The 57,671-nt window shown below is 54.9% G+C and carries 48 protein-coding genes, 4 pseudogenes and 2 riboswitches (1 of these 54 running past the window's edge); of the genes and pseudogenes, 27 read left to right on the top strand and 25 right to left on the bottom strand.

The genetic code is table 11. The features are described 5' to 3' along the window. The 6 genes from ascF to ACLHDD_RS20180 all read left to right on the top strand — a co-directional run. Nucleotides 1-684: the final stretch of a PTS cellobiose/arbutin/salicin transporter subunit IIBC gene (gene ascF / locus ACLHDD_RS20155; protein ID WP_427105598.1), read on the top strand. It extends 765 nt beyond the left edge of the window; 684 of the gene's 1,449 nt are visible here — the last part of the coding sequence; its start codon lies off the left edge, out of view; the stop codon is at nt 682-684. Between the two features lie 38 nt (nt 685-722). Beyond that, nucleotides 723-2,153 (top strand): 6-phospho-beta-glucosidase, encoded by a 1,431-nt coding sequence (locus ACLHDD_RS20160; protein ID WP_427105599.1) that lies wholly within the window; start codon nt 723-725, stop codon nt 2,151-2,153. Nucleotides 2,154-2,254: 101 nt separating this feature from the next. Beyond that, nucleotides 2,255-2,357: riboswitch (TPP riboswitch) on the top strand. A gap of 70 nt (nt 2,358-2,427) precedes the next feature. Beyond that, the gene (locus tag ACLHDD_RS20165; protein WP_427105600.1) at nt 2,428-3,117 is read left to right on the top strand and encodes a TenA family protein; all 690 of its coding nucleotides are present in this window, start codon (nt 2,428-2,430) and stop codon (nt 3,115-3,117) included. Continuing rightward, nucleotides 3,114-3,854, top strand: a complete 741-nt coding sequence (locus tag ACLHDD_RS20170) for an ABC transporter ATP-binding protein (protein WP_427105601.1) — start codon at nt 3,114-3,116, stop codon at nt 3,852-3,854. Before ACLHDD_RS20165 ends, ACLHDD_RS20170 begins: the two co-directional genes overlap by 4 nt. Continuing rightward, a complete protein-coding gene (locus ACLHDD_RS20175) occupies nt 3,851-4,612 on the top strand; it encodes an ABC transporter permease (protein WP_427105602.1) in 762 nt (253 codons plus the stop codon). The genes ACLHDD_RS20170 and ACLHDD_RS20175 overlap by 4 nt, the downstream gene beginning before the upstream one ends. Nucleotides 4,613-4,635: 23 nt before the next feature. Beyond that, a complete protein-coding gene (locus ACLHDD_RS20180) occupies nt 4,636-5,571 on the top strand; it encodes an ABC transporter substrate-binding protein (protein ID WP_427105603.1) in 936 nt (311 codons plus the stop codon). Between the two features lie 33 nt (nt 5,572-5,604). Here the strand turns inward: ACLHDD_RS20180 and ACLHDD_RS20185 are convergent, their stop codons facing one another. Together ACLHDD_RS20185 and ACLHDD_RS20190 are read right to left on the bottom strand one after the other, a co-directional pair. After that, entirely contained in the window at nt 5,605-7,380 is a 1,776-nt protein-coding gene (locus ACLHDD_RS20185) for a sensor domain-containing phosphodiesterase (RefSeq protein ID WP_427105604.1), read from the bottom strand. A 150-nt stretch (nt 7,381-7,530) separates the two neighbouring features. Continuing rightward, nucleotides 7,531-8,757 (bottom strand): FAD-dependent oxidoreductase, encoded by a 1,227-nt coding sequence (locus tag ACLHDD_RS20190; protein WP_427105605.1) that lies wholly within the window; start codon nt 8,755-8,757, stop codon nt 7,531-7,533. 509 nt (nt 8,758-9,266) lie between these two features. Here ACLHDD_RS20190 and clcA point away from each other — a divergent pair. Next, nucleotides 9,267-10,655, top strand: a complete 1,389-nt coding sequence (clcA, locus tag ACLHDD_RS20195) for a H(+)/Cl(-) exchange transporter ClcA (RefSeq protein ID WP_427105606.1) — start codon at nt 9,267-9,269, stop codon at nt 10,653-10,655. A 918-nt stretch (nt 10,656-11,573) separates the two neighbouring features. Here the strand turns inward: clcA and ACLHDD_RS20200 are convergent. The 4 genes from ACLHDD_RS20200 to umuC all read right to left on the bottom strand — a co-directional run bounded on the left by ACLHDD_RS20200 (nt 11,574) and on the right by umuC (nt 16,362). After that, complete coding sequence (locus tag ACLHDD_RS20200; protein WP_427105607.1) at nt 11,574-12,254, bottom strand: type 1 glutamine amidotransferase domain-containing protein; 681 nt, start codon at nt 12,252-12,254, stop codon at nt 11,574-11,576. A gap of 445 nt (nt 12,255-12,699) precedes the next feature. After that, entirely contained in the window at nt 12,700-13,902 is a 1,203-nt protein-coding gene (locus tag ACLHDD_RS20205; protein WP_427105608.1) for an MFS transporter, read from the bottom strand. A 164-nt stretch (nt 13,903-14,066) separates the two neighbouring features. Next, nucleotides 14,067-14,807 (bottom strand): nitroreductase family protein, encoded by a 741-nt coding sequence (locus ACLHDD_RS20210; RefSeq protein WP_427105609.1) that lies wholly within the window; start codon nt 14,805-14,807, stop codon nt 14,067-14,069. A 529-nt stretch (nt 14,808-15,336) separates the two neighbouring features. Next, on the bottom strand, nt 15,337-16,362 hold the full coding sequence (gene umuC, locus ACLHDD_RS20215; RefSeq protein ID WP_427105610.1) for a translesion error-prone DNA polymerase V subunit UmuC: 1,026 nt from the start codon (nt 16,360-16,362) through the stop codon (nt 15,337-15,339). A 253-nt stretch (nt 16,363-16,615) separates the two neighbouring features. On the opposite strand from umuC, the gene ACLHDD_RS20220 reads away from it, so the two are divergent. The 8 genes from ACLHDD_RS20220 to crcB all read left to right on the top strand — a co-directional run bounded on the left by ACLHDD_RS20220 (nt 16,616) and on the right by crcB (nt 23,484). Continuing rightward, entirely contained in the window at nt 16,616-17,614 is a 999-nt protein-coding gene (locus ACLHDD_RS20220) for a YncE family protein (RefSeq protein WP_085016771.1), read from the top strand. Nucleotides 17,615-17,766: 152 nt separating this feature from the next. Then, a complete protein-coding gene (locus ACLHDD_RS20225; protein ID WP_085016770.1) occupies nt 17,767-18,927 on the top strand; it encodes a TDT family transporter in 1,161 nt (386 codons plus the stop codon). Next, nucleotides 18,924-19,523, top strand: a complete 600-nt coding sequence (locus ACLHDD_RS20230) for a uracil-DNA glycosylase family protein (protein ID WP_085016769.1) — start codon at nt 18,924-18,926, stop codon at nt 19,521-19,523. The genes ACLHDD_RS20225 and ACLHDD_RS20230 overlap by 4 nt, the downstream gene beginning before the upstream one ends. A 49-nt stretch (nt 19,524-19,572) precedes the next feature. Then, nucleotides 19,573-19,642, top strand: a riboswitch (Fluoride riboswitch). A gap of 78 nt (nt 19,643-19,720) precedes the next feature. Continuing rightward, nucleotides 19,721-20,629, top strand: a complete 909-nt coding sequence (locus tag ACLHDD_RS20235; RefSeq protein WP_085016768.1) for a DHHA2 domain-containing protein — start codon at nt 19,721-19,723, stop codon at nt 20,627-20,629. Next, nucleotides 20,626-21,051, top strand: a complete 426-nt coding sequence (locus tag ACLHDD_RS20240; protein ID WP_085016767.1) for a universal stress protein — start codon at nt 20,626-20,628, stop codon at nt 21,049-21,051. Before ACLHDD_RS20235 ends, ACLHDD_RS20240 begins: the two co-directional genes overlap by 4 nt. Before the next feature lie 15 nt (nt 21,052-21,066). Next, entirely contained in the window at nt 21,067-22,356 is a 1,290-nt protein-coding gene (eno, locus tag ACLHDD_RS20245; protein WP_085016766.1) for a phosphopyruvate hydratase, read from the top strand. A 43-nt stretch (nt 22,357-22,399) separates the two neighbouring features. After that, nucleotides 22,400-23,107: a 2,3-bisphosphoglycerate-dependent phosphoglycerate mutase gene (locus ACLHDD_RS20250; RefSeq protein WP_085016765.1), complete on the top strand. Its 708-nt coding sequence runs from the start codon at nt 22,400-22,402 to the stop codon at nt 23,105-23,107. Between the two features lie 2 nt (nt 23,108-23,109). Beyond that, nucleotides 23,110-23,484 (top strand): fluoride efflux transporter CrcB, encoded by a 375-nt coding sequence (gene crcB, locus ACLHDD_RS20255; protein ID WP_010260804.1) that lies wholly within the window; start codon nt 23,110-23,112, stop codon nt 23,482-23,484. A gap of 167 nt (nt 23,485-23,651) precedes the next feature. Here crcB and ACLHDD_RS20260 read toward each other — a convergent pair whose 3' ends face one another. From ACLHDD_RS20260 to ACLHDD_RS20285, 6 genes and pseudogenes are all read right to left on the bottom strand, one after another. Continuing rightward, on the bottom strand, nt 23,652-24,053 hold the full coding sequence (locus ACLHDD_RS20260; RefSeq protein WP_085016764.1) for a VOC family protein: 402 nt from the start codon (nt 24,051-24,053) through the stop codon (nt 23,652-23,654). A 125-nt stretch (nt 24,054-24,178) separates the two neighbouring features. Beyond that, the gene (locus tag ACLHDD_RS20265) at nt 24,179-26,296 is read right to left on the bottom strand and encodes a tyrosine-type recombinase/integrase (protein ID WP_110412210.1); all 2,118 of its coding nucleotides are present in this window, start codon (nt 26,294-26,296) and stop codon (nt 24,179-24,181) included. After that, nucleotides 26,296-27,282, bottom strand: coding sequence for a tyrosine-type recombinase/integrase (locus tag ACLHDD_RS20270; protein WP_085016762.1), 987 nt, complete (start codon nt 27,280-27,282; stop codon nt 26,296-26,298). The genes ACLHDD_RS20265 and ACLHDD_RS20270 overlap by 1 nt, the downstream gene beginning before the upstream one ends. Nucleotides 27,283-27,355: 73 nt before the next feature. After that, nucleotides 27,356-27,583: pseudogene (locus ACLHDD_RS20275) on the bottom strand (translesion error-prone DNA polymerase V subunit UmuC); the annotation flags it as partial. A 2-nt stretch (nt 27,584-27,585) separates the two neighbouring features. Then, entirely contained in the window at nt 27,586-27,963 is a 378-nt protein-coding gene (locus ACLHDD_RS20280) for a S24 family peptidase (RefSeq protein ID WP_427105611.1), read from the bottom strand. A gap of 185 nt (nt 27,964-28,148) precedes the next feature. Next, nucleotides 28,149-29,312, bottom strand: coding sequence for an alpha/beta fold hydrolase (locus tag ACLHDD_RS20285; protein ID WP_427105612.1), 1,164 nt, complete (start codon nt 29,310-29,312; stop codon nt 28,149-28,151). Nucleotides 29,313-29,421: 109 nt separating this feature from the next. Here ACLHDD_RS20285 and ACLHDD_RS20290 point away from each other — a divergent pair, with 109 nt between their 5' ends. Next, the gene (locus ACLHDD_RS20290; protein ID WP_427105613.1) at nt 29,422-30,318 is read left to right on the top strand and encodes a LysR family transcriptional regulator; all 897 of its coding nucleotides are present in this window, start codon (nt 29,422-29,424) and stop codon (nt 30,316-30,318) included. Between the two features lie 198 nt (nt 30,319-30,516). On the opposite strand, the pseudogene ACLHDD_RS20295 reads toward ACLHDD_RS20290, so the two are convergent. Next, a pseudogene (locus ACLHDD_RS20295) lies at nt 30,517-31,283 on the bottom strand (AraC family transcriptional regulator). Nucleotides 31,284-31,389: 106 nt separating this feature from the next. Between ACLHDD_RS20295 and ACLHDD_RS20300 the strand changes: the two are divergent. From ACLHDD_RS20300 to ACLHDD_RS20335, 8 genes are all read left to right on the top strand, one after another. Further along, the gene (locus ACLHDD_RS20300; protein ID WP_427105614.1) at nt 31,390-32,178 is read left to right on the top strand and encodes a sulfite exporter TauE/SafE family protein; all 789 of its coding nucleotides are present in this window, start codon (nt 31,390-31,392) and stop codon (nt 32,176-32,178) included. Between the two features lie 270 nt (nt 32,179-32,448). After that, entirely contained in the window at nt 32,449-33,672 is a 1,224-nt protein-coding gene (locus tag ACLHDD_RS20305) for an MFS transporter (RefSeq protein ID WP_427105615.1), read from the top strand. A 1,362-nt stretch (nt 33,673-35,034) separates the two neighbouring features. Further along, complete coding sequence (locus ACLHDD_RS20310; protein ID WP_313653491.1) at nt 35,035-35,316, top strand: hypothetical protein; 282 nt, start codon at nt 35,035-35,037, stop codon at nt 35,314-35,316. Between the two features lie 55 nt (nt 35,317-35,371). Next, nucleotides 35,372-35,833, top strand: coding sequence for a hypothetical protein (locus ACLHDD_RS20315; RefSeq protein WP_427105616.1), 462 nt, complete (start codon nt 35,372-35,374; stop codon nt 35,831-35,833). Next, nucleotides 35,830-37,470: a hypothetical protein gene (locus tag ACLHDD_RS20320; RefSeq protein ID WP_427105617.1), complete on the top strand. Its 1,641-nt coding sequence runs from the start codon at nt 35,830-35,832 to the stop codon at nt 37,468-37,470. The genes ACLHDD_RS20315 and ACLHDD_RS20320 overlap by 4 nt, the downstream gene beginning before the upstream one ends. Then, nucleotides 37,460-37,951, top strand: a complete 492-nt coding sequence (locus tag ACLHDD_RS20325) for a toxin-activating lysine-acyltransferase (RefSeq protein ID WP_427105618.1) — start codon at nt 37,460-37,462, stop codon at nt 37,949-37,951. Before ACLHDD_RS20320 ends, ACLHDD_RS20325 begins: the two co-directional genes overlap by 11 nt. Nucleotides 37,952-37,956: 5 nt before the next feature. Beyond that, nucleotides 37,957-39,231 carry an HlyD family secretion protein gene (locus ACLHDD_RS20330; RefSeq protein ID WP_427105619.1) on the top strand — a complete coding sequence of 425 codons (1,275 nt, stop codon included), beginning with the start codon at nt 37,957-37,959 and terminating at the stop codon, nt 39,229-39,231. Then, the gene (locus tag ACLHDD_RS20335; RefSeq protein ID WP_427105620.1) at nt 39,224-41,326 is read left to right on the top strand and encodes a peptidase domain-containing ABC transporter; all 2,103 of its coding nucleotides are present in this window, start codon (nt 39,224-39,226) and stop codon (nt 41,324-41,326) included. The genes ACLHDD_RS20330 and ACLHDD_RS20335 overlap by 8 nt, the downstream gene beginning before the upstream one ends. A 182-nt stretch (nt 41,327-41,508) precedes the next feature. On the opposite strand, the pseudogene ACLHDD_RS20340 reads toward ACLHDD_RS20335, so the two are convergent. The 3 genes and pseudogenes from ACLHDD_RS20340 to ACLHDD_RS20350 all read right to left on the bottom strand — a co-directional run. Continuing rightward, nucleotides 41,509-41,910 (bottom strand): annotated as a pseudogene (locus tag ACLHDD_RS20340) (DDE-type integrase/transposase/recombinase); the annotation flags it as partial. A gap of 457 nt (nt 41,911-42,367) precedes the next feature. After that, nucleotides 42,368-43,714: a glycoside hydrolase family 10 protein gene (locus ACLHDD_RS20345; protein ID WP_427105621.1), complete on the bottom strand. Its 1,347-nt coding sequence runs from the start codon at nt 43,712-43,714 to the stop codon at nt 42,368-42,370. A gap of 113 nt (nt 43,715-43,827) precedes the next feature. Next, the gene (locus ACLHDD_RS20350; protein ID WP_427105622.1) at nt 43,828-45,318 is read right to left on the bottom strand and encodes a PLP-dependent aminotransferase family protein; all 1,491 of its coding nucleotides are present in this window, start codon (nt 45,316-45,318) and stop codon (nt 43,828-43,830) included. A 110-nt stretch (nt 45,319-45,428) separates the two neighbouring features. Here ACLHDD_RS20350 and gabT point away from each other — a divergent pair, with 110 nt between their 5' ends. Continuing rightward, entirely contained in the window at nt 45,429-46,715 is a 1,287-nt protein-coding gene (gene gabT, locus ACLHDD_RS20355) for a 4-aminobutyrate--2-oxoglutarate transaminase (RefSeq protein WP_427105623.1), read from the top strand. Nucleotides 46,716-46,794: 79 nt separating this feature from the next. Beyond that, a complete protein-coding gene (gene gabP, locus ACLHDD_RS20360) occupies nt 46,795-48,204 on the top strand; it encodes a GABA permease (protein ID WP_427105662.1) in 1,410 nt (469 codons plus the stop codon). Between the two features lie 165 nt (nt 48,205-48,369). On the opposite strand, the gene ACLHDD_RS20365 is transcribed toward gabP, so the two are convergent. The 3 genes from ACLHDD_RS20365 to ACLHDD_RS20375 all read right to left on the bottom strand — a co-directional run bounded on the left by ACLHDD_RS20365 (nt 48,370) and on the right by ACLHDD_RS20375 (nt 50,472). Continuing rightward, nucleotides 48,370-48,672 (bottom strand): type 1 fimbrial protein, encoded by a 303-nt coding sequence (locus tag ACLHDD_RS20365; protein WP_427105624.1) that lies wholly within the window; start codon nt 48,670-48,672, stop codon nt 48,370-48,372. Between the two features lie 463 nt (nt 48,673-49,135). Continuing rightward, complete coding sequence (locus ACLHDD_RS20370; RefSeq protein WP_427105625.1) at nt 49,136-49,555, bottom strand: bleomycin resistance protein; 420 nt, start codon at nt 49,553-49,555, stop codon at nt 49,136-49,138. 38 nt (nt 49,556-49,593) lie between these two features. Next, nucleotides 49,594-50,472 (bottom strand): LysR family transcriptional regulator, encoded by an 879-nt coding sequence (locus ACLHDD_RS20375; protein ID WP_427105626.1) that lies wholly within the window; start codon nt 50,470-50,472, stop codon nt 49,594-49,596. Nucleotides 50,473-50,613: 141 nt separating this feature from the next. On the opposite strand from ACLHDD_RS20375, the gene ACLHDD_RS20380 reads away from it, so the two are divergent. Next, the gene (locus tag ACLHDD_RS20380; RefSeq protein ID WP_427105627.1) at nt 50,614-51,465 is read left to right on the top strand and encodes a Vmh family MBL fold metallo-hydrolase; all 852 of its coding nucleotides are present in this window, start codon (nt 50,614-50,616) and stop codon (nt 51,463-51,465) included. Between the two features lie 74 nt (nt 51,466-51,539). Here ACLHDD_RS20380 and ACLHDD_RS20385 read toward each other — a convergent pair whose 3' ends face one another. The 6 genes and pseudogenes from ACLHDD_RS20385 to ACLHDD_RS20410 all read right to left on the bottom strand — a co-directional run bounded on the left by ACLHDD_RS20385 (nt 51,540) and on the right by ACLHDD_RS20410 (nt 57,386). Further along, the gene (locus ACLHDD_RS20385; RefSeq protein ID WP_427105628.1) at nt 51,540-52,211 is read right to left on the bottom strand and encodes a hypothetical protein; all 672 of its coding nucleotides are present in this window, start codon (nt 52,209-52,211) and stop codon (nt 51,540-51,542) included. A 203-nt stretch (nt 52,212-52,414) separates the two neighbouring features. Further along, a complete protein-coding gene (locus ACLHDD_RS20390) occupies nt 52,415-52,582 on the bottom strand; it encodes a helix-turn-helix domain-containing protein (protein ID WP_427105629.1) in 168 nt (55 codons plus the stop codon). 162 nt (nt 52,583-52,744) lie between these two features. Beyond that, a complete protein-coding gene (gene rluF, locus ACLHDD_RS20395; protein WP_427105630.1) occupies nt 52,745-53,608 on the bottom strand; it encodes a 23S rRNA pseudouridine(2604) synthase RluF in 864 nt (287 codons plus the stop codon). 104 nt (nt 53,609-53,712) lie between these two features. Next, a complete protein-coding gene (locus ACLHDD_RS20400) occupies nt 53,713-54,183 on the bottom strand; it encodes a GNAT family N-acetyltransferase (RefSeq protein WP_427105631.1) in 471 nt (156 codons plus the stop codon). Nucleotides 54,184-54,330: 147 nt separating this feature from the next. Further along, nucleotides 54,331-56,304, bottom strand: coding sequence for an autotransporter outer membrane beta-barrel domain-containing protein (locus ACLHDD_RS20405; RefSeq protein ID WP_427105632.1), 1,974 nt, complete (start codon nt 56,302-56,304; stop codon nt 54,331-54,333). 192 nt (nt 56,305-56,496) lie between these two features. Continuing rightward, a pseudogene (locus ACLHDD_RS20410) lies at nt 56,497-57,386 on the bottom strand (MurR/RpiR family transcriptional regulator). Nucleotides 57,387-57,671: the final 285 nt, after the last annotated feature.

Below are 57,671 nucleotides of genomic sequence, written 5' to 3' on the forward strand. Positions count from 1 at the left end.
CTGATTGCCGCGCCCATCGCCATTGTGCTGATTGGCCCGATTGGCATCTGGATCGGCAGCGGCATCTCTGCACTGGTCTATACCGTTCATGACTATCTTGGCTGGCTTTCTGTGGCCATCATGGGGGCGATCTGGCCGCTGCTGGTGATGACCGGGATGCACCGGGTCTTTACGCCAACCATCATCCAGACCATTGCTGAAACCGGAAAAGAGGGCATGGTGATGCCGTCTGAGATTGGCGCCAACCTGTCACTGGGTGGGTCGTCCCTGGCGGTGGCGTTTCGCACTAAAAACCGCGAACTGCGCCAGACCGCGCTGGCCGCAGCGGCCTCCGCAATTGTGGCGGGCATTTCAGAACCTGCACTGTATGGTGTGGCGGTTCGTCTGAAGCGACCACTGATCGCCTGCCTCATCAGCGGATTTATCTGCGGTGCCGTCGCGGGAATTGGCGGGCTGGCCAGTCATTCAATGGCCTCACCTGGCCTCTTTACCAGCGTCCAGTTTTTTGATCCTGCCAATCCGATGACGATCGTCTGGGTCGGCGCGGTAATGATTCTGTCCGTCGTGCTGTCATTTGTTCTGACGCTGTTACTGGGCTTCGAGGATATTCCGGAGACGGAACCGCAGCCCGCATCGCAGACCTCGCCCGTGACTGAACGTACTAACGCAATTAGCAGCCATTAAAGGAACCGGTCAACGCGACCAGAAAAAAAGAGGATTGCATGTCTGAATCAAGGTTTCCGCAAGGATTTTTATGGGGTGGCGCGCTGGCCGCGAACCAGAGTGAAGGTGGCTTTCGCGAGAGCGGAAAAGGCTTAACTACTGTTGATATGATCCCACATGGTCCGCACCGTATGCCGGTCAAGCTGGGGCTGGAAAAGCGATTTACCCTGCGTGACGATGAGTTCTATCCCAGCCATGAGGCTATCGATTTCTATCATCGCTACCGGGAAGATATTGCGCTGATGGCAGAGATGGGGTTCAGCGTGTTCCGTACCTCCATTGCCTGGAGTCGGCTCTATCCGAATGGAGATGAGCTGACGCCTGCCCCGGCTGGCATCGCCTTCTACCGTGCGGTGTTTGAGGAGTGCCGCAAATACGGTATCGAACCGCTGGTCACGCTCTGCCATTTTGATGTGCCGATGCATCTGGTCACCGAATATGGCTCATGGCGCAACAGGAAGATGGTCGACTTCTTCGCCCGCTACGCCCGCAGCTGCTTTGAAGCGTTTGATGGTCTGGTGAAGTACTGGCTGACCTTCAACGAGATTAATATTCTGCTGCACAGTCCGTTCTCTGGTGCAGGCTTAGTGTTTGAACCCGGTGAGAATAAGGAGCAGGTTAAGTATCAGGCGGCGCATCATGAGCTGGTCGCCAGCGCCCTGGTGACGCGCATCGCGCATGAGGTGAACCCGGCGAATCAGGTCGGCTGCATGCTGGCAGGCGGGAACTTCTACCCGTGGTCCAGCAAACCAGAAGATGTCTGGGCGGCGCTGGAAAAGGATCGTGAGAACCTCTTCTTTATCGACGTGCAGGCACGGGGCGCGTATCCCGCTTATGCCGCCCGCCTGTTCCGGGAAAAGGGGATTACGCTTGAGATCGCCGACGGGGATGATGAGATCCTGAAAAACAGCGTCGATTTTGTCTCGTTCAGCTATTACGCCTCACGCTGCGCCTCGGCAGAAATGAATGAGCAAAACAGCAGCGCCGCCAATGTGGTGAAATCCCTGACTAACCCACACGTGCCGCGCAGCGAATGGGGTTGGGGCATCGATCCACTCGGCTTACGCATCACCATGAATATGATGTATGACCGCTATCAGAAGCCGCTGTTCCTGGTGGAAAATGGTCTGGGCGCGCGCGATGAGATCGATGATAACGGCGAGATCAATGACGATTACCGCATCAGCTATCTTCGTGAACATATCCGCGCGATGGGTGATGCCATTGAAGATGGCGTGCCGGTGCTGGGCTACACCAGCTGGGGCTGCATCGATCTGGTGGCGGCCTCAACCGGAGAGATGAGCAAGCGCTATGGCTTTGTTTATGTTGACCGCGACGATCGCGGAAACGGCACGCTGGCGCGCATGCGTAAAAAGTCATTCTGGTGGTACAAAAAAGTGATCGCCAGCAACGGCACCGATCTTGAGTGACACCGTCACACAGGGCCGGTAATGTGCCCGTCAGCAGCAGTGGCAGAGACGCTCAACGGCCTCTCTGCCGATTGTGCTCTGGCAGAAATTATCGTATAACCACTGTCTCCGAGGGGTGTCCTGTAACGGGCTGAGATGGCGTAAGCCGAACCCTTTGAACCTGATCTGGGTCATGCCAGCGAAGGGACGGGTCGGCAGATTCTTCTGTCTTATCTCCTGCATTATCCCCTGTTCCAGACCGTATGCCCGGATCTCCCTGACAACCGGAGATCCTATGTCACGTCCGCTTTTCGATACCGGCTTTTATGGCCGTCTGCGCCAGCAGGCGGGTCCCCACTGGCACGCCTATGTTGCGCATGACTTCGTGCAGCAACTCGGCCAGGGTACGCTGCCCGCCGCCGCTTTCCGGCATTATCTGGTGCAGGACTACCAGTTTCTGCTGCACTTTGCCCGCGCCTGGGGCCTGCTGATCAGCAAACTCACCGATCCAGACGCGCTGCGTCATGCGACCACCTCACTTAATGCCATCATCAATGAACTGCCGTTGCACCAGACTTACTGCCGGCAATGGGGCATCAGCGAAACCGATATGGCCGCAGAACCTGAAGCAATGGACACGCTGAACTACACCCGCTATGTGCTGGATGTCGGCCACACCGGCGATGCGCTGGCGTTGATGCCCTGCGTCGCCGGTTATGCCGAGATCGGCCTGAACCTGCTGCACGACCCATCTACCCGCTTTGAAGGTAATCCTTATGCGGCGTGGATAGAGAACTACGGCGATAAAAGCTATCTGACGGGCGTTCGCCGCTCGCTCTCCCTGTTTGAACGGCTGGCGCATGAGTGCGCCGGTGAAGCACGATTTGATCAGCTGACGGACATTTTCACCACAGCGACCCGGCTGGAATCGGCTTTCTGGCAGATGGGGCTGAATCAGGTGACCAGCCTGGAGAATGACGCATGAGGATCACGACCCTGCCTGCCGCACCGGGGATTCTGGTGCGTCAGCTCACCCTGAATTTCGGGCTGCAGCCGCTCTTCAGTCAGCTTGATCTGGAAATTGCAGGCGGAAAAATCACCGCGCTGCTCGGGGCCAGCGGCGTCGGTAAAAGCAGCCTGATGCGGGTCATTGCCGGACTGACACCACCCGTCGCCGGAGAAGTCAGCGGCAGCGATGGGCTGCCGCTGACCGGCCGCATCGCCTGGATGGGGCAGCAGGATCTGCTCTATCCCTGGCTGACGATAGAACAGAATGTCTGCCTTGCCAGCCGTCTGCGCGGGGAAAAGGCTGACCCCGGCCGGGCGCGGCATCTTCTTGCGCAGGTCGGGCTGAGCCACTGCGCCCGCGCACGGCCTGCGACGCTCTCCGGTGGGATGCGGCAGCGGGCGGCACTGGCGCGTACGCTCTATACCCGTCAGCCCGTCGTTCTGATGGACGAGCCCTTCTCGGCGCTGGATGCCCTGACCCGCAGTCAGATTCAGACGCTGGCCGCAGAGGTGCTGGCCGATCATACGGTCCTGCTGATTACTCATGATGTGGCGGAAGCCTGCCGGCTCGCGCACCATTGTCTGGTCATCGGTCCGGCGGGCGTTGAAGCCTGCCCGCCTCTACCGGGAGAGCCGCCCCGCGCCGCCGATGACCTCCATGTTATCCGGAGTCAGGCCACACTGCTGAAACAGCTGAGCAGGGTAGCCGGATGAGATTACAGGCAGGCTTTAACGGCTTTCGCCGTATCCTGATGATCGCCGCCGGGCTGATTGCAGTGTGGTGGCTTGCCACACTGACCGCTGTTCCGGCCTTTCTGCTGCCCTCACCCGCCTCGGTCGCCGCCGCGCTGTGGCAGAACGCGGACTACCTGATGCATCACACGCTGATCACCCTGTCCGAGATCCTCAGCGGCATGGTTGCCGGCGTACTGCTGGGTGGCGCACTGGCGCTGGGCATGACCTTTTCGCCGGGGCTGCGGCGCTGGATGATGCCGCTGGTGATCATCAGCCAGGCGATCCCGGTCTTTGCCCTGGCTCCATTGCTGGTGCTCTGGTTTGGCTTCGGCATGGGAGCAAAAGTCGCAATGGCGATTCTGGTGATCTTCTTTCCCGTAACCGCCACCTTTTCTGATGGCCTGCGTCGCGTCACACCTGGCTACCTCGATCTGGCTCGCACCCTGGGCGCGTCACAGGCCACGCAGGTGTGGCATGTCCGGCTGCCCGCCGCGCTGCCTGCGCTGGGCTCCGGCCTGCGTATGGCTGCAGCGGTCGCGCCCATTGGTGCCATCATCGGCGAATGGGTCGGTTCAGCCGAAGGGCTGGGATACGTGATGCTGAACGCTAATGCCCGGATGCAGAGTGACCTCTGTTTCGCTGCCCTGTTTATTCTGGTGCTGATGACGCTGGCCCTGTGGCTGACGCTCGACCGTCTGCTGCGCCGCCTGATCGCCTGGGCACCGGAAACCCCCTGATGACCTCACTGATGAGAAACGCTATGACAAAAATGCCCTTGTTTATTCTGCTAATCAGCGCCTCCCTCGCCGCCCGGGCGCAGACGATGGAAAAAATGACCCTGGTGCTCGACTGGTATATCAATCCCGATCACGCCCCGCTGCTGGTGGCTCAGCAGAGCGGTGCCTTTGCCGCAGAGGGGCTGGAGGTGACGATGATCCCGCCCTCCGACCCTGCGCTGCCGCCGCGTCTGGTGGCCGCGAAGCAGGCTGACCTCGCCATCACCTATCAGCCGCAGTTGCACTTCTTTGCCGATCAGGGCCTGCCGCTGATGCGGGTCGGTACGCTGGTCGATACGCCCCTGAATACCCTGATGACGCTGGATAAATCCATCCGGCAGCCGGGCGATCTGAAAGGCAAGCGCATCGGTTACTCCGTCAGCGGCATCGAGCAGGCAACGCTGGCCACCATGCTGGCCCACAACGGGGTGAGCAGTGACCAGGTTAAACTGGTTAACGTCAACTTTCAGCTGACCAGTGCCCTGCTGACCGGCCAGGTGGATGCGGTCATCGGCGGCTATCGCAATATTGAAGCGCTGGAACTGAAACAGCAGGGTAAAGATCCGGTGGTTTTTAACATCGAGGATTATGGGGTGCCGGCTTATGATGAACTGATTATTGTCGCTAACCGTGAAGATGCGCATGCAGAGAAAATCCAGAAATTTCTGCGCGCGCTAAAGAAGGGGAATGCTGAGCTGCAGGCTCATCCTGAAGAGAGCTGGCTGGCGTTTGCCCGCCTGCATCCGGAGCTGAATACACCGCTGAATCATGAGGCCTGGCGCGCCACCCTGCCGCGGTTCGCTGTCAACCCGGCAAAACTGGATCGCGCTCGCTATCAGGCCTATGAGCAGTTTTTGTTTGATAACAAACTGATCAAAAAAATCACGCCGGTTGAGCATTATGCCACCGGCAGTGAGTGAGTAATTCGCCCGCAGCCCGCGCTGCGGGCGAATTTATGCGTGTGACTTCGGCTGGAGCCAGTGCTCGATGTCGCTGGCGGGCAGCGGTTTTGAGAAGAAGTAGCCCTGGATTTGATCGCAGCCGTAGGTTTTCAGCAACGCCAGCGTGGACTCGGACTCGACACCTTCCGCGAGCACGGTATAGTTCAGCTCTTTCAGCATATTAATGATGCATCTGACGATGACTTTTGACGCCTCATCATCACTCATCCGCGTGATCAGGGAACGATCGATTTTAATCACATCCAGCGGGATATCCTGCAGATAGCTGATGTTGCTGTAACCGACGCCGAAATCGTCCAGCGAGATGACAAAACCGTGCGATTTCAGCGCGGTCAGCCCGTCGATTCCCACGTTGCTGCGGGTGATCAGCTCATTCTCCAGACATTCGATGCCCAGAATGGCATTCGGCAACTGCACTGCGGCGAGTTTTGCCACCAGCCGATCGGCAAAATCGGGACGGGCGAAGTCACGCTCGCTGACGTTGATCGAAACCGGGATCAGATTGTATTCGCTTTTCCAGCGCGCCAGCTGTTCAATCGTATGGTCGATAACCCAGTTCGTCAGATCGGAAATCAGGTTGGTTTTACCCGCTAATGGAACAAATTCTGAAGGAAAAAGTTCACCGCGCTCAGGATGATTCCAGCGGATCAGCGCTTCCAGGCCAACTGTCTTACCGGTTCTGAGGCAAACTTTGGGCTGCCAGACAAGATAAAGCTCTTCATCTCTCTTCAGCGCCTGAGCCAGGTCATTCATGATGATGAAATCATCATTGCGTCGGGTGTCATAACTTTCGTCAAATGACATGGCGCTGATTTCTTCATCGATCGCTTCATGCAGCGCACTGACCGCCTGCCGCACCGTTTCGTTAGGATCCATCTGGCCGGGCACGAACTCGGTTTCACCAGCGAAGACATCCAGATCCAGCGTGATATTCTCTGCCAGGTCAGCCTTCATCCCCCTGAACAGGTCAGGAATAGTGTGGGCCGTGTACCGGCCCGAATAAGGCTGGATAAGAGCAAAACGGCCGGGGGCAAAGGTGTAGAGCGTTTCACTATCTGACAGATTCAGGCGTTGTGCCGCCTCCTGTGCCAGCAGCTTCAGCAGTTTTTCCATTGGCGCAATGCCGACCGCACGCGAAAGCTCATAGGCACGAATGATGTCGAGGCAGTCGATCAGGATGAGACGAAAGCGACTATGTGGATCGGTAATCGTCAGCTGCTGGATATCGCGGATCAGGCGCGGGCGGTTGGGCAGATGGGTAATGACATCGGCAAAACCGGCATTGTTCCAGGCATCCAGAAAAGAGGTGACCAGCGTGGCCAGCGAACGCAGCGTGGCCAGCTTTTCATCGCTGAAAAGATGCGGCTGCGTATCGGTGACGCAGAGCGTTCCCAGCACGGCGCCGTCCAGATTCTGCAGCGAGACACCGGCGTAGAAACGGATATGCGGATCACCTTCAACAAACGGGTGCGTCACGAAACGCTCGTCCAGCAGGGTATCCACCACGACCAGATGACCTTCCCCATCAAGTACGTGACGGCAGAGAGATTCATCACGGGTTGACTTTTTGAGGTCGAAGTTGCGGGACGCTTTAATGTATTGATTGTGATCGTCAATAATCGAAATAAAGCTGCCTGCAATGCCCAGCACCTGGCTGGCAAGCTGAACAAACCTCTCCAGCACCTTATCGCGGGTTTCGTCAGGGGTAAGAAGGGCTTTGATTGCACTCAGACGTTTTACGTCACTGCCATTTTGCTCGTTATGCACTGAAACCTCTCCTATGCAGGCGCAAAAGCCGAAAAATTTCGCTTAAGATTGCTCAATTAGCGCCTAATTATCAGACAAATAGCGGCTCAATCTGACAGTACTTTCACAGCGAAACAGTGTCGCACGATATCGGATGACTGTCGAAAGCATTTAAGTGTGTCGATCAACGCGCGCAACATCCGGTGACTCCATCCTGAACCCCAGTCCAATCAGGCGACCCAGCAGAAAACGCAGAAACGGCAGGCGACGGATAATGCCGGGCACCTTACTGCCCTGAGTCGCTTTTCGTCTGGCTTTGCTGCGGCTCATTTTAATCTGCAGGAACTGGGTTGCGACGGTCGGAAACTGGCGGCGTTTCTGCACTTTTTCCAGATCACGCAGCGACAGTTCGCCCCGTTTCAGGGGAACGGTCAGCAGATTTGCCGTTGCCACGGCATCCTGTATGGCCAGATTGACGCCCACTCCGCCAATCGGCGACATCGCATGTGCCGCATCGCCAATGCAGAGCACGCCGGGTCTGGCCCACCTGTCCAGTCGATCGATGCGTATTGAAAGTAGCTTAAATGCGTCCCAGCTGCTGATTTCTGTCATTCGCGCTGCGCCAAACGGTGATAATGCCGCCACTTCTGCCTTAAATGCCGTCAGCCCGGCGGCCTGCTTCGCCTCAAACTCTCCTTTGGGAATGGTCAGGCCACATTGCCAGTAATCGCCGCGATCGATGACAATAAAGTTCTGGCGCGGCCCTTTATGGCCCATACCCAGTTCAGGATCCTCAGGCTGTTTGCTCAGGCGGAACCAGATCACGTCGCGTGCGGCGCCAAACGCCTGACCTGTCAGCCCGGCGGCTTCCCGAACCCGCGAATGACGGCCATCAGCCCCGATAACCAGATTACAGCGGATATGCAGTTGCTGGTTGCCGCGTTTTGCGGTGAGGCCACTGATCCGGCCATTCTCCTCTTGCAGCGACTCAAATGCGGTGGATTGCAGCAGGCTGAAACCAGGATAGCGGGTACTCTGTTCCGCCATAAAGTTCAGGAAGTCCCACTGCGGCATAAAGGCAATGAAACGACACTGAACCGGCAGGCGCGAGAAGTCCGCCATGGTGATATTCTCGCCAGCGATTTCCGCTTCCAGCTTTTCAGCACGCTGATGCGGCAGACGGAGAAAAGTTTCCAGCAGCCCGAGCTGGTGCATGATCTCCAGCGTCGACGGATGAATGGTGTCCCCACGAAAATCGTGGAGAAAATCAGCGTGCTTTTCGATAACCATCACGCGCAGACCCGCGCGGGCAAACAGATAACCCAGCATCAGTCCGGCCGGGCCACCGCCAACGATACAGCAGTCAGTGGTGAGAATTTCAGTGGAATGTGGCTGCATGTCAGCTCCCTGTTGCGCCAGTCGTGCGATGAGTATTGCGTTATCTATGCAGCTTTGCCGCAGTCGGTTAAGGATGCCGTACCGGGCAAAGCAGGCGGCAAAGTAGCCCGGCCTGACACGTCCTGCACCCGGCGTCAGCAGTCAGACAATCGTGCTGAACGCGCTCATCACTATCCTGTAAGCGTTCCTGCTGGCACCGAAAAATAAGATAACGCCAGTTGAAAACCAAAGACGTTCTGCACCAGTACAGACGGTTTCACCCGCCTCCGTTGCTGCCACCCTGCGGTGGTGATTTCTGCCAGCTGGCCGTATCGCGTCTCGCTGATGGCTGTCGAACGAAAACTGAAAAATCAGAGTAACCCAGCCTACCGCGAACGGATGGCGCAAGTGGTTTGTCCACCACACAAGTCGTCACGCTTTTCCACAAATGGATTTGTTACTGTCGTTTGTTTTCACCCGGCCTGTCAGTAAACTGAGGCGCTGGTCTGGTCGAATAAGAATGCCTCTCAATGAATGAAGAATCACCGCAGTCGGTTTATGTCCCCCGCTCTATCGCGGCGCGTAGTCGGATGTTTCGCGCCCTGCTCTATCGTGATAAAACGCCGCTGGCCATGCTATTTTGCGCCGCGCTGGTCGGCACGCTGGTCGGCCTGGCGGGCGTGGCCTTTGCCCGTGCCGTCGAAACTATCCAGCAGTGGCGGGCCAGCACGCTGATTGCTGCACATTTTCAGGGCTGGACGATCTACGTGGCGGCCTTCGCTATCTCCGCGCTGCTGGCAATGGTGGGCTATTTTCTGGTCAGACGCTTTGCGCCAGAGGCGGGTGGTTCCGGCATACCTGAAATTGAAGGGGCGCTGGAAGAGCTGCGGCCTGTGCGCTGGTGGCGGGTTATTCCGGTAAAGTTCTTTGGTGGTATGGGCACACTGGGTGCCGGTATGGTGCTGGGACGGGAGGGGCCCACGGTACAACTGGGCGGTAACATTGGCCGTATGGTGATCGATCTCATCGGGATGCGCAATAATGAAGCGCGGCATACCTTGCTGGCGACCGGCGCGGCGGCGGGGCTGGCAGCGGCTTTTAATGCGCCCCTGGCAGGTATCCTCTTTATTATCGAAGAGATGCGGCCACAGTTTCGCTATAACCTGATTTCGATTAAAGCGGTTTTCACCGGCGTGATTATGGCCAGCATCGTCTATCGCTATTTCAACGGCGAACTGGCGGTGATCTCTGTAGGTAAACTGGCAGATGCGCCGGTACAGACGCTCTGGCTTTACCTGATACTGGGAATGATCATTGGCATGGTCGGCGTGCTGTTTAATCGGCTGATCTTTCTGACACAGGATCTCTTCGCCCGTTTTTATGCCGGAAAAACGGCACGCGTGGTGCTGGCGGGCGCCCTGCTGGGCGGTGGCTGTGGCATTCTCGCACTGCTGTTTGCGCCAGGTGCAGGCGGAGGGTCAGAACTGATCCCTCAGGCGGTTCATGGCATTTTTCCGCTCACACTGCTGCTGCTGATTTTTGTTGTCAGGCTGGTCACCACCCTGCTCTGTTTCGGCTCAGGTGCGCCAGGCGGCATTTTTGCGCCGATGCTGGCGCTGGGCACGCTGCTGGGCACCGCCTTTGGTGTGGTGATGACAGATCTGTTCCCGCTTTACCATCTTGAAGCAGGAACCTTTGCGATAGCGGGCATGGGCGCCCTGTTTGCGGCGTCGGTTCGCGCACCGCTGACCGGCATTGTTCTGGTGCTGGAGATGACCGATAACTATCAGCTTATCCTGCCGATGATCATCACCTGCCTGGGTGCCACGCTGCTGGCACAGTTTATGGGCGGAAAGCCGCTTTATTCTTCTATCCTGGCCCGTACGCTGGCCCGCCAGACCGAAACACCCCGCCCTTGAGGGCGGGTGAACCACGCAGCTATTCATCATCGAAATAGTCAGCAGGCATCTGTCACGGTGCCTGATTGATAACCCGATTAGTTTCCGGCCTTTCATTCTCCACGTCTGTCACTATCCCAAACGCAGGATTTATCAGGGTTGCCTGATCACAGAAGCTGGACGTCAGAAAGATAAAAGCCCTGACTGAAACAGCCAGGGCTTTTAGGTTACTACTGATTGAACATTTACCATTAACTGACTTAATTAAAAGATATAACTCAGGTACTGCTATTAATGAACAGATTCTGCGGATAACAGCGAACAGGATAAGGTGTCGCTGTTATTAACGGTTTAAACCACCTGAGAGTCTTTTATGAAACGAAGACAGGTCAGGCCCGTATAAATCTGCACACCCCCATCGCGATATATACTCTTTGATGCGTTGCCTTACTTTCATTACGACATTTAAACCACAGTCGTATCCTGTCGTAAAGTCACGTTCAGAACTACGAGGCCTTACATCATCGCGACGCGATACTGCTTGATTCAGACTCAATTTAACAGGGTTATCAGTTATTAACGAACAGTGTCTGATAGGGTTGTTAACAGAATCACCGACAATGCAGTCAGGCATTTAGTCGGCACCGTTTACTCAGAACAGATGGCGTTCTGATATATCATGACAGCTATACGCCGCTGACAACTCTTAATCTACGCAGATAAAAAAGGTTGTCAACACTGATTTTAAAACCATGTTTAAATATTCAGTTATTTGCGCTTAATAGTGTTTTAAAGGCCAGTCCCTCTCTTTTTTATAACGAAACGAATTAAAAAAATTATTTCCTTTCGTTCCGGATAATTCAGCGGGTTACGATTTATTCAGCAACCTGATGAAATAAAAAAGGCGCCCGCAGGCGCCCTCTCAGAACGGATATCTGTTTATTTCGCCAGCGTCGACAGCAACACCTTCGCCGTTTCCGCCGAGGAGCCGGGATTCTGTCCGGTAATCAACAGACCATCCTGCACGGTATAGGATTGCCAGTCATCTCCGCGTGAATAGAGGCCACCGTTTTCTTTCAGGGCATCTTCCACCAGGAACGGCACCACATCGGTCAGTCCAACGCCCTCTTCTTCACTGTTGGTGAATCCGGTGACCTTTTTGCCCTTAACCAGCGGTGTGCCATCCGCATTTTTAACGTGACGCAGTACGCCAGGCGCATGACAGACCAGCGCAACGGGTTTGCCCGCCTGCAGGGTCTGCTCAATCAGCGAAATGGAGTGCTCGTCGTTCGCCAGATCCCACAGTGGACCATGACCGCCCGGATAGAAAACGGCATCGAAAGCGGCCTGGTCGACACTATTCAGCGGTACGGTTGAGGCCAGTGCGGCCTGCGCCTTGCTGTCAGCATGGAAGCGGCGAGTCTCATCCGTCTGAGAATCCGGTTCATCACTTTTCGGATCCAGCGGAGGCTGACCCCCTTTCGGGGATGCCAGCGTAATCTCTGCTCCCGCATCCAGAAACGCATAGTAAGGCGCGGCAAGCTCTTCCAGCCAGAAACCGGTTTTCTTACCGGTGTTACCCAACTCGTCATGCGAGGTCAACACCATCAAAATTTTCATTTCCGCTCCATTTCACAGTCTGTGGTTGAGGTTCCGGGATAGTCAGAATCGGCGTGCGCCTCGCCCCTGGCTGCGTGACACCTGGCTGGGACGGGATCCTGACTATTCAGGTCATTTATTTCTTAAATTTCAGTCATTCACATAACATTATAGCTTAACCCGTGTGACCTGATTTCTCAGACCCCTCTGCTAATGATAAGAGAAGCGCGCCGCGTCACGCGCGCTGTTGAGCACCGGTTATTGCGCAGCCCATACGCTCAAAGGCGCTTAACCGGGCAGGTAAACCTCAACGCCACGCAATTCATTCCTGTTCGTTTCCGGATGCGGGCGACGCCGAAAGCAGAACAGCTGGCGGACAGATGAACAACGTATGGGATCGCTGAAGAGCTACTCCGGATTCAGGCCAGTAAAAAAGGCTGCCCTGAAGGCAGCCTTTTTTACTGGCTCAGGCGAGCCGGGCAGCCGGTGAGTGGCCGGTGCGCCACCACAGAATCAGCGCAGCCAGGGCAATAACGCCGAGAACCGCAAAGGCGGTGCTGTAAGAGTAACGCGCGGCGATCATCCCGGTCATGGCGGGGCTCAGCGCCGCGCCTGCGCCCTGCATCAGCATAATGACGCTCTGTCCGGCGTTGACATGCCCTGTTCCGCGCAGCAAAGAAACGATATAACCCGGCACCGCCACCCCAAGGATTCCGGCTGCAACGCCATCCAGTACCTGAACGGGAATGACAAAGATGGGCCCGGCAAAACTCGCCGCGATAACAGCACGCAGCGGCAAAATCATCAGGGCAATCAGGATAAAGAGACGAAAACCGTGCGTCTCGACACGCTTAGAAACCCACAGCGCAACCGGGATCATGACCAGCTGAGAGATCACGACCGTGGCAGCCGCGTAAAGACCCGGGCTTACCGCTGACTGTCCTCCCTCAGAAGCGACACGCATGCTCAGCATTGGCAGTAACGCGGCATTGGCGAGATGAAACAGCAGCAGCGTGACACCGGCGATCATCAGCGCCGGTTTGCGCATCAGCACCGCCAGGCCCAGCGCAGGCTGGCGTTCCTCATGCTGCTCATAGCCACGCGCCACCTCGTTATCGATCTCATCACCACGTATTGCCAGCGTGGCGAAAGCGGCGAAAATCGCCATTACCGTCATCAGAATAAAAACACCGCCCATTCCCCAGTACCAGGCGGAGAACCCGGCCAGTAAGGCCGCTATGGTGTTACCGCCATGATTAAAGGCTTCGTTGCGGCCCATCTGCTGGTTAAAGCCTCGCTGGCCGGTTAGCCCCAGTGTAATCCCCGCGACGGTCGGACCGATAAACGCCGCCGCAATGCCCGCCACAATCTGAGACACCATTGCTGTCCAGGTCTGATTGCTGTACCACAGCAGTAGCGTGGCGACGGTGATGACCAGACAGCCCACCAGCACGATCATCTTTTTATAACGGGTGGCGTCAACGGCGATCCCGGCCGGCAGCGTAGCAAGAAGGCCAGCGATGCCGCCGCAGGTCATCACCAGACCGATTTCGTCAGGACGCCAGTGTCGTTCCGTCAGAAAGATGCCCAGAAACGGCCCCAGGCCGTCGCGGACATCAGCCAGAAAAAAACTCATCAGGCAGAGCGCGTAGAGTGAACGCTTAGACATATCATATCCCTTGAAGGTAAGTGTTAAAGAGAGTGGCGCTTCGGTTAAAAAATTATGTGCTACAACCCGGAAAGTCACACTCTGTTATAGTAACAAAATGAAAAAGCCACCCGTAATACTATACGAGTGGCTTTTTGCTTTTCAGACCTCAGAAAAAGAGCGGACTATTTATCTGTTCCGAAACCCTGTTTCAGTAGTGCAGGCAGGACGTCCGGGAAGTAGATGTGTCTGTAGTAACCACTGACGCTGTCACTCCAGCTTTCGCCGTCGCTGCGACCAATGTTTTTCCAGTGCTGAACCATTTCATCGTTATAAGCCGCAATCTGCTGTGCCAGGCCCTGCGTCTGGTAAGTTTCATCATGGCGGAACGTCGCCAGCGGTAAACGCGGTTTCTGATGCGCAGGCTCATCAACATGACCGATGACCACGCCCGCTACCGGGAAAGTCAGGGGCGGCAGCTCAAGTAGTGAAATCATCGCCTGTGGATCGCGACGAATTCCGCCAATCGGCACGATGCCCAGCCCTTCTGCCCGCGCAGCGGCCATGACCGACCCCAACGCAATACCGATATCGGTTGCACCCGACACGATACTTTCAATGCTTTCATGCGCAATCTGCTGCTGACCGACCGCGTCGATCGCCACTGCTGATTTATGCATATCCAGTACGAAAGTGATAAAGATGGGGGCTTTCGCGATCCACGGCTGGCCACCTGCAATAGCGGCGATCTCAGCGCGGCGTCCGGCATCACGGGTAATGACAACTGAAACCTGCTGTGAGTTGACGGAGGTGGGTGCGCGATAAGCGGTGCTGATAATACGATCCAGCACAGCCTCGTCGACGGGCCGCTCGGTAAAACTGCGTTCACTTTTATGGCTGGTGAAAATATCAATCAAATCGCTCATGGTTCCTCCCATAGAAAGCGCAACTATAACAGTACAGTGCATACATGCTTGGTAATTCGAGGGTTTTTGGGCGGGCTTTTGTAACTGTTTTTTAGTATTTACACGTATATGTACGCTTCTGAAAACCAGGGTGAAAGTCACTGGATTTATATTACCGGCCTGAACGGATCTTATACCGTTACAATCGTTATGGTCACTTTTCCCGGCACGATGATTCCCTCCAGTCCATCCCCTCGATAGTCTCGCCATCCTGGGTGCTAATCCCCGTATTGAACAGTTTCTGCCGCTGAGTGTAATCGCCGAGCTGGAATGCCACTTTGTCGCCCGGCTTGCCTTACACCGTTCTGTCCACCATTGCCAATCCAGACGGCGTCTCAATCATCAACATGTGAGACGGGTGAGGCATTAAATTCTGTTGAGAGTCTTGATCGCAATATATGTAATATAAGTCAGACCTGACGTCCGCTTGTGGCACATAGCCCCTTTACACTAAATAATGCCCTGTCCATTTTCGCTTTATCAGTAATGGCTATTTTATTCCCGGAATATCTTTCAGCCTTGTTGTATAGCGTGGCGACAACCTTTCGCGCTTCATCTGCCATGAGCTGTCGCGCTCTCCCTGCCCTGCAAACCAGACTTTTCCTTTTCCTGAGCGATTAATGCCGTCCAGTGCCGCCATCAAGGCGTCTGCATTCGCACGCGGCTGCTGCTCACTGAACATGTCAAACTGCGCCACGCCTGACTGGTAAAAATCACCCAGCATGACACCGGCTTTGGCATACCGGTAGCCATCCCGCCAGATAGCTGAAAGCCCCCGAAGCGCCAGGTCAATAATGTCGCGCGTATCGTTCGTCGGATAATCGCTGATACGTGAGGCGGTATTTGAATATTGTGGTTCATTACCATGACGGGCAGTAGCGATGGAGACACTGATTAGCCTGCAGCGCGAGTTCTGCTCCCTGAGCTTTTCTGCCGCGCGTGTGGCATACAGCACGACTGCCTGCTGCATGTCTTCAGGTTTTTCGACTCTTTCACCAAAAGATCGCGAGTTCAGTATGTGCTGTTTCGGCTGCGGTGCATCCTCAAGCGCGATGCAGCACTCGCCATTCAGCTCACGGGTAATACGCTCGACGATGACGTCAAAATTTTTCCGTATCATACTGATGTTACTCTCAGCCAGTTGCAGAGCCGTCGTTATTCCCAGCTGATTCATGCGCCTGCTGATGCGCAGACCAATTCCCCAGATATCACTGACGTCAGTCAGGTGCAGGAGTTTCCGCTGACGGATTCTGTCGGACAGGTCCACGACGCCGTTCGTCTGTGTCCACTTCTTTGCCGCATGGTTGGCCAGTTTTGCCAGCGTTTTTGTCGGCGCAAGCCCCACGCCGATGATGAGTCCAGTTTCCCTGCGGATACGCTCGCGCATCTGCTGACCGTATATTTCAGGTGGTGTAAGGCTGCTGATTCCGGTGACATCCAGAAAACACTCGTCTATAGAGTAAACCTCCTGTCCCGCAGCCATTTCTCCCAGTATCGCCATCATACGTGCCGACATGTCGCCATTTATGTGGAATGCAATTTAAACAAAAAAAATGAGCAACTATTCCTCATGGACTGAAATCCAGAGCCCCACTTATTCAGCCTTAAATTGCTGCAGTTTACCTCCGCTCAGAGCATAAAGAAGTGAACTGGTAAGACATAGCCGGAAAATCGATTTCCCTGAGAGGGGGTTATCTGCCATGCTTCTTCTGAAGCCCTTAAGCGGGCAATGAGTCTTATCCCTTACCACCCCCTATGCAGGAAAAATGATGATAAAAAAATACAGGATCCCGGGACTGACCGCGGTGGCGCTTCTTCTCATCAGCACCCTCGCCGGTGCCGCAGAGGCGCGCTGGACGTTTGACGGCGATATCCACAACAATTCTCTTGCTGTCAGTCCCGATGAAAAAACGGCGGTGGCCTCCTACAGTGAGCGCCCTGACGTGGTGGTTTACGACCTGGTTAACGGCAAAGTCAGAAAGGTGCTGAAGGGATACGTCACGCCCCGCAATGCGCTTTTCTCCCCCGACGGGAAGGCTGTATATCTTTCAGACAGCAGCCTCGGCGTGGTCAGAAAAATCAGCACCGGGACGCTTGACGTGGAGACCACGCTGCCGCTGGGGGCCGGGGCATTCGGTACAGCCATCAGCCGTGACGGTCAGCGTCTGTATGTGAATAACGAAGCCGCCAGCACACTCTCGGTGTATGACCTGACCCACAACCGGCCCGTTTCGGTTGTGACGGGTTTTGCTCAGCCCCGTCAGGGCATCAAAATCAGCCCGGACGGCAAAACCGTCTACGTCACCAACTTTAAGGGCGATAAAATCACCCTCGTTGACGCCGTAACGGGTGAGATTCGCGGCGAGATAACCGGCTTCAGCAAGCTGCGCGCCATTTCTGTCAGCGCCGACGGCCGCACGCTTTACGCGGCTAACAGCGGGAGCAACACCATCGCAGTGGTTGACACGCAGAAGCGCGCCATTACGGCAACCATTCCCGTGGGGCAGGACCCTTACGGTGCCGCCCTGACACCGGATAACCGCTATGTTTACAGCGGCAACCTGGGTGACAACAGCCTCTCCGTTATTGATACCGCCGCCGGTAAGGTGGTCGCCACTGTTACCGGACTGGATGCGCCCCGTCAGGCCATCGTTTTCAGTAAAGACAGTGCCCGCGCGTGGGTGCTGAATAAAGACCTCAGTATTTCGGTGGTTGACCTGAAACAGAACCGCGTCACGGCCACGATTAAAAGCCCGCCGAAGGCCTGATTCAGTCCCTCCCTCACTCCGGTGCAGTAACAGTCTTTCGCAGGGTGAGGGAGGATAAACCACTTTTACAGATTTATTTTAGCTGAATAACCTGTTTTAAAGATTTACGTCTGCATGCCTATACTGTTTCTGTTTACACAGGAGATCCCGGCATGAACGATAAAATATTTACCCTGCATAACGGAGCACGCCCGCTGAGCGCGCTGAGCAGCCCGAAAGAGGCCATACGTCAGTTCACGCCAAACTGGTTCGCCGCCACCATGGGAACCGGTATCCTGTCGCTGTCTCTGGCGCAGTTCCCCTGGCCGGTTCCGGGATTGCGCCTCGTCGCGGAAGGGCTGTGGATGTTTAACATCCTGCTGTTCAGCGTTTTTGCCGTGATGTATCTGGCCCGCTGGGTCATGTACTTCGGTGAGGCAAAGCGCATCTTCGGCCATTCAACCGTGTCCATGTTCTTCGGCACCATCCCGATGGGCATGGCGACCATCATCAACGGCCTGCTGGCGTTCGGTCTTCCCCGGTGGGGCGCAGACGTCATTCCGGTGGCGCACGCCCTGTGGTGGCTGGACGTGGCGATGTCGCTGCTGTGCGGCGTGTGTATTCCTTACATGATGTTTACCCGGCAGCAGCACAGCATTGACCAGATGACGGCCGTCTGGTTACTGCCGGTTGTGGCTGCCGAGGTCGCAGCGGTCAGCGGCGGCCTGCTGGCGCCGCACATTGCCGACACCCACGCGCAGCTCGGCATCATTATTACCAGCTACGTGCTGTGGGCTTACTCCGTACCGGTGGCGCTGAGCATCCTTGCCATCCTGCTGCTGCGTATGGCCCTGCACAAGCTGCCGCACGAAAGCATGGCAGCCTCAAGCTGGCTGGCCCTGGGGCCGATTGGCACCGGTTCGCTCGGTATGCTGGTCATCGGCGGCGATGCGCCCGGGGTGTTTGCCGCGGCGGGCATGCCGGAAATCGCTCACATCGCGCAGGGCGTGGGGTTCGTTGCCGGCATTCTCTTCTGGGGCTGCGGCCTGTGGTGGATGCTGCTGGCCACGCTGATAACCGTGCGATACTTTCGTGAAGGCATTCCGTTCAACCTGGGATGGTGGGGCTTTACCTTCCCGCTGGGCGTGTACACCGTCGCCACGCTGAAGCTGTCCACCCTCGTTGACCTGGCGTTCTTTAAAGGCTTCGGCGCGCTTCTTGTCGTCATGCTGGCCGCCATGTGGCTGCTTGTCGCTGTGAAGACGGTGCGCGGGGCATGGAGCGGGAAACTCTTTGTTTCCCCCTGCCTGGCAGGCCTGGACCGGAAGTCGTGAGTGAAACCTGCACGTCGCTGCTGGACCCCTTTCTGCGCGAGGAGCGCCTCGCGGCGATTACCGCGCCGCACGTAGCCGCGCTGAATCGCTGGGTCAGCGGGCAGCGTCAGGCCGGCGTGGAACTGCCGTGGTTTGATCCGGCCGACGGCGGGACCGGGGCCGGACTGCTTGTCCTGCTGCAGTCGCCGGCGCGCAGCAGCCCGTCACCCCGGTTCGTTTCGCGAGATAACCCGGGGCCGGCCCAGCAGAATCTGGGGCGGTTTCTGGCGGAGGCCGGTATTGCGCGCCGGGACAGCGTGCTGTGGAATACGGTGCCCTGGGTCAGTGACGGGCCGCAGAAACGGCCCTCAGCGGCGGACATCCGCAGCGGCTGCGCCTGGCTTGAGGGCGTGCTGGCGTATCTGCCCGCGCTGCGCGTGGTGGTGCTGGCCGGTGCCGTAGCGGCGCAGGCCCGCGGGACGGTCAGCTGCCTTCGCCCCGGCGTCACGGTGCTGACTATGCCTCACCCCAGCCCGCTGTCGCTTTGCACAAGCCCGGCAGTGCCGGAAAACATCCGCCAGGTGCTCCGCGAGGCACGCACTGCGCTGGCGGGCTGAGAGCGCCGCCGGAATAATACTGACAGGTTTTGCAACCGGCTCTATACTCACAGTACAGGGTGATGGCGTTCCACCCTTCCCAACCGCTCCGTTCAGGAGCTGATGACGCCTGATGTGACTCTTGATTTTCAGGAGGTGCGTCAGGCCGTCCTTACTTTCCTCCCGGCCTGCGTACTTCCCTCTATGGGGAGAGACCTGTGATACACGTTTTTGGCCACATTAATCCTGACAGCGACGCCATCTGCACGACCGTCGTCACCGCACACTGGCTGACCGGGCGCGGAATGGATGCCCGCGCATGGCGTCTCGGCGAGGCTAACCGGGAAACCCGCTTTATCTTTGACGCCGCCGGCCTCACGCTGCCGCCGCTGCTCGCTTTTCCGCTAAAGGATGAACGGGTCTGGCTGGTCGATTTCACCGAACCGGCACAGGGGCCTGACGACCTGCTCCGGAGCAACGTCGTGGGCATCACTGACCACCACCGGCTGGGCGGGCTGATAACGCAACTGCCGCCGGAGGTACATATTCGCCCGGTTGGCAGCAGCGCCACGCTGCTCTGGCTGCTGATGGACGCAGAAGCGCGCCGCATGCTGCCCCCGACGCTCGCCGTGCTTCTGCTGGGCGCACTCCTGAGTGATACCGTGAATCTTCGCTCGCCGACCACCACCGAAGACGATATCCGTTCGGCGACCGAACTGGGCGCACTGTCTGGCGTAAACCGCAGAGCCTTCGCCCGTGACCTCCTCACCGCAAAAACAGACGTCAGCGGCCTCAGCGCACAGCAGCTGCTGGACAGGGACCTCAAGGCCTTCGTCATTGCCGGCACCGACGTGCGCATAGCCCAGATTGAGGTCAGCTCACCGTCACAGGTTGCCCCCGTGATGAACGACCTGCTCGCAGCACTGGCGTATCTGGCAGACCAGTCGGGAGCTGGCCTGGCGGTGCTGATGCTGACCGACATTCGTACCGGGTTCTCAACGCTTTACTTCGCCGGGCGGGAGAGCGTTAACGTCGCCTCCTGCTCCGTACCGGGCATGCTCAGCCGCAAAAAGCAGCTTCTGCCGTGGCTTGAGTCCCGCCTTAACCAGAACGGAGGTTCATTATGACCTGCTACACCCACGCACTGATACTTGTGAACGATAAAAACGACGGCACTCTTCTGCTGAAACGGGCGGTCGCGCTGGCGCAGCCGCTCGGCATGAAAATCACCCTGGCGCACATCAGCGACGACTACCGGGAGATGAACTACGTGTCTGACAGCCTGATGGACGACGTCGTGTCGGAGGAGGTGCTGAAAGGCAAAGCGTTTATGAGTGAGCTGGCGGCCTCCGTGCCTGAGACGGTAGACACGCGGGAGCTGGTGACCATGCGCCGCGTTGAGGACGTGGAGAAGTGCATCGCGGAGCTGGGCGTGGACCTCGTGCTTGCCGGGCACCGAAACCGCTTTATGGGAATGCTCACCTCCCGCTCGGCGGACTACATCAACCACCTTACGGTGGATGTGCTTATCACTCACCTGACTGACTGAACCGGGAGAAACACCATGCGCTTTACACTGGATAACGTAACCGCCCGTGAAATTCTTGACTCGCGCGGCAACCCCACCGTTGAAGTTGAAGCCCGGACTACGGACGGGATGATGGCGCGCGCCTCGGTGCCTTCCGGGGCCAGTACCGGCTCGCGCGAGGCCGCAGAGCGCCGCGACGGTGACGCACACCGTTTTGGCGGTAAAGGCGTGCTGGATGCCGTCAGGGCGGTTAATACGGAAATCTGCCAGGCCGTGCGCGGCAGCGACGTGCGCGAACAGCGTCAGCTGGACAACATCATGCTGGCGCTGGACGGCACGGAGAACAAGAGTCGCCTGGGTGCCAATGCCATTCTGGGCGTGTCGCTGGCGGTGGCCCGGCTGGCGGCACAGGCCTCCCACGAGCCGCTGTGGCGCTACCTGGGTGGCCTGCAGGCGAACCTGCTGCCCGTGCCGTGCATGAACATTATCAACGGCGGCGTGCACGCCCGCGGTCAGGGCGCGGACTTTCAGGAGTTCATGATAGCCCCGCACGGCGCACCCACGCTGCGCGAGGCCGTACGTCAGGGCAGCGAGGTCTACCAGGCGCTGCGCCAGATCCTGCTGGACAACAACCTGTCGGCGGCAGTGGGCGACGAAGGCGGTTTTGCGCCCGCCGTGTCGTCAAACCGCGACCCGCTGGCGTTTATCGTACAGGCCATTGAGAAAGCCGGATACCGGCCCGGAGAAGACATCAGCATCTGCATGGACCCTGCCTCAAGTGAGTTTTTCGCAGACGGCAAATATCATCTGCGCACCGAGGGCAGCGCGCTGAGCGCGGCGGAAATGACGGCATACTACGGCGAGCTGATGGACCAGTTTCCCGTCATCCTGCTGGAAGACGGCCTGGCCGAGGACGACTGGGCGGGCTGGAAGCATTTGCACCGGCAGCTTGCGGGCAGGGCCGAACTGGTTGGTGACGACCTGTTTGTCACCAACGTGAAGTATATCCAGCGCGGCATTGACGAAAACCTCGCCAGCGCCGCACTGATTAAACTCAATCAGATAGGCTCGCTCAGCGAAACGCTGGACGCCGTGGCGCTCTGCCAGCGGCACGGCTGGGGCGCGTTCATGTCCCACCGCAGCGGGGAAACCACGGACACGTTCCTTGCCGACCTGACGGTGGCCCTGCGCGCGGGACACCTGAAAACCGGCGCGCCGTGCCGCGGCGAACGCGTGGAAAAGTACAACCAGCTGATGCGCATTGAGCAGGCGCTGGGTGACGATGCGCACTACGCGGGGCTTCATGCGTTTGTGCGCCGCACGTAGCACATCCGCCGGACGGTCCCCGTCCGGCACAGAAGGAATGCCTGTGGCCTCTGCAACGCTGATCCTTTTGCGTCACGGCGAAAGCCAGTGGAACCGGGAAAACCGTTTTACCGGATGGACAGACGTGCCGCTGACGGTCAGGGGGCGGCAGGAGGCCGACCGGGCCGGTGACGCGTTGCGGGCAGCGGGCCTGATGCCCGACCGTGTCTTCACCTCGGTGATGACACGCTGCGTTCACACGGTCTGGCGGGTGCTGGACCGTCTTGACCGCAGCTGGACGCCCGTGGAAAAGAGCTGGCGACTGAATGAGCGCCACTACGGGGCGCTGCAGGGGCTGAACAAGGACGACGCTGCCCGGATAATGGGGGAAGAGACTGTCCGGCTCTGGCGCAAAAGCTTCAGCGGCATTCCGCCCGCGGACGCGGAGGCTCCGGCGCAGCTGCGTCGGGATCTGCGCTACCGCCGCGTTGCGCTGGCCGACCTGCCTGCAACGGAAAGCCTGGAAATGACGCTGCGCCGCGTCATGCCGTACTGGCAGCATGCTGTGGTACCGCAGTTACGCTGCGGAAGTTCCGTTCTGGTTGTGGCGCACGGCAACACGCTGCGCGCCCTGACCGCCTTCCTGGACGGCATGCCTTACGACAGCGTGGCACAGCTGCACATCCCGACCGGCGTGCCGGTCGTATATCAGATGGATGCGGCCGCCCAGGTCGTGTCCCGTGATGTTCTGAATATTAAAAAAAAGGAGTGAACGTGAATCAGCTTTTTGCCGTCATCACCGGCGGTGCTTTAGGGTGTGTTATCCGCTGGCAGCTGGGCGCGCGCCTGAATGCGCTTTTTCCGGACCTGCCGCCGGGGACGCTGCTGGTCAACCTGCTGGGTGGATTTATCATCGGGGCGGCCCTGGCGTATTTTCTGCGCCATCCCGGCCTCGATCCGGCCTGGCGGCTGCTCATTACCACCGGGCTGTGTGGAGGAATGACGACCTTCTCCACATTTTCAGCTGAGGTTTTTGCCCTGCTGCAGTCAGGCAGCTATGCCTGGGCAGCCGCCTCGGTGCTGATACACGTGCTGGGTTCGCTGGCCATGACGGCGGCCGGATTTTATATCATGACGCTGTGTGGTTAACCCGGACCGTACGGCCTTTAATCCAGGCGAGACCTCAGTGCAGCGACCGCTGCACTGAGGTCAGACAGTTCAGTATATTGTTCAGAAGCGCTCTCTGCGGGCCTGACCCGACAGGGTTTACGCCTGTAATGCTTCTCGTAAATCCGGGGCACTGTCGTGACAGAGTTTCAGGTCTGTCTGTTCTGGTAAAGGTCCCAGCGATTGCCATAGATGTCCTCAAACACGACAACCATTCCGTATTCTTCCTCCCGCGGCTCCTGACAGAAGTGGACGCCTTTTGCCTTCATAGCATTGTAGTCGCGCCAGAAGTTGTCGGTCTGCAGGAACAGAAAAACCCGTCCGCCGCACTGATTGCCGATAAAGCCTTCCTGCCGATCGTTCGACGCGCGGGCAAGAAGAATAGCACAGTCGCTGTCAGGGTCCGGCGTCACCACGACCCAGCGCTTACCCGGCTGCGGCGTGTCCTCAATCAGGGTAAAGCCCAGCTTATCGGTGTAATACTCAATTGCACGATCGTAGTCATCGACCACAACAGCCACATACCCCATACATCGCTTCTGTTTTCTCATCTGCGGCTCCATCAGTTACGGCATCACGCCCGCTATAATCAGATTTATATCAGATACGACGTTCGGTCGTCTGTACTGACTCTGCGCTGACACCCTCAGGCCGGACATTGTAAGCATCTGATCCGTCAGGATTGTGGATCCAGTCTTGTAAGAACCCGCTCAACCTTTTCAGCATCCTGCTCCAGTATGGATCTCTCATCGGGAGTGAGCGGAACCTCTTCGAGGTAACGCCGGATGGATGCTTTACTCTCCATTATCAGCCCGCGCGCGCTGTCTTTAAGCAGGTTAAAATCGCAGCCGATGCAGGCCATCCGGTGCTGACAGCTGCTCCAGAAAGGGTTCGTGCAGTATGAGTCACCCAGATCATAGTACGTCGCGGGTCCGGTCAGACTGGCGGCTTCCGGATCGTGGTCAATCAGCACGCTTATCATATGAGAGACCCTGTCGGCTTTGACGAACGAAGCGGCCAGCTGAGTCGGACGTATACGAATATAATGCAGGGTTGACTGTGGGGATGAATGGCCGGACCACTGCATCAGCTCATGTAAAGACATCCCCCCGGCAACACTGGCCAGTGCTGTAACGGCAGAAGCACGGCCGCGGTGGCTGGTAATGGGACCGCGTGAATCTTCCACAGACATACCCGCTCTGGCGCAGAGAAGCGGAATGACAGTGAGATTTATTATGTTTCTTCCCACCGGTTTACCCCGGTTCTGAAACAGATAACGAACTTTTTCACCGGTGCGTTCATCCGTAAATGCTGCCTGCTCCTGAGGACGCTCACTGAGCCAGATATCGACATATTTTTTCACAACAGACGAGACTGGCTTAACAAAAGCTTTAGACGTTTTGCCGGCTGGTACGCTGAGATAGCACAGAGTACCGGCCGGGACAGGGCTGCTGTTTTCCTGCAGAATGTCATCCACCTGTGGGGTAACGCAGTTCATTGTCAGGCGCAACAGCTCGTTCTGTCGCAGCCCGGCATGCGTCCAGATAACCGCCATAGCCTGAAGCATAGACAGGGGATAATGAATTTCGCTCAGCAAATCTTCCTGACGCAGGTTCAGACTCGCCCAGACCAGTCTGAGCCAGACCGGATCATCAATAACGCGGGGGCTCACGCCCTGACGAAACAGCGGTGTATCAGGCGTGGACAGATGGCGGGCCGGACTGAACTTTAATCGCCCCCATCCCCAGCTTTCATAATCAAGCATAAAACGGCGAATGGCATAAACAAACCGGCTGCGGGAATGCGGCATCAGGGGTTCTCCTGAGCGTTTTGATTGTCTGCCCCCTTTCTTTGTATCCAGTGACAGCTCGTCTACTTTCAGTCTGCCGACCATTGCAATAAAGCTGGCGCAGGTTTCCATTGTCCAGTCAGAGGGCTCGCATATTTCCGGCTTTTCCCGGGCAAGCCACAGGCCACAGCGGAGAATAAAACTGTACTGAGTTTCTCTGGAGCGGGGGCGGAGTACCGACGTTTCCCGCCACATCCGGCACCACCGCGCCCAGTCAGGTGCGATACCTTGTGTTGGCTTTTCATGCCATTCCTGATAGTTACGCATTCTCAGGGGGCTCTCTATAATTCCCATAGCAGCAAGCGCACAGGATATTTTCCCCGTAGCTCTTGCGATTCCCCGGTCGTGGCAGTTCTGCCCCCGCCACAGGAGGTCTGTCGTAAAAGTTTCAAGACGCGGGTCGTTGTTCATCAGCATCAGTACACCCAGCATACCGGACATATTGTGCTTCTGATTCTGCCCGGCATATCCCATTGAGATCAGAACGTCTGTCAGCCGGTTAATTTCATGACTGACAATACTCCGGCCATATATAGCACTGGCGTACAACGACGGTGCGCCATGCACTGGCAGGCTGAGCGGAGAAGAAAACGGACCGAGATGAAAGGCAAAAGCAGCAAGCAGGGGCCTGCCGGAACAGTGTTGCTCACAGAGCGTTAACCATCTTTCCTGCGTCCACTGCCAGCAGGGCTGACCCGACCGGTGCGTTTCTGCAAGAACGGCAAGGAGGGTAATTCTGGCAAGTCTGACACTGATACTGCTTCGTGAGGCAATGTCCTGCAGAGGCAGCAGCAAATATGGCAGGGAATCTGGCCGATCGAGCGCAGCAGACCGCCGGTAGCCTGTACGTATCGCGTCTTTTTCCTCAGGACTCAGCGCATCGCTCAGCTGATAATCTGTGCGTTTGAAAGGTATATAAGTGACTGTGTTTTTTTTTCCACTCATCAGTAAGCCCCCGCCTGAAAAATAAGGCCAGCGATTTTCCTGTCGGTTTCAGCTACGGCTGCGGTTATCCGGCCAGACAGATCGGACCCTGACAGATGGATATAAATCTGTGTGGTGCGCGGATCTCTGTGTCCAGCATAAGTCGCCAGCTCATGCAGCTTCCAGCCGGCCCGAGCCAGATGGGTCAGGCGAAGATGGCGAAAGGTGTGGGTTGTAATCTGTGGAAGCCCCGTATCCAGAGCCCATCTGCGCACGGTTTTACTCCAGCTCCACACAGAAAGAGGAGTGCCGTAATTACGATCAGAAAATGAACGGAACAACGCCCCCTGTGTCCGGCCAGCCCGCTTCAGCTGCCGGAAAAGGTTTGCCAGTACCGGCGTAATGTCCGGACCATAGCACACAACCCTTTCACGCCGGCTTTTCGTTGTTTCCGGGCGGATACGGATCAGGCGATGAGCAGGGTCGATATCCTCAAGCGTCAGGGCTGTCACCTCTGCACGGCGGAGTGCACCAAAATAGGCCAGTGCGAGCATCAGCCGGTCCCGCAGGGAAGCAGCTGAAACATGTTTAAGAAATCTCAGCCATTGTTCATTGTCAGGTATTACAGGTAAGCGGGTGATACGCGGGACAAGCCCCCGCCCGGTATAAATGGCACCCGGTAAACCCGCGCGGGGTAGCGGATTGAGACTGCATATATCCTGATAAACAAGAAAGTCATACCAGAGACGGATAGCAGACAGGCGCAGCTGGAGCGTGGCACTGGCCGCAGGGTAAGGCATGCCAGGCAGCTGAGGGCGGATGTAGGCGGCGAGGTCTTCAAACCGGGCTTTTTCAGGTTCAATTCCGTTCTCGCTGCAGAACGAAAAGTAATGATGAAGGGCGCTACGGTAGGCGGTGAGTGTGCCCTGCGCCCGCCCGAGATCGGATAACAGTTTCAGCCAGCGCTCTGCCAGCAATAGGCTTTGTTCATTCGGTGGGATCAGCATCGTGTTCTCCTCTGACAGCAATATCGCTGCTCAAAGTTTACTCACTCAATGTTGCATTCCACTTAACTTACTATAGCTCGTAGTTAGAGCTGAATACGTGCACACGGTTCTCCCTGAAGAAGCGCTCATTCTTAAACAACGGGGCAGCCATTTTTATGCCCATGCGCTTTGCTTCAGCTGAACGCGCAATAACGCAGCCGTCGTTATTCGACACGACCACAATGGGTTTTCCGCGCAGATCAGGACGGAATACCGTTTCGCAGGAGGCATAAAAATTATTGGCATCGGCCAGCGCGAACATCCCTACTCTCCTGCCCGCCCGTTGAATCCCACCCCAGCCACATCAGTCAGAGCGTAGGCAACCACGCCCCATACGGGGAGCGCCTGACTTACATCAAGCAGCGTTACATTCTCATCTGCGTCAAGCGCCTGCAGGGCGGGAACGGGATTGAGCAGCAGTCGCCTCAGCGTCAATTCCCCATCAAACTCCGCAACAATTAGCTGGCCATGCACAGGCTTAAGTGCACGGTCAACTGCCAGCACGGAGCCTTTAACAATACCGGCAGCAGGACAGTCGCTTTCGCTGCGCATAAGATAGGTTGAGTAAGGGGAAAGGTGTACAAGATCGCCCAGGTTTAAACGCGTTTCAGTATAATTCTGGGCGGGATTCTGAAAGGCCATGAAATGCTCCATTCTGATCGGCGTAGCTGCCTGTCTGTTAAAACCTGCGCATCCTCTACACAGATACATTGACTACTTCTGGTATGAGTATACGTCGTTATAAGTGTAATGCCCGCTTCTGGCACAAAGCGGACAAAGTAACTAAGTTGAACGTCCGCTATGAGCGAAAAGCGGACATTGATCATTCAGATAATCCCCGCCGGGTTTGAAATGCGTATCCGCCAGCCCTTATCCGCCCCTTGTTCCATCACCTGTGTGGCGATACCGCAATCATCTTTTTGAGTGCCGTCTTCTAACGTTGTAGTCAGCGACCATTTGATGATGGCAAGAATAAGGTCACCCGAAGGGATGAGAGTATGGATCTGGTTTCTGATAATTGGCCTCGATGCTATCAACGTGGTTAAAGCCATACGCAATGCAACAGGATCACTTTCGATGACAACATTGCTGGGCATTCTCATCGTGGCACGGTTACTGAAAACAGACATTAATGCGTCAATTTTTCCGGCATTAAATGCTTCATCAAATGCAGCGATGGTTTCAGCTGGTGATCGATGGACAGTGTCGCTCTTCTCAACCGAAGCGGCGAAAGTGGATATGTGTCCTGCAATTTCTTGAGGTGATTCCAGCGGCGAAAGATGTCCTGTGCCATGAACAATCACCATCGCTGCGTGAGGAATGCGAGGCAGCAGCTCTCTTTGCAACGTTTCCGGCATATCGACCCGGTCCAGCTCTCCTGATATGACTCTCACGGGAACATTAATGAAGGCAACTTCACTGGTAATGTCTTCGCGCATCGCGATGTCGGGCCAGGCGGCCTTCGCTTCAGTTCCGGCGCTCAGACTGTCTTCAATAACCTGCTCACGGAGCGCCGGGCTAAGCGGCCTCGACGTCAGAACATTGTCGATAACAAATTCGACTGATTCACGACTGCTGTATGCACTGGTAAGTCTGTCGCGATCTTCTTTAGAAAGCATCATGGGCGAAGGAGGAGAGGGTGCAATTAACATAAGCCCTTCAAGACCCTGAGGCCGACGGGATGCCATCAATTGGGCAACTTTTCCTCCCATTGAGTGGCCAATCAGGATATAGCGTTTGAGCTTGAGCGCGGCAATCACGCCTTCAGCATCACTTGCAAGGTCCGCAATCCGGTATCCGGACTCCGGCGCATCTGATAATCCCCAGCCACGGTGATCGATAGCTACCGCGCGGTAGTGATCAGGTAACTGAGATATCACGTTCTGCCACGTTCTGGATGATCCGCCATAGTAATGCAGGAACACCAGTGCAAGTTCACCGCGACCATGTTGCTGTACATTAATACCTGTGTTGTTCACTGTAATTTTCATTATTTCATTCTCCTCATGGTTTAAAACAATGTTAATTACAGTTCTTATAAATGATAATTGGCTGAATAGTGTTTGCAGTCGATAACCGTATTATCGAATGGTGCGTGTAATGGACAAGTTTACCAGTATGAGGATTTTTATCGCGGCAGTTGAGGAAGGCAGTTTTGCTGCGGCCGCAAGACGTTTTAAGCTTTCATCTGCCATGGCAGGAAAACATGTCAGTGCTTTAGAATCCGATTTACACGTGCGGCTTATTCAGCGCTCTACACGCCGGCTGAGCCTGACGGATGCTGGTCAGCGATATTATGACCGCTGCAAAGTTATTATCGAGGCTCTGGATGACGCGGACAGGGAAGCCAGTGACATTCAGGCAACTCCCCGGGGATTATTACGCATCGCCGCCCCTATTGCCTTCGGCGAAATGCATCTGGGGAAGATTGTGTCACGCTACCTTGAGCAATTTCCGGAAGTCAGTGCGGGTGTTGTCCTTGAGGATAAGTATATTGATTTGCTTGAGGAACGGATTGATGTAGCCATACGCATAGGACGTCTGGACGACCCGACGCTTGTCACCCGACGTCTGGCACCATGTAGAATGGTTTTTTGCGCATCAACAGGCTTTCTGAAAAAATACGGTACGCCTGAAACGCCGAATGACATCTCGCGTATGCCGCGCCTGGCGTTCAGCCAGGCAATTTCTGCCGGAGACTGGACAATCTATGACGCAGATAACAGGCCGTACACTGTCGAAAGCCGCTGCCGGCTCACATCAAACAATATCCAGTTGTTAATGGACGCGGCCCTGGGCGGAACAGGGATTGTGTATGGTCCCTGTTTCGTTTTTCGAGAGCATATAAGACAGGGTCAGTTGATTGAGCTGCTGCCAGACTACAGAACATCAGAGCTTACCATTCAGGCAGTGTATCCGAGTGCGCTCCGCATTCCTTTTAAGGTTCGCACCTTCGTTGATTTTGTTGCTGATGCTTTAAAATCTATGCCGCTTTGAGATGCGGGTACTTGAACAAACATGAAAAAATGCCCGCTTTTGGCACAACGCGGACCTCATTGTTCCAGCATTGATTCTTTACCCTGGCTATACAGCGCTTATTCTATTTTCAAAACAGCAACTGCCATGCGTCTGTTCACTCAATGGCGCAGGCAAGCTTACAGACCTGACCCGGTAGAAGCAGGTAAACCGCGCCTGTTAAGTCGGGTGATAAAATGAAGGTGGTTGGCCTGTAACCCGACGGAACATCGTTGCGAAGGAAGAGCTATTGTCATAGCCGAGCGACAACGCGACTTCATTCACCGGTGTGCCCGTTCGCAGCAATGCCAGCGCGCTGACCACACAGGCTCGTTGACGCCAGGCGGAAAACGACATGCCGGTTTGCTGCCGAAAATGGCGACGAAATGTGCTGCTGCTCATGAACAGTGTACTGGCCCAGCGTTCGGCCGGATCATGGATGGCTGGCGCGCGTAAAAAAGCCTGACACAGCGCTAACAGCGCGGGCTGCTGCGGCAAAGGGATCTCGAACTCGCGCACCGGCATTGCCGCCAGTTCAAGCAGCATCAAATCTGTCAGCGCCCGATCGCGTACGCTTTCATAGCGCGGCGGCAAATCCACCGCCGCCATCAATAACTGTCGCAAAAGCGGTGATACGGCAATTACTTCGCAGCGACTGTTGTTACGTAAGCTGGCGGCGCATACGGGTTCGATATACAGGCTACGCGTAGTGACCCCCATAAACTTTACTGCATGCAGGGTTTCGGGGGGATCCATACCGCATGCTGGGGCGGAACCACCCATTCCCCGTCACGGGTTGAAACATACATCAAGCCGGTAGCGCCATACAGAAGCTGAGCACGGCGGTGATGATGTTGCGGCAGGAAAAATCCCTGCGCATAGTCGTTGCCGAGCGCCACAATCTCGCGATCCAGCCGATCGAAATCGTCGATTTTGCCGTTTCGCATATCCGCCCCCATCTGACCAGTTTGCAAGGGTAATTGAGCGCTGCGCAAATGGGAAGCGGGATGCTGGCGCGGTAAGCTGCTGCCTTATTTGCAAGGGGGCACTTCGTTGAACGATTTAATGATTATCGCAATGGCCGGCTTTACTACCGGCATTACAACGGTACTTTTTGGCTTCGGCGGCGGTTTTGTGGTGGTGCCCTTTGTTTACCAGCTGCTGGTGCGGCAGCCTCAACTGGCGGGCAGTGCGATGCATATTGCCGTGGCCACCTCGACGGCGGTGATGATTTTCAACGCGGGCTGGGTCAGCTACCAAAACTGGCGCGCGGACAGGCTTTCTTCAACTGTCCTGTTCCCGCTGCTGTGGTTTATCGCCATGGGCGCGGTGGCCGGTTCGTGGCTGGCGGGAATATTGAGCGAGGCGCTGGTTCGCGCACTTTTTATCGTTTATATGCTGGCGACGATTGGGGACTGCATGTTGCGCAAAGGCTTCTTCAGCGGCAGCGCGCCGCGTCGTTTATCATTTTTAACGGTCACCGTTGGCGGTATGCTAATCGGCATAATTGCCGCAATGCTGGGCGTGGGGGGCAGCGTAATGACGGTGCCGCTGTTGCGACGACACGGCCATGCGATGCGCGAGTGTATTAGCGCGTCCAACCCACTTTCCCTGCCGGTGGCGCTGTGCGGTACGGTGACCTATGCGATAAATGGCTGGCACAAAATTCCGACAGGCGGCTTTGTGGGTTTTATCAACCTGAAAATTTTGGGTCTTCTGCTGCTAACCGGCTGGGCAGGCATAGTGTTCAGCCGCAGGGCGATCCCTGCCGTCCCCGATGTCTTGCACACGCGAATCTACGTGATGCTGCTGTGCTTAGTGCTCATGGCAATGTTGCTTTGAACAAACCCTGTTTTGTGAGTTTGGGATATCTGCATGAAAAGTTGCTCCTGATACAAAGCGGGCTGACGCGCAGTCGAAGTCCGCTATGAGCGAAAAGCGGACGTTCCGGCTTCGAGAGTACCGCCTAATTTTTTATGTGATACAGTGTTGTATCTGTTTCCATGAAGGTCAACTTTCCGATGTAAAGATTCTGTCTTTTAACAGTTTTTACTTTCCGCATTGCCTGTGGGCTGTGTGGGCTTCTGTTATTTAAGATGAGAATCTTTCCGCATGAATACTTTGCTGCTTGCGCTGATTCGCGCACTGCGTAGTCATGACTGGCTGCGCTTCATTGGTTTTGCCTATATCCTGTCATCCCTGGGTAATGGACTTACTCAGGTAATTGTTTTTGGACAACTTTTACACTGGCAGGCTTCTCCTGCGACTCTGACCATAGTTTATATGCTGTCAATGCTGCCCAGTTTTATAGGGAGCATCTGGGGCGAAGCTCTGTGTAAGAAGGTTTCACCACTCCGAATCCTGATTTTTACAGAGCTACTCGGCCTACTTGCACTTGTTTTTCCGTTATATGGTTTGCTGCATCATAACGTTCCGGCTCTGCTTGCGGTGCAGTGTTCGGAAGCGCTATTCAGCGGCATGAGTTATCCGGCTCTAACTCTGCTGTTTAAACGCGGATTACGGCATGACGAATTACCTGCAGCAACTGCCATGGAAACGATAATTTTTGCCTCACAGGTTTTGCTCGGTACCGGATTGGGCGTTTTACTGTTCGACCTGATTTCTCCTTTGAATCTCCTTGCCATTGATGCCCTGAGTTTTGCCGCTTCAACTGCTTTGCTTCTGACGTCAGCCTCTGTTTTTCAGGTGATGGAGCTGCAACCTGAAAAAGCGGTGCCTGTCACGCATAAGCTATTCTGGCGATGTTTATCTCCCCTGCAAAAACGAAGCGTTATGCTTTTACCTGCCCTTGCAGCTGTGGGCTCTCCCGCAATGGCGCTTTTACCTGCTCTTGCACAGCAAATAAGGCCTGAAGATTCAGCCGGGCTGGCACTGCCGCTGCTTTTCGCGCGCAGCCTCGGACAACTCTGCGGCCCGCTAATGCTTGATGCTGGTAAGTTGCAGCGCTATTCCGCTAATAACAGGCTGTTGTTGCTATGCCTTGGCGGATACATCGGAAGTTATTTTTTATTACCTTTGTCCGCCGGATTTCCATACGCCGGGCTTGTTATGATTTTCAGTGCACACATGGGTTCGAATATTGTTTTTGCTTTAGGTACCTTCGGCGTACTTAAAAACTTCGCAGAAACCCATGTTGCCAAAGCCAGTGCAATTACATGGCGCGGACAGGTTCTGACCGCGGCTATTTCTACCGGTATAACCAGTGTGATAGCGCAGAACTTTGGTGCTTTTACTGCTCTTTACAGCATTTCTCTGTTCAGTCTGGGAGGCGTCGGAGTTTTGCTCTGGTTAAACAGGACGGCCAGAACAAACTAAAATGGGGGTATGTGTAGCATCATAAACAAATAGTGGGGAGCAGGTCTCTCCCCACTAATACAATGTCCGCTTCTGGCACAGAGCGAATTTTACTATCAAAAGCCCTATAGGCTCCTCCGGCTCCCCGGCGATGCCGGGTCGTCACCCCCACTGCGCTAACCGGCTTTGTCGAATCTCTCCGGGGTTCGGGCCTGACGGCCAGGGGCTGATGGCAACAGCCAGGTCAACTCCTGCAGCCGGCTGGCACCGGCACGTTCACTGACCACAAGAAGACGTGGCCGCTGAGGACAGGCCCGGCACTATGGTGTGCCGTTCCGGGGCCGTGATCTGTTCATGCTTCCGTGTTGTGTTTTGTTACCCTGAGCCCCTTCGCCGTGCAGAAATCTGGTACCCGGGCGTCATCATGCAAGGATCGCACGCTATACGGCTGCACCCGGTTCCTGCGGGTTGCGGCTTTGCCGTTTCCCCCTGCGTTCAGCCTGATACCCGCGCGCCCGTTCTGACCTCACGGCGAGGAACTCATAGAAACATCACTTAAACCACACGGGAGGCACAACATGTCACAGCAGAACGTCAACACTACGGCTTCAGAAACTAAAGAATCATTCTCAAAGGCAGAGCCTGCAGAAAACGTCAGCTATGACGCCATCTGACGCGTCTTTCGCAGCAATCTTTTTTACGTCAACTATCCGCAGTTCAGCGTAAATACTGCAGCGCACCGCTGTGATTTTAATATCCATCTGGAGTACCTGGCAGCGGCAACGTTTACGCATGATGAAGCTGTATTTGATACGCGCAGGTCCCGGGCTACAGCCGAGCTGTAGCTGATTAATTCACATGAATAGCCGCTGTTCACTGTCGCCTTGTTCGCCCAAAAAGCAGGTGCGGCGCCGGAAACCTATGAAACCCGCATTTAAGAATCAGGCCCTTCGCTTCATCTTTCACGTCAGCGCATAAGGCTGAACGGTTATCGGGAGCGCAACTCCGTGCGTACAAGACGGACAGGCGTGACGGTTTATATGAGAGAAGAGATATCATGTTTCCCGTTGGTATTGATCTCAGCAAAGACACGCCTGACCTCTGCCTACTTTATGGCAGTAGCTGTGTGTGCGCAAAAGTAAGCATGTTACTCATAGCCCGTTCATAGAATGAATAACCGAAATTAATTCATTTTGTTAATGTATTTATTTCCTCAATAGCACCCTCTTTCATTTGTTAAAATAAATTTACAATTAACACCTTTATTTATCAACAAAATAAGTATTGATAGTGATAATCATTACTATTTAATTGTCTTTTGTAAATTTATCGTTATCATTCCGATTTCCTATAGGTAAGAGATTTTTATGTAAGGGGAGTTTTATGCGAGATTTAACCATTGATGAGTTAAGACTGATCGGCGGCGCGGCAGACATTGTTGGCGCAGCGCAAAGTATTGGCGCAGGTGTTGCTGGTACAGCCGGAGCATTAGCTGGAGCAGAAGACGGTGCACTTATTGGCGGAGGCCTTGGTGGTCCGGCTGGCGCTATCATTGGCGGCGGAGTAGGCGCCGGCATCGGCTATTTCGGTGGTGATGCTATTGGCTCTGCAATCTCTTCAGGCATTGGTGCTATGACGGGTGGTTCTGCGTCGTCCGGCGGTTAACACTCCATAAGAGCAGCTCAGGCTGCTCTTAAAATTCGTCAGGAATCTCAACACAGTGAAGACATTTTTTAAATTGCAAAGACTGAGCTTACTTCAACAATGGCGTCACGATAGCTTTCGCTTAATATTCTTGACTATAGTACTGCTCATTTTTTCTGCCATTATGCTCTGGATCCTTCCCCTGTTTACTCAGGGCAACGTCCATGCCGGGTATATAGGTTTAGTGTGCGGCCTGGCTGCGAATTTCTGGTTCACCTGCATAGCTCAGTTAGATATAGACTGTCATGAGAACAGCGACGAATTAGAGAGATTACTTCATCAGTTTAAGTACGAAAAAACGCCAGAAGGTTTCTATGATCTTCCTGTTGCCCGCTATAAGAAATTTAAGTCTCAGCGCATCTATATTGTCTCTGAAGGCTACGGGTTGTCTTTAAGAGGACCATATAACATTTTAAAAAAAATCACTAAAAAACTGAATGTAAGCTCTTCACAGGGAAAGGATGATATTAGCGGATGAAAACGCTCTCAGCACTGGAAAAAACATTAATCTCCTTCGATACCATGAGCGTTAAGAATGCTCAGGTTTTATGGCTTTCGCCAGATACCCCGTTTGATTCAGACTATTTTCTGGATAACTATGCCTGGGTAATTCCTGATCACAAATCAATTAATGGACGCAGTAAACGATTCTGGGCTGATTTATATGGTGGCAGCGAAGTTGCAGGTAATGGGGGCAGTGCGCGTGCGGGTTATGACGGGAAATTTCAGCTTAAAGGGATCGGCCCAACCCCACTCGTGAGCCGCTATCGGGATCGCTACCATTCAGATGGCTGCCTTTGCACATTTCAGGCATTTTCGGATGCATTCTGGGGGCGAACACTGAATAGCGTACTTCCTTACGGTGCCGTGCAATCTCATTGTATTATGGTATTACCCCTTTCAATTCCAAATGATGCTTATCCCGTAAATACTTCCCGGGCACTTTTGGTTCGTGACGCGCCAGTCAGATTAGCTCACTTTGACAGGGCACTGTTTTATAAACCGCAGGAAGAGGTTAAGTCAAAATTACCCATAGACAGTGAAAGAACTGAAATCAACTTCCAACAAATTGAAGACTTTCTGGATAATGAGTTATCCCACACGATGCGAAATTGTGATAACCCACAACAGGCTGGACGTTATCTGATTTCAGCATTAATTCATCGCCTGGCCAGACAACTGGCTTTCTGTCGTGCCAGCCTGATTAAACTTACAACATCTGCCTCAAACGTGACCATTAATGGTGCTTTACTCGATTTCAATGCCACCTCAAGCGCAGTGCCTAAGCTCTTCCGTGACAGAAAATTCTGGGATGAGCAGATGCGTTATTTACAGGGCGAATGGCGGAATGTTCTGGGTTCGCTAAAAAATATCAGTTTTCTCTGGTTTAAATATCGCGGTGGTGAAGCAGAACCTTATTCTTCTCAGCAGGTAGAGCAATTATATACAGAAGAGTTTATGCGCTGGCGTATTTTTTATACGTTATGCCGCACCGGCTTTCCTGCGAACCTTCATACCACACTGCCCGAAGATAAACTCGCGAAGTTTATCACTTTATATGATCGCGCTTTAATTCTGGCACCGGAAGTACTGTTTGCAAAAAATGGGGAGCTACCCGCAGTGACACGGTTAGTGATTGCTCTGGCGACGGGTAAAGAAGAAATAGAGGATATCCTGTGCCAGCATGGCGCCTTTACGCCAGGGCATGCTTTTTTGAAAGGGTGTCTGGACCTTTTGCAGGAGGCAAACCGCCACCAACTGACTGCTATAGCGTTCTCTTCATTCCGTCAGCGGTGTATTGATCAGCGACTTGATTTCCAGGCCTTCAATGAGGAGTTTGACACCTTTGAGGGTCCCTTGTCGGCACTCATGGAGAAAGCTGGCGAACGTGCAACGTTTCATTTAGCCCTTGATGATAGCGAACATATAGCCTTGTTGCCCGGCGTTAGTCCCTCGCTGACATTTTGCTGGCAGACCGGAAAACTGTCGTTCGATCATCAATTGTGCGATTTCAATGACCTTCCTGCCGCTATTTTTGACGCCTTACATCACTACTACGATGCACGCGTTGTTGAGTTAATTGAGACGAAGAACGGAACAAAGCATGTTATTTAACGAAAGCCATAATACAAATGCTACAGCCTATGCTACACAGCTGGGCCTTGCGGCAAGCTGTATGTTGTCATCACCCCGCTACTGCCGCTTTCCTGTAGCAGCATTAGGAATATGGACACGTCACGCTATCATTCAGGAGCAGATTCATTTTTTCTATGATGGGGGAGGTGAAGTACAAGGCTATCTGACCTGGGCACGGATTCGGCCAGACACACTGAAAAAATGCATCACACAGCCTGAATATATTTTGCATCCTACAGAGTGGAATGAAGGCGACATTCTCTGGTTGACAGATTTTTGTTTACTTAAGAAATATCGTCGTTATGAGCTCCTTGCACTCCTGAAACAGGCATTCGGTTCTGAGACAAGCGAAGTATATTGGGCATCCAGGCACAATCCCGAGCGTGACAAGTGGATAGCCTGCAATCTTATTACCGGAAAGTGCTTTAAACAGTCCTTTTTATGCAGTGAGCCGGGCTGAAGACCATGTTTCGCAAAGAAGCTATTGAACATTACCGCGATACATGGCAAGGCCAGGCCTTGCTATTACCCGGCATTCCCCTGCACTGGATCATTATAGTCACTTCCTTGTTTGTTACTGGCATCATAGCGTTTATTACATTTTGCAGTTATACCCATCGTATTAACGTTGATGGGGAAATTATTACCACGCCTCGTGCGGTCAACGTACTTTCTGCTCAGCAGGGATTTGTTATCAGTGCGTTGGCCAAAGCTGGCGATACGGTTAAAGAAGGTCAGCCGCTCTTAAAAATAGATGTCAGCAGGACCACTCTTTCCGGACGCGTCAGCGAAAATCAACAGCGTGAAATTCATCATCAGATTGCCAGTATTGATCAAATCATCCTTAGCCTTGAACAAAATAAACACGTAACCATTGATGCCCTGAAACAACAAAAAGATCGTTATGAAAATGCTTATAGCTTATCCACTGATATCGTCAATAAAGCCAGGAAAGGGATCGCTTTGATGCAAAATAATATGGATAATTATAACAAGTGGCGTAAAAAAGGATTGATAAATAACGATCAATATTTGAATCAGGCAGCGCTTTACTATCAGCAGCAGAACAACCTGTTAACACTCTATAGCCAGAATCAACAAAATGCGCTGGAGTCTACGCGGATAGCCAGTCAAATACAGACGCAGTCTGTCGATTTTGACACCCAAATCTGGCAAATGAAAATCCAGAAAAACGCCTTAAAACGCGAGCTCTCTTCGGCTGATGCCAGTGGCACTATCGTTGTTACCGCGCCAACAGGTGGCCGCATTGACTCTTTTAGTGCCAGTACCGGACAAATGGTTAATCCTGGCGACAGCTTATTGCAAATCGTGCCTGAGAAGATAAAAGGACACCAGCTGATAATGTGGGTGCCTAATACCGCCCTTCCCTGGCTCGCGCCCGGCGACCCGGTCAACATCCGTTATCAGGCTTTCCCGATGGAAAAATTTGGCCAGTTCCGCGGGATAGTGAGTTTTGTCGCAAAAACACCGGTCTCCCGACAAGAACTTCTGGCGTATTCCAGTGCCCCATTTGCCGATAACCAGCGTGGTGAATCCTGGTACAAAGTGTTGGTTAAACCGGAACAGGAGACGATTTTCTGGCAGAACAAATCTCTGGCGCTGGAGAATGGAATGAAGGCAACGGGAACGCTGTTTCTGGAAACTCGCAAAATCTATCAATGGATGGCTACCCCATTTTACGACATGAAGAACAGCGCCCGGGGACCTTTGCGTGATTAATCAATTTTTTTCAGAACATGCAGTGAAACTGAATTTATCACTGAGACGGCGCGTTCCCCTGTATCTTCAGACCGAGGCGGCGGAATGCGGGCTGGCCTGCCTGGCAATGATTGCAGGCTACCATGGTCAGCATACTGATCTGCACAGCCTGCGACAGCGCTTTGGCTTTTCTTCACGCGGCACAAACCTTAACGCGATTGTAGAGATTGCCTCTCAGATGAACCTCGGCAGCCGTCCTTTAAGCCTGGATCTGGACGAACTGACAGCATTACGCCTGCCTTGCATTTTACATTGGGGATTCACGCATTTTGTCGTCCTTGTTAGCGTCAGAAAAGGCCGGTATGTCATCCACGACCCGGCAGCAGGCAGACGTACAGTCAGTGAAGGGGAATTCTCACGCCAGTTTACAGGGATTGCATTGGAGCTGTGGCCGGAAAGCACGTTTAGCAAGGCGAAAAAAGAAGATCGAATCAGGCTGAATCAACTCTTTTCCAGCGTCCAGGGGTTGTCACGCGCGCTGACCAAGATATTTTTCCTGTCACTGGTCATAGAGTCGGTGAATTTACTGCTACCTGTAGGCACACAGCTGGTTATGGATCATGTGATCACGGCCAGCGATAAAGGACTGCTGGGACTCATTTGCACAGGCCTGCTCTTTTTCGTAATTTTCCGCAGTTGTGTCAGTATGGTGAGATCCTGGTCTTCGCTGGTGATGAGTACGCTGATTGATGTGCAATGGAAATCGGGCTTATTTGCTCACCTGGTCACCCTTCCCCTTGATTACTTTGCCCGCCGTAAGTTAGGTGATATCCAGTCGCGCTTTGGTTCACTGGATGCGCTGAGAAGCACGTTCACTCAGAACATTGTTAAAGCGATTGTTGACGGGATCATGTTCACCGGCCTGACGGTTATGATGTTTATATACAGTCCGATGTTGTACTGGTTTGTTGCCGCATTTACTTTAATCTATGTTCTGCTCAGACTTTATGCCTGGCCAAGGTATCGTGAGGTGACGAGCCAGCAATTGGTCAAGAGTGCGCGTATCAATTCTCACTTTATGGAGACGTTGTATGGCATAGCAACTGTCAAAACGCAAAGTTATGGCACTATCCGCGAAAAAAGCTGGCTCAACCTGGTTATTGACAGTACTAACAGTGGGATCGAAAAAAACCGGCTGGATATGTTATTTGGCGGGATTCACCTTTTTATCATGACCTGTGATCAGCTCCTGATACTCTGGCTGGGGGCTAACCAGGTCATTGATCAGCATATAACGCTTGGCATGTTTGTCGCTTTCAACGCTTATCGTGCCCAATTTGGTGACCGGGTTTCCTCCCTGACGGAGGCTTTACTTCAGCTTCGGATGCTGCATGTTCATAACGAACGTATTGCTGACATTGCTCTGACTGAGCCAGATGACTCGCGAGAAGATATTCATTCTGAAGCATCCCGATGTTCATTACCCATCAAGCTCAAAGTTCAGGATCTCGTTTATACATACGATGTTCACACCAGGCCGGTTCTAAATGGTGTTAATTTTGAGGTTGCCGCCGGAGAAAGCGTTGCAATAGTGGGCGCTTCAGGCAAGGGAAAAACCACACTGATGAAAATCCTCTCAGGACTTTATTCCCCTGCGTCGGGCATTATTTTCGCTGATGACAGAGATATAAGTGCATTCGGAATAAAAAACTATCAAAAGCGGATTGGCTGCGTGCTGCAGGATGACAGGCTTTTTGCGGGATCTATCCGGGATAACATTGTGGGTTTTACTCCTGATTTTGATATTGAGTGGATGGAGCAGTGCGCACGGAGCTGCTTTATTCATGATGATATTATGGCGATGCCAATGGGATACCATACCCTGGTGGGTGAATTGGGCGATGGTCTCTCAGGCGGACAAAAACAACGGCTGTTTATTGCCCGCGCACTATTTCGTAAGCCGGGAATGTTGTTGCTGGATGAAGCTACAAGTCATCTTGATCAGGATAGTGAAAAAGCCGTCAATGATGCCGTGCAACAGCTTAATATTACACGAATTATCATTGCTCACCGCCCTTCCACCATTGCGTCGGCAGATCGCGTTATACATCTTTAATAGCGCTGGCAAGTCCGATTAAATTTCAACCCGGAATTTTTGATACCTATTCTTATGCTGTCAGCAAATAATTAGTCAGGCTGAATCGTAACGGTTTTGTGGGAGAGTTTTTAGTCCGGGAACGCAGGCAGCCATACCCCTGTTTACTAAACTAGCGGGATATGCCCGAGACGGTCCAGCAATCAGCGGTTGTTGTACCACTCCACCCACCTCAGCGTCGCCAGTTCAATCTCTGCGCGATTTTTCTGGCACTGCCGGTGTATCATCTCCGCTCTATACAGCCTGTTGATGTTTTACGCCATCGCACTGTCGCCGGAGCCGTCCATTCTGTCCGTTGAGGCTAGCAGCTTCGCCTCCATCAGCTGTTGTGTGCATGTTAGTGAGACGTACTACGAACCTTTGTCCGAGTGATGGATGGTGCCTGACGGATGAAGAGCGCACAGAACCTACTCAAGCGCATCCGTTACGAACCCCGTTTCCATCGATAAAGCCCGTCAGCCCACGCTGACCCCGGCGAACATGTCTATGATGAAAACTATATACACAAAGCCCTGCCAGGTGCTGACGTAGATAAAATCTGCCATCTACAGCGAGTCCGCATGCTCTGCCGCGAACTTTTTCAGGGAGCTCTATACAGACGTCAAGCGCCTGCCCTTTCCAGCGGTAACGTTATTGAAAAGTCATTTGGCCTTAACGTGATATTCGGGCAGATATCCGTCACGATCCGTTTTAACCTGAACTTTTTCATATTACTTGTCCGGCATCGAACGCAGGATTGCATCTGAGAGCGCCATAGATTTTTGGGAGGGTGACAATTATGTACACGAAAAAAGCGGAAGTGAAGAATAGCGACTGAAACACGGAGGAACAAAAAAACCAGTAATTAATGGCTTTTTTGTCGATTCGCCAGCTATCGCGGGGATATCCGCAATAGCCGGGAATCCAGGAAAACTAATGGAAATGAAACTGCTATCTAGCGCAAGAATAGCAGCAAGTCACAGTGAAAAACTTAACCTCACTGATCATGCTGGCGTGCCACTTTCATTCTCCCCAGCGGCTTTTCAGATAACCTACCGCCTGTTGCGTTTGTGGCTGGTTCAGAAAATCTTCTCTGAACAGAATCGTGCCGCTTATGCCGGGAGTCGACTCATTAAGTTCGAGCTGTTTTTTCAGTTCAGGCACCCCACCCTGACGCGTCCAGTCGGGCTCCATCTTCGAAGGCTCCCCCACTTTATAGAGGGCCAGGCCAATATAAAGCCGGGTCCGGGTCGGTTTTACCACCTCTGCCCACCAGTTCGCCAGTACATCATAACGGGCGGCCTGACGTGAAAAAGGCCAGTAAAGCTGGGGCGCGATGTAATCCAGCAGACCCTGCTGTACCCAGCGTCGGGTGTCAGCATAGGCTTCGTCGTAGGCCGCCGCGCCGCGGGTGTCGGAACCGGCTGAATCGTGTGACCGATTGCGCCAGACGCCAGCCGGACTGACACCAAACGCCACGCCGGGCTTCAGCTGCCGGACGGTGCGGGAAACCTGCTCAATCAGCTGCTGAGTATTGTTTCGCCGCCAGTCAGCTTTACTGGCAAAACCCTGGCCATAGCGGGCAAACGTCTGGTTATCGTTGAGCAGCGAACCGGCCGATTCCGCATAGAAATAGTCATCGAACTGCACACCGTCGACGGGATAATGCGCGACCACTTCGGCTACGATACTGGTGATCCAGTCACGTGCTTCTGGAATGCCGGGGTCGAGCACGTAGCGGTCGCCTGCGGTGCGGATCCAGTCGCGATGCAGCACAAAAACGCTGGCCGGATGCAGTGATAGCGTGCGATTGAGCTCACTGACGGTTGAGGGTTTGGTATTAACCGCAACCCGGTAAGGGTTGAACCAGGCGTGGACTTTTATGCCACGTTTGTGCGCCTCGTCCAGCATAAACTGCAATGGGTCATAGCCCGGGTCCTGACCAATCTGTCCGGTCAGCATATCGGACCAGGGCAAAATTTTTGAGGGCCAGAACGCGGTGGCATCCGGCTTCACCTGGAAGAATACGGTATTGATCCCCAGGCTTTTCAGCTTATCCAGCTTTTCGATGAGCGACTGCTGCTGCAGATGGATACGCTGCGCCGGACTGGTGCCATTGACCGAAGCAACGGGTGGCCAGTCAAGCCGCGACACCGTCGCCAGCCAGACGCCCCGCATCGGTTCCTGAGCATGCGGTTGAACGGGCTGACCTGGCGCAGGCTGGGGCGATTTGCTGACGGGCGGAAACGGCGTGACCAGCGAACGCGGCGGTTCCGATGCGCAGCTGACCAGCAACAATGCCGCAGCCAGCAAGACACCTCGCTTCATGGCGGTTCTGGCCGTTAAAGAAAAGGGATGAGGATAGATCATAAACTCCGGTATTCTCTGGTCATAACGCAAAGAGGGCTATTCTCGGTGACGCGGATTAAATGTCAATGTGTCAGCACAAGGGCGGCCCCGTAACCGCCCCGGCTGAAACGGCGTTAACCCTGTGGACTGAATGTAATACCGGCCGACGCCAGACAGGCTTTCAGTGTGCCAAAGGCATCCTGACACTGTCGCTCATTAACACAGGCGTATCCCAGCAGCAGGCCGCGCGCCTCCTGAGGGTGCATGTAATATTGCGAAAGTGGCCGCACTTTGACCCCGCGTTTCAGCGCCTCGGCGGCGATAGCCACATCGTCACTGCCCGGCGGCAGCGACATCACCAGATGCAGTCCTGCTTCATGATTAAAGGCTGGCAGAAATGCGGGCCCCAGATAGCGTTCAATCAGCCTGCAGAGAAACTGTCGCCGCTGGCGATACAGCAGCCGCATTCTTCGGATATGCTCCATGTAATGACCCAGGCGGATGAACTCCGCCAGCGCCCGCTGGATCAGCAGATGTCCGCCGCGATAGAGTTCCGCGGCAGCCAGACGCAGCGGTTGTGCCAGGGTTTTGGGCACCACCAGATAGCCGATTCGCAACGCGGGATAGAGCGTTTTGCTGAACGTGCCCATGTAAATGACGGGTGCATCTGCTTCCAGCCCCTGCAGCGATGGGTGCGGCTGTCCGGAAAAACGGAATTCACTGTCGTAATCATCCTCCACTATCCAGCTCTGATGACGACGCGCCAGGGCGATCAACGCCTGACGGCGCGCCAGGCTCAGGTGAACACCCAGCGGATACTGATGCGATGGCGTGACAAACACCATTTTCGGGGCCGGGCCACTGTCCGGCACCAGGCCCTGCTCATCGACCGGCATGGCCCGAATCTTCAGGCCATTCATACGCAGCAGATTACGTGTTCCCCAGTAGCCCGGCTCCTCCATCCAGACCCGATCGCCGGGATCACAGAGCACCCGCGTGACCAGATCAACCGCCTGATGCACACCTTCGGTGATCAGAATCTGGTCTGCATCGGCCCGCACTGAACGGGCAACCCGCAGGTAATCGACCAATGCATGCCGCAGATCGGGACAGCCCCCGCCACTGCTGTAGACCAGCCGATGCACATCAGGCTCGCGGTTTAACCGCGCCTGAATCTGGCTGAAAAGCTTATGGGGAAATTCGGTCACGTCCGGCGCGCCGGGCACAAATGCCCCCCACTGCCAGGGTGACGCGTTGGCATGGCCGAGCAGCGAGGCACCGCGTTTTGACAGGGTGGCCGGGCGCTGCGCTTTGACCGCCTGCAGGTCAGCCACCGCCTCACTCTGCAGCGAGGTTTCCGGCAGCGTCTCGGCGATCCAGGTACCACTGCCGGTGCGCGCGTTAACATACCCCTGCGCCATCAGGCTTTCATACACGTGCATCACCGTGTTTCGTGATACGCCCAGTTCACGCGCCAGATCGCGCGTTGCCGGCAAACGGCTCCCTCGTGGAAAGACCTCTTCCGCGATCGCGGCCTGCATGCAGTTCAGCAGCCGCTGATGTAATGAGCCTGTTCTTAAAAACTGTAACCGTGCTAATAGATGATCTGCGTACAAGAGTCGCAATTGGCTCCACCTTTACTCTCACAATTGGCTCTGGCAACTCACCTCGCCTCAGGCATAAATAAACGTGTTTGTCGGGAATTGTAAATACGCAATATTACGAGGTGGATGAAATGAGCGAAAAAAATAACCTGATGCAACAGCGCAAAGCACAGGCTCTCCCTAAAGGCATCGGTACGCTGTGCGACTGGTACGTTGCCCGGGCAGAAAACGCCACCTTATGGGATCAGGCAGGGAACAGCTGGATTGATTTCGCGGGCGGCATTGCCGTGCTGAACACCGGCCATCGCCATCCACGCATTGAGCAGGCCATTGCGGATCAGTTAACAAAGTTTACCCATACTGCCTTCCAGATTACGCCGTATGAAAGCTACATCGCGCTGGCCGAGCGGATCAATCAGCGTGTGCCTGTCGCCGGTGCCGCAAAGACAGCTTTTTTTACCACCGGGGCTGAAGCGGTTGAAAACGCCGTAAAAGTGGCGAGGGCTTATACCCGTCGTCACGGCATCATTACCTTTGGAAACGCGTTTCATGGCCGGACCTTTATGACGATGGCGATGACCGGCAAAGTCGCCCCTTACAAGCGTGACTTCGGTCCGATGCCGCCTTCCGTTTTTCATGCGCGCTATCCGAGTGCGGTTCAGGGAATCAGTATCGAAGCGGCACTGACCAGCCTCGATGAACTTTTCACCCAGGATATCGCCCCGCATGATGTTGCCGCCATCGTGCTGGAGCCGGTTCAGGGTGAAGGCGGTTTCCATGCCGCGCCGGTAGAGTTTATGGTGCAGTTGCGTGAGCTGGCTGATCGTCATGGCATCCTGCTGATTGCGGATGAAGTGCAGAGCGGCTTTGCCCGCACCGGTAAACTGTTTGCGATGGAACACTATCCGGTGAAGGCCGACATCATCACCATGGCGAAAAGTCTGGCGGGAGGCATGCCGCTCTCCGCCGTCGCGGGACGTGCAGAAGTGATGGATGCCCCTGCGCCGGGTGGCCTGGGCGGCACCTACGCCGGTAACCCGCTGGCGATTGCCTCAGCCCATGCGGTGCTGGATGTGATCGAAGAGGAACAGCTTTGTCAGCGTGCCGTGGATCTCGGTGCCCGTCTGGAAGCGGAACTGCAGGAGCAGCAGCGCAGATATCCCGACATTGCCGAAGTGCGTGCGCTGGGGTCAATGGTGGCGATGGAGTTTTATCAGGCCAGCACCGCCCAGGCGGTTCAGAAGATGGCGATGGAACAGGGCCTGCTGCTGCTGACCTGCGGCGCAAAAGGCAATGTTATCCGCTTCCTCTATCCGCTGACCATCCCGGATGCCCAGTTCGGTCAGGCACTGACCATCCTCTCTTCAGTGATCAGTCACTGTGTCGCCTCAGCCGGACATCCTGTCGTTCCGGCCTGATACCGCTATGCGTTAAGCAAGTTTATCCCCGTTCGTCCGGCCCCTGGGCCGGACGTCGCCTGGAGACGTTTACATGACGATGACTCAGAGTGCGAATGAAGATTCGCTGGCTCAAAACCTGAAACCCCGCCACGTGCGTATGCTTTCGATTGCTGGCGTGATTGGTGCCGGGCTGTTTGTCGGTTCCGGCCATGCTATCTCAGAAGCCGGCCCTGCCGTACTGATCTCTTATGCCGCTGCCGGTGCACTGGTGGTACTGATTATGCGGATGCTGGCCGAGATGGCCGTCGCCTCACCTGATTCAGGCTCATTCTCAACTTATGCTGACAAAGCACTGGGCCGCTGGGCCGGATTCACCATCGGCTGGCTTTACTGGTGGTTCTGGGTGCTGGTCATTCCTCTGGAGGCCAATGCAGCCGGAACGATCCTGCATGCCTGGTTCCCTGACGTAGCCATCTGGCAGTTCACTTTCGCGATTACGCTGCTGCTGACTATCACCAATCTGCTGAGCGTAAAAAATTACGGGGAGTTTGAATTCTGGTTTGCCCTGATCAAAGTGGTCGCCATTATTCTGTTTCTGGTCGTGGCGGGTGCAGCGGTATTCGGACTGCTGCCCGACAGCAATACCAGTGGCCTGTCACACCTCTATGACACGCATGGCTTTATGCCGAATGGCATGGGCGCGGTCGTGGCGGCGATCCTGACCACCATGTTCTCCTTTATGGGAACAGAGATTGTGACCATCGCCGCCGCAGAGTCTAAAAACCCGGGTAAACAGATTACTCAGGCTACCAACTCGGTCATCTGGCGTATTGCCCTGTTCTATCTGCTGTCGATTTTCTTCGTAGTGGCGCTGGTGCCATGGAACACCCCTGGACTGGTTGAGCAGGGCTCATGGCAGACGGCATTGCAGGCGATGAATATCCCGCACGCCCGGCTGATTGTCGACCTGGTGGTGCTGATGGCGGTGTGCAGCTGTCTCAACTCAGCACTCTACACCTCATCGCGTATGCTCTACTCGCTGTCACGCCGTAAAGATGCGCCCGCTGCCGCCTCGCGCACCAACCGTAGCGGCACACCCTGGATTGCAGTGCTGCTCTCCACGACTGCTGCATTTCTGGCCGTGATCGCCAATTACGTGGCGCCCAGCGTCGTGTTTGAGTTCCTGCTGGCGACCTCGGGAGCGATCGCCCTGCTGGTTTATCTGGTGATTGCCGTTTCGCATCTGGTGCTGCGTAAAAAACGCGAAAAAGCGGGCGAAGTGCTGGGCTACCGGATGTGGTTATTCCCCGGCCTGACGTGGTTCACCATTCTCTTCATCTCGGCGGTACTGGTCATCATGTTGTTTGATGCCAGTCATCAGGCCGAATTGCTGGCTACCGGCGGTCTGACTCTGCTGATTATCGCCACCAGCCTGGTGTTGCGGCGTAAAAAAGAGACGCGTCCGGCGACCAGATATTTTACACAGCGATCGTCTGATCCTTCCTGACGCCTGTTTGTTTAACGCAATAACGCTGCCCGCCTCAAAGGCGGGCATTTTTATGTCAGCTGCAAGCGCGTCTGAATATCCCACCGTAAAACGTTCAGCGTTCCGCTGAGCGCGTAAACATGGCCTGTAACGCGTACGTTTAAATGAGTGAATCAGGCTGGCAACTCAGAGATAAGTGACCTCAATAATCCCTTTATTTTTTTCGGGATTAATCCAGTGCATCTTTACTTCAATCGGTAATCCGGTCAGCGATTCTGGCTTCATCATATCTGCGGTTTTCACAATAGCTTTTCCACTCGCTGGATCGTAGCAGTCAAATACCACAGGATTTTGATCGATATTCATATCGCAGGGACCGTTAGTAATAGCACCGGTAAAAACGATGGTGCCTGAGCGGGAGCCCGCGCAGGCAGGCGCGGTGAGCGCGATAAGCAGAGTGGTAAGACAAAGAGAGAATAATGATTTCATGGTGTGCCCTCTGAAGTATGTATTCCTCTTTATCGGCCCATCCATTAAAAAGTTAAGTGGCAAGAAAATAATTATTTGTAAACTTCAGATTATTTACCGGATTAATCTCTTCTGTTTTTCTCCTGATAAATGCTGACCTTCCCATCAACAGGGCGTAGCAGGCCTGTCAAAAAAGTGCCGGCAAATGTTAATTATTGAAGAAAAATAAACGGGCAAAGATAAATTCAATGCGGCACATTAACATTTAATTTTATTTTATACCCTCTGATTTACCTTCTCTGCGGCATCCGCATGATGTGAAAAAAGAATAACAGCCGCATGAAAAAATGGGATATTTTGCTCTGAACTGCTGGTTTCATTCAGACTATTTTTATATCGAACAACAAAAATAAATCACCTGGCGGGCATAGCTAAAAAACCCTTATTTCCGTATGCCTTTAATCGTTTCAGACAGGATCACCGCCTATTCCAGAAACTGACTGAATCGCAGCAGATAACCATCCGGATCCTGAACCAGGCACTCCCGCTGACAGGCAGTGGTGCCGCCAGTGTCATAGTTGTTGTCACGTAACGGCCGATAGAGCGCGATCCTGTGCTGCTGCAAACGCCGCAAAACGGCTTCGATATCATCCACTTCAATCTGAAAGTTAACGCCCCGGCCCAGCGGCCAGCTCAGTTCGGCGGTATTCCAGCCCTGCGGGTGCCACGCCTCAATCATCAGTTGTACCTGCCCGTAACATAGATAGGCAAAATCGGGCTGCTGACGAACGATCCTCGCCTCAAAGCCGAGTATGTCGGTATAGAAACGGAATGATGTGGCAAAGTCTGTGACGGTGAGTTCCGGCACCATCGGGTTCCAGTACTGTTCCTGTCCGGTAGTCATTAATGTGTCCCTTTTCTCTGTAATGCCTGCGACTGATTTCAGTCGCGGAGGCGGGTTTGCAGTTCATCCAGAACCAGCCTCAACGCAGCTGACTGATGTTCGCGCGAGAGATAGAGTCCCCAGATGCCAATACGTTGCGGCGCATAGTCTGGCAGCAGCCTGATCAGTTTTCCGGTTGACAGTGCCTGACGAGCCTCCTGTTCCGGCACCATCGTGATACCGCAATGCGCAATCGCCGCCTCACACAACAGCGATGAAATGCCAGCGCTGAAATTTCCTCTGACTGCGACCGCGATTTTCCCGTTTTCTGGCGTCGTAAAATGCCAGCTTTGTCCGGCAAAGTGGCTGTAACAGAGACAGTTATGTTCAGCGAGATCGCCGGGCGTCTGCGGCGTGCCCCGCTTTTGCAGATAGTCCGGAGAGGCGCAGAGTACAGAGCGACACTCGCCGAGCCGGCGGGCGATCGCACCGGGCTCGGGCGCATCTGTGATGCGGATAGCAAGATCGATTCGCTCACCGATCAGGCTGACCGGCTGATTGTTAATGTCCAGTTCAATGCGCAGCGCGGGATAACGGGTAAGAAAATCGGGGATCAACGGGCCGACAAGATGCATCGCGGTAAAGTGAGCGCAGGCGATGCGCAGTGTACCTGCCGGAATGGCCTGGGTCGTTTCCTGCTGGATAGCCTGCGAGAGCAGCGCGAGCTGCCGGGTCTTTTGCAGAATCGTTTCTCCGGCAGGCGTCAGCGTCAGCCGCCGCGAGGAACGATGCAGCAGACGGGTTCCGGCCCACTTTTCCATCTCTTCCAGATAGCGGCTGACCATAGGTCGCGAAATCCCGAGCGCCCGCGACGCCGCACTCAGGCTGCCCAGCTCACATATCCGGTTAAATACCGTTGCCGCCGTCACTCTGTCCACTCTCACCTGCCCGAATTATGAAACTCAGCATCTCCGATTGCGGGAATTCTAACAGATCGGCAGAAGCGTAAAATAGTGCCACTGACATGCAAACACGTTCGGCCACTGACTGAACCGAGCCACACGCTCTGAGGAGAGATGATGAAAACGCTGATTTACCCTGCCATGCTGATGCTGGCTTCCTCTGCCGCCAGTGCAGCCACGCTGCAACTGGAAACCTACAATCCCCAGACGAACGCGATTTTCCCCGTCTCCTCCACGCTGGTTTCCGGGCCAACCGAAGCGATTCTGTTTGATGCCCAGTTCAGCACTCAGGATGGTGAGAAGCTGGTGGAGATGATTAAGAAGAGCAATAAAAAGCTCAAGGAAATTGTGATCACTTCTGGCGATCCTGACTTTTACTTTGGCCTGCAGCCGATCATGAAAGCCTGGCCGGACGTGAAGGTGGTGGCCGCACCCGCCGTCGTGAAACACATTCAGCAGACCCACGACGCCAAGCTGAAATACTGGGGCCCGCAGATGAAAGAGGGCGCGCCGGACAAACTTTTCCTGCCCGACGTGACACATCAGACCCGCTTTAGCATCGATGGTGAGGTGCTGGAACTGCGTCATCCTGAACAGTATGCCGCCTATATCTGGATCCCGTCGGTGAGCACCATTCTGGGCGGCACGGCGCTCTCCTCAGGTATTCACGTCTGGACGGCGGACACGCAGAGTGTGGAGAGTCGCACAGCGTGGCGGCAGATCCTGACCGAGATGCAGGGCCTTAAGGCCAGGCATGTGATTCCGGGTCACTATCTGGGTGCGCGACCTGCCGGTTTACAGGCGGTCAATTTCACGCTCAGCTACCTGCAAAGTTTTGAGAAGGCGCTATCGCAGCACAAAAAGTCTGATGAGGTGATAGCTGCCATGACCAGAGCCTGGCCAAATCTGGCCGAACCAGGGTCGCTGGAACTCAGCGCGAAAGTGAATACCGGCGAGATGAAATGGTAAAACTCAGGCTGAGCGGTGTACGTTCTCCCCCGCTGTACTGCTGATGCCGAACCAGATTTGACCTTCGGCAGGCGCTACCGTTTTGCCAGGGAGCGCCTGTCGTCACGCGCCTGTAAACGGGCCTCGACGGGCGTCGGGAAAATATAGTCATACAGATCGCGGTAGAAACTCAGGTTCTTCAGTAATCCCTCCTGAATCGCCTTAGTGATGTCTTTGATCAGAAATGCCTGCGTGGTATTGAAGTTGGTCACACTGAAAAAGGCTTTGTCATAAACGTTGACCACGCCCTCCCATTTCATCACCTTCTCCTCTGGTGAGGTCCCCTCCGCCGCGACGAATATTCCTTTATGGGATTTCACCCCCTGTTTACTGACGTAAGTGGTCAGCGCGTCATAGCCACGCTTGTTGCGCCAGCGGCAGAATTCATAGGGCACGTCGTAATGCGGCAGGACAAAGTCCGGACTGCGGAAGTGCTCATCGCCGAGTAACCCATCCAGCGTAACCGTGAAATGCAAAAAGTCCTGCAGAAAGTCGAACTGCCGGGTTTTGGTCAGCGTGACGTTGATGCGATAGTGTCCGGCCTGGACAAACCAGTAGTTAGTGAAACCGGTGACCAGAATGGTAAATGCCTGCCAGTCACTGAGTCGTCGATCCCCCGCCAGCCCCCTGAAACGGCTGATCATCAACCGTGATTTGGGATGCTGATACGCTTTCAGCAGCGGATCGTTCATACCTTTCAGTAACATCAGGCACACTCCTCGATAGATTGCGCCTATCCTGCCACGCCCTGTTCGGGGTGAAAAGTGTCCATGTTCTGAATGTGTCCGGGCTTCATCTGCCAGAAGAGGTCAGCGGCGTGGCGTTATGGGGAATGATGGGGTCAGGCTGGCACATTAGCAATGGAATGTTATGCCAGCCTGGTCAGAGTTGGGCGAGAGTTTAAAGCGTTTCAGTGCACCATGCGGATAAGCAATACTGCCTGGGCACTGGGTCTGGCCTGCTCCTGTTCCCAATTCTGACAGCTGGCTTCGTCGGTGTGCAGGTAGTGGGCAAAAATAGCCGGTGAGAGGTTCAGCTTATTGCGTACATCGCGAAGCTCCTCCGGCGCTATCGTCACAGGCGCACGTCTGGAGACCTTATAATTTCTGCGCGTAGTTTCGCCCTCATTGTGACCTTTGAACGCCGGGATCCCCGTTTTAGTTCACTAAAAATATCGCGTTTATCCATGGGCGGTGACAGTGACGCAGAGAACCTGTTTCGCCTCTGCGTCTGATAAGGATTAACGTCCTTTTTTCTTTCGTCCAGGCTGAGCAAAACGCTTACGGGAAGCGCCGCTGGCGTCTGCTTTCTCAGCCGGTTTGGCAGCACTTTTCTGCGGCTTTCTGGCCGGGGCTTTCGCTTTCTTCGCGGGTTTATCTTCTGACGAGGAGTTTTCCAGCAGTTTAAACAGATCAATCAGTTCGTCGTCGGTCAGATCACGCCATTCACCCAGCGGTAATCCCTTGAGATTGACGTTCATGATGCGCGTGCGTTCCAGCTTCGTCACTTCATAGCCAAAATGCTTACACATACGACGAATCTGCCGGTTCAGCCCCTGCACCAGGGTGATGCGGAAGACAAACGGCGCTTCCTTTTTAACTTTGCACTTTTTTGTGACCGTTCCCAGCATCGGTACGCCTGCGCCCATCCCGGCGATAAACTCATCGGTAATCGGTTTGTCGACCGTGACCACGTACTCTTTTTCGTGGTTGTTCCCGGCCCGCAGGATCTTATTGACCAGGTCGCCGTGGTTGGTGAGGAAAATCAGGCCCTGCGAATCTTTATCCAGTCGGCCAATCGGGAAGACGCGTTTGCTGTGGTTGACGAAATCGCTGATGTTATCGCGTTCGCCCTCTTCCATCGTCGTGATGATGCCTACGGGTTTATTGAGGGCAATCAGCACCAGATCGTCTTCGTCACGCGGTTCAATTAGCTGACCGTTAACTTTCACCACATCGCCTGCAAACACCTGCGCGCCGACAGTCGCGCGTTTGCCATTAATGAAAACGTTGCCCTGCTCGATGAAACGATCGGCGTCGCGACGGGAGCAGATACCGCTCTCGCTGATATATTTATTAAGACGCGTTGATGAGCCAGTCAGCATGATTCCTCCCAAAAAACGCGGACTATACCTTACCGGCGGGGGCTTGCGAAGTCTTTACAGGGGAAACTTTTGCCCGACGTTATCCGCCTGACAGCCGCAGACCTTTAGAGCGTAATCGCCATCTCCATACAGCGTAAATCACAGCCCGCCAGCTTTGAAGGGTAGAGACTCTCGCCCAGCGCCCGGAAGCCGTGCCGCTGATAAAAACTGACCGCGTTCGGCGTCGACGCCAGCGTCAACTGCTGATAACTACGCTGCCGCGCCTCCGCTTTGATGGTGTCGAGGATCTGCCCCGCCATACCCTGCCCGGTACAGTCCGGCCGGGTGAAAATCGCTTCTACGCTGCCGGCAGCGAGATCGAGCGCGCCGGTGGAAACCGGTTCCCCGTCAGGGCCGTCGATCACGAAAAACAGGTTTTCGCGGATCATGGCGGGAAAGCTGGCCGGCATCCTGTCCGGCGTCCATGCAGCGATGACATCGGCGGGATAGACCTGCTCACAGCCATGACGAATGGCAAGATTTCGGATAGTCCATAAACGGTATGCCTCTTCAGGTGACGCCTGTCTGACAATCATGCTGCTCTCCGGCCCGGAAACGTGACTGCTACGTTATCACACTATTTCGCGGGCTTCTGCACCGGGCACCGGGCAGCGGCCCGCCATGCAGGTTCAGAATGCGCCGTCCCGGTTTCTCCCGACCGCGCCGGGCGACGCTCAGTCCGATCAGAAACGGGCGTTCAGCCCGACATTCCAGCTCACCTGATGCGTATCGCTGTTGCCCGCTATCGCCGAAACGCCCGCGAAGGCACTGACCGCTGTTCCGAGCGGCACGCTCGCGCCGACGGCCATATCAATCCAGTTATCATCCCGGGCTGCACTGCTGCGGGTAAAGGCGGTGCGGGTCGACTTCAGCCCGGCAGTCACGGCTGAATCGCTGTCGCCGAACTGATGGTTATAACTTATCTGCGCCCAGGGATTAATCGGTAAGGCTTTGGTATCGATGCGCCAGCCCAGCGAGCCGACCTGTGAATGCAGGGTCTGATCGCCAAAGCGCATCGCGGTGCTGCTGTTTCCCGCCTCCTTATAACCATCGACCTGAGTGTAATCGAGCGCATAGCTGGCCATCGGGCCAGTGGAGACATAGCGACCCAGTGGCAAATCCCAGCCGGTCTGAAGCCGCATGCCCATCAGGCTGCCGTTACTGCTGCCCTTTTCGGTGCGGATTGCCGGTCCCAGCCGGACCTGACGCGCGATGTGATCAAAATCAAGATCGGCATAGTGCACGTCCGCGTTAAGCCATCCACCATCGGGATAGCTGAACTGACTCCAGAGCGCCACCATATTGCCGCGCAGGCGGTAATCGAAGCGTGACGAGGGTTGCTGGCGCTGAGAGGTGGTCGACAGCATCGCACCTGCCTGCCAGCTATCGCTGAGCTGATAGCCCACGCCCACGGTGCCGGTGGCGCTGGTAGCATCGCCATCCTGCAGGCTGTCGCCGTGAAAATCATGCCGCTGTCCGGCATAACCGCCAAACATCGTGAATGCCCCCGTGTCGGCGGGTTGCTGACGCTGCTGCTGAAGATGCCCATCCAGCGTGTTGTGCGCATCGCCTGCCAGCATAGCGGAAGCCTGACTCAGCGCCGCTACCTGCAGCGGCGCATTCAGCACCGACAGGACATAATCCGCGATCAGCGCATGAACCGCCGGGCTGGGGTGCAGGCGGTCAGCAAACAGATACTGCTGGGCCTGAGAAAAGCCCGGCGTTGCACGGGTGCAGTCTTTTGCGGAGACACCCGGCGGGCAGGCCATGCCGGCGGTGTTGCTGAGGCCATACAGGCTGGGATTGTCGATCACCTCATTAAACAGCCCGTTAATATCCACGCGGGCAATGTTGCCGCCTGTGGCCACCAGCCCCTGCTCTTCCATCTGGTTATAGCGATCGGTGAGGAGCGCGGCCTGCTGACTGAGCAGCTGCCAGGCGGCGATCAGCTGCTGAGCAATCGCATCGCGAATCAGCGGGATCGAGGAAATCTGTCCCGCCGCTTCGCCCAGGGCCGTTTCTATCGCCTGTTGCCTGGCGGCACGATCCGCCGTAGTGGCTGTACTCAGCGACTGAAACAGCGCCGCCGTGGCAGGCTGTGCGGCTGGCCCCAGCACCTGCAGAATCGCCTGCAGCAGCGCGGGCGTCGCGCCGACATTCGGCACCGTCGGCACAATGACCGTTCCGGCACCGGCATTCAGTAACTGGCTGACCTGCAGGGCCGCGGTGCTGGCGCTGTTGTCCACGATCTGCCGGGCAGTCAGGGGGGATAACGCTGCCGCAGCTAAATCGTTGCCACCAATCCAGTGAATGTAGAGCCCGTCCGGATCGGCCCGCCCGCCACGCGCTGTGAGATAGCTGGCGAGCTGATCCTGAGTATTAAACAGGGGATCAATCGCGGGCACCGCAACGGCACCGCCTTCCGCATAGTTGCGCCCGCCCTGGGATGAGGGGCGCAGGGTGTCACCCAGTGACTGCGCCACAATCTCGTCATACAGCGGATGGACTGCACTGTCATAGGTATAACGCCCGACGTTTCCGCTATCACTCAGGCTATCGCCAAAGACGGTAAGGTTATCCCAGGCCACCGCAGACAGCGGTGAAAGCAGGCCCAGCGTGGCACAGCAGAAAAGGTATTGCGCGTGAAGGGGTTTCATCAGCAGCTCCGCACAAATTAAAAGGAAAGGAAAAGGTCTGCACTGCTCTCGGGGATCAGCACGCTGTAAGCGTAGTCGTCCTGAAAATTTGACGGTCTGAAAGGCGCGATCGCGCTCTCAAAGCGAAAAAATTTGTGTTAAACCGGCCCGTCGCGTGCGGCTCAGGCCGGTGTTGCACACGGAAGTTAAAGATTACTTCTTGCTGGTGGGTTTGAGTCCGCGATAGAGATCCTGCAGTCTTTTCATCGTTTTAACCGTGCGCTGAGGCAGCGTCGAGGCCACCGACAGGATGAGCATCTCCAGACAGACCATGATCGTGCCGTGCAGCGGAATGCGCCCCTTTCGCCGCCACGCGGCACGGTGATCATCACGTCTGCCTCGCGGGCAAAAAAGGAGTCGGTGGCGTTGGTCAGCAGAATAATCGGGATATCCAGCCGCTTCGCCTCGCGCACTACGGTCGTCCCTTCCCGGTGCGCCGACTGCTGCGCCATCATGACCAGTACGTCGCCGCGCTGTAATGTCAGCATCTGCTCTGCCAGTGCGATGCCGGCACGATTCAATGAAAAAGCGGGCAGACCAATCCGGTTCAGCAACCGCACGCTGTAGTCGGCCAGAATGCCCGACGCGTTGATGCCGAAGATTGCGACCTGGCGCGCTTCGCCCAGCAGAGCCACCGCATCGGCGACCGCTCCCCGGTTCTGCGGCTGCGACAGAATCTCACAGGCGTGCCGGTGACCCTGAAGCACAAAGTCGATGGCACTGTTCACGTCGCTGGTCACCTCGCTGACGGTAGTGATCATCTTATCTTCGGAAGTCAGCGACGGGCCAAACCAGGCTTTCAATGTCTGTTTAAGATCCCGCAGGCCGCTGAAGCCCAGCGCCTGAATGGCGCGGATCACCGTGGCATCAGAGGTGTGGTTCACCTGTGCAATTTCCATTGCGGTGCTCTCCAGCACCATTTCCCGATGCTGATCGATATAGCGCGCCACTGCCAGCAGGCGCGGCGAGAGCTGTTTTTCGCGCGCCCGCAGACGCTCCGCCAGCACATCTGCCCTGTTTTTTACTGCTCTGTTCTGTTTCATGCTTGCACCCGCTGCCGGTTTTAAGGCTGAAAAATGTAGTAAACGCGCCAGCCTGTTTTCTCTTTCACCTGCGTATTACAGGGCTTTAACGCAGCGCCCGACGCCCTTAGCCTTTTAAAACTCACAAATTCAATAAGTTAAGTAAAGTTACGCAAAAAATTTATGCGCTATCTCATCATCCTGAAATGTAGTGAATTCAACGCAAATTTTGTTTACTACTACATTAGCTGATGATTGAATGATTCTCAATTACAGATGAGAAGTATTGTCGTCCTGATGGCATGT

The organism is Pantoea sp. NSTU24 (genome assembly GCF_050157905.1).
Lineage (GTDB): Bacteria > Pseudomonadota > Gammaproteobacteria > Enterobacterales > Enterobacteriaceae > Pantoea.

Coding starts and splice junctions, on each gene's coding strand:
- ACLHDD_RS20330 (WP_427105619.1), top strand. CDS start 37,957: ATGTTTCGCAAAGAAGCTATTGAACATTACCGCGATACATGGCAAGGC.
- ACLHDD_RS20240 (WP_085016767.1), top strand. CDS start 20,626: ATGACCTGCTACACCCACGCACTGATACTTGTGAACGATAAAAACGAC.
- umuC (WP_427105610.1), bottom strand. CDS start 16,362: ATGTCGGCACGTATGATGGCGATACTGGGAGAAATGGCTGCGGGACAG.
- ACLHDD_RS20370 (WP_427105625.1), bottom strand. CDS start 49,555: ATGACTACCGGACAGGAACAGTACTGGAACCCGATGGTGCCGGAACTC.
- ACLHDD_RS20205 (WP_427105608.1), bottom strand. CDS start 13,902: ATGTCTAAGCGTTCACTCTACGCGCTCTGCCTGATGAGTTTTTTTCTG.
- ACLHDD_RS20405 (WP_427105632.1), bottom strand. CDS start 56,304: ATGAAACCCCTTCACGCGCAATACCTTTTCTGCTGTGCCACGCTGGGC.
- ACLHDD_RS20225 (WP_085016770.1), top strand. CDS start 17,767: ATGAACGATAAAATATTTACCCTGCATAACGGAGCACGCCCGCTGAGC.
- ACLHDD_RS20310 (WP_313653491.1), top strand. CDS start 35,035: ATGCGAGATTTAACCATTGATGAGTTAAGACTGATCGGCGGCGCGGCA.
- ACLHDD_RS20175 (WP_427105602.1), top strand. CDS start 3,851: ATGAGATTACAGGCAGGCTTTAACGGCTTTCGCCGTATCCTGATGATC.
- ACLHDD_RS20260 (WP_085016764.1), bottom strand. CDS start 24,053: ATGAGAAAACAGAAGCGATGTATGGGGTATGTGGCTGTTGTGGTCGAT.
- ACLHDD_RS20210 (WP_427105609.1), bottom strand. CDS start 14,807: ATGAGCGATTTGATTGATATTTTCACCAGCCATAAAAGTGAACGCAGT.
- ACLHDD_RS20290 (WP_427105613.1), top strand. CDS start 29,422: ATGGACAAGTTTACCAGTATGAGGATTTTTATCGCGGCAGTTGAGGAA.
- ACLHDD_RS20380 (WP_427105627.1), top strand. CDS start 50,614: ATGAAAACGCTGATTTACCCTGCCATGCTGATGCTGGCTTCCTCTGCC.
- ACLHDD_RS20190 (WP_427105605.1), bottom strand. CDS start 8,757: ATGCAGCCACATTCCACTGAAATTCTCACCACTGACTGCTGTATCGTT.
- ACLHDD_RS20280 (WP_427105611.1), bottom strand. CDS start 27,963: ATGGCCTTTCAGAATCCCGCCCAGAATTATACTGAAACGCGTTTAAAC.
- ACLHDD_RS20285 (WP_427105612.1), bottom strand. CDS start 29,312: ATGAAAATTACAGTGAACAACACAGGTATTAATGTACAGCAACATGGT.
- ACLHDD_RS20270 (WP_085016762.1), bottom strand. CDS start 27,282: ATGCTGATCCCACCGAATGAACAAAGCCTATTGCTGGCAGAGCGCTGG.
- gabP (WP_427105662.1), top strand. CDS start 46,795: ATGACTCAGAGTGCGAATGAAGATTCGCTGGCTCAAAACCTGAAACCC.
- ACLHDD_RS20345 (WP_427105621.1), bottom strand. CDS start 43,714: ATGATCTATCCTCATCCCTTTTCTTTAACGGCCAGAACCGCCATGAAG.
- ACLHDD_RS20400 (WP_427105631.1), bottom strand. CDS start 54,183: ATGATTGTCAGACAGGCGTCACCTGAAGAGGCATACCGTTTATGGACT.
- ACLHDD_RS20200 (WP_427105607.1), bottom strand. CDS start 12,254: ATGAAAATTTTGATGGTGTTGACCTCGCATGACGAGTTGGGTAACACC.
- rluF (WP_427105630.1), bottom strand. CDS start 53,608: ATGCTGACTGGCTCATCAACGCGTCTTAATAAATATATCAGCGAGAGC.
- ACLHDD_RS20160 (WP_427105599.1), top strand. CDS start 723: ATGTCTGAATCAAGGTTTCCGCAAGGATTTTTATGGGGTGGCGCGCTG.
- gabT (WP_427105623.1), top strand. CDS start 45,429: ATGAGCGAAAAAAATAACCTGATGCAACAGCGCAAAGCACAGGCTCTC.
- ACLHDD_RS20165 (WP_427105600.1), top strand. CDS start 2,428: ATGTCACGTCCGCTTTTCGATACCGGCTTTTATGGCCGTCTGCGCCAG.
- ACLHDD_RS20325 (WP_427105618.1), top strand. CDS start 37,460: ATGTTATTTAACGAAAGCCATAATACAAATGCTACAGCCTATGCTACA.
- ACLHDD_RS20170 (WP_427105601.1), top strand. CDS start 3,114: ATGAGGATCACGACCCTGCCTGCCGCACCGGGGATTCTGGTGCGTCAG.
- ACLHDD_RS20180 (WP_427105603.1), top strand. CDS start 4,636: ATGACAAAAATGCCCTTGTTTATTCTGCTAATCAGCGCCTCCCTCGCC.
- ACLHDD_RS20385 (WP_427105628.1), bottom strand. CDS start 52,211: ATGTTACTGAAAGGTATGAACGATCCGCTGCTGAAAGCGTATCAGCAT.
- clcA (WP_427105606.1), top strand. CDS start 9,267: ATGAATGAAGAATCACCGCAGTCGGTTTATGTCCCCCGCTCTATCGCG.
- ACLHDD_RS20220 (WP_085016771.1), top strand. CDS start 16,616: ATGATAAAAAAATACAGGATCCCGGGACTGACCGCGGTGGCGCTTCTT.
- ACLHDD_RS20305 (WP_427105615.1), top strand. CDS start 32,449: ATGAATACTTTGCTGCTTGCGCTGATTCGCGCACTGCGTAGTCATGAC.
- eno (WP_085016766.1), top strand. CDS start 21,067: ATGCGCTTTACACTGGATAACGTAACCGCCCGTGAAATTCTTGACTCG.
- ACLHDD_RS20365 (WP_427105624.1), bottom strand. CDS start 48,672: ATGAAATCATTATTCTCTCTTTGTCTTACCACTCTGCTTATCGCGCTC.
- ACLHDD_RS20320 (WP_427105617.1), top strand. CDS start 35,830: ATGAAAACGCTCTCAGCACTGGAAAAAACATTAATCTCCTTCGATACC.
- ACLHDD_RS20265 (WP_110412210.1), bottom strand. CDS start 26,296: ATGAGTGGAAAAAAAAACACAGTCACTTATATACCTTTCAAACGCACA.